General features: G+C 73.5%; 46 protein-coding genes (1 of these 46 running past the window's edge). 21 read left to right on the top strand and 25 right to left on the bottom strand.

Annotated elements, in window-relative coordinates; genetic code table 11:
* The 7 genes from ACFV4G_RS06800 to ACFV4G_RS06770 all read right to left on the bottom strand — a co-directional run.
* A protein-coding gene (locus ACFV4G_RS06800) for an MFS transporter (protein WP_380437245.1) crosses the window boundary here: on the bottom strand, positions 1–1,076 show its 5' portion. Its footprint begins 172 nt before the window's first position; the window shows 1,076 of its 1,248 coding nt (coding positions 1–1,076); the start codon lies at positions 1,074–1,076; the stop codon falls past the left edge of the window.
* Entirely contained in the window at positions 1,073–2,788 is a 1,716-nt protein-coding gene (locus ACFV4G_RS06795; RefSeq protein ID WP_380437243.1) for an IucA/IucC family protein, read from the bottom strand. Before ACFV4G_RS06795 ends, ACFV4G_RS06800 begins: the two co-directional genes overlap by 4 nt.
* Positions 2,785–3,993 (bottom strand): acetyl-CoA carboxylase biotin carboxylase subunit family protein, encoded by a 1,209-nt coding sequence (locus ACFV4G_RS06790; protein WP_380437241.1) that lies wholly within the window; start codon positions 3,991–3,993, stop codon positions 2,785–2,787. The genes ACFV4G_RS06795 and ACFV4G_RS06790 overlap by 4 nt, the downstream gene beginning before the upstream one ends.
* 289 nt (positions 3,994–4,282) lie before the next feature.
* On the bottom strand, positions 4,283–5,281 hold the full coding sequence (locus ACFV4G_RS06785) for an ABC transporter substrate-binding protein (protein ID WP_380437239.1): 999 nt from the start codon (positions 5,279–5,281) through the stop codon (positions 4,283–4,285).
* 77 nt (positions 5,282–5,358) lie between these two features.
* Entirely contained in the window at positions 5,359–6,204 is an 846-nt protein-coding gene (locus tag ACFV4G_RS06780) for an ABC transporter ATP-binding protein (RefSeq protein WP_380437237.1), read from the bottom strand.
* Between the two features lie 158 nt (positions 6,205–6,362).
* Positions 6,363–7,400 (bottom strand): FecCD family ABC transporter permease, encoded by a 1,038-nt coding sequence (locus ACFV4G_RS06775; RefSeq protein ID WP_380437235.1) that lies wholly within the window; start codon positions 7,398–7,400, stop codon positions 6,363–6,365.
* On the bottom strand, positions 7,397–8,362 hold the full coding sequence (locus ACFV4G_RS06770) for a FecCD family ABC transporter permease (protein WP_380437345.1): 966 nt from the start codon (positions 8,360–8,362) through the stop codon (positions 7,397–7,399). Before ACFV4G_RS06770 ends, ACFV4G_RS06775 begins: the two co-directional genes overlap by 4 nt.
* 282 nt (positions 8,363–8,644) lie before the next feature.
* Here ACFV4G_RS06770 and ACFV4G_RS06765 point away from each other — a divergent pair, with 282 nt between their 5' ends.
* Together ACFV4G_RS06765 and ACFV4G_RS06760 are read left to right on the top strand one after the other, a co-directional pair.
* Positions 8,645–9,541: an iron-sulfur protein gene (locus ACFV4G_RS06765; protein ID WP_380437233.1), complete on the top strand. Its 897-nt coding sequence runs from the start codon at positions 8,645–8,647 to the stop codon at positions 9,539–9,541.
* 105 nt (positions 9,542–9,646) lie between these two features.
* Positions 9,647–10,051, top strand: a complete 405-nt coding sequence (locus ACFV4G_RS06760) for a VOC family protein (RefSeq protein WP_380437231.1) — start codon at positions 9,647–9,649, stop codon at positions 10,049–10,051.
* Here ACFV4G_RS06760 and ACFV4G_RS06755 read toward each other — a convergent pair.
* A complete protein-coding gene (locus ACFV4G_RS06755; RefSeq protein ID WP_380437229.1) occupies positions 10,012–10,401 on the bottom strand; it encodes a DUF6191 domain-containing protein in 390 nt (129 codons plus the stop codon). The genes ACFV4G_RS06760 and ACFV4G_RS06755 overlap by 40 nt on opposite strands.
* 243 nt (positions 10,402–10,644) lie before the next feature.
* Here ACFV4G_RS06755 and ACFV4G_RS06750 point away from each other — a divergent pair, with 243 nt between their 5' ends.
* Positions 10,645–11,403 (top strand): dienelactone hydrolase family protein, encoded by a 759-nt coding sequence (locus ACFV4G_RS06750; protein WP_380437227.1) that lies wholly within the window; start codon positions 10,645–10,647, stop codon positions 11,401–11,403.
* Between the two features lie 110 nt (positions 11,404–11,513).
* Here ACFV4G_RS06750 and ACFV4G_RS06745 read toward each other — a convergent pair whose 3' ends face one another.
* Positions 11,514–11,936 carry a hypothetical protein gene (locus ACFV4G_RS06745; protein WP_380437224.1) on the bottom strand — a complete coding sequence of 141 codons (423 nt, stop codon included), beginning with the start codon at positions 11,934–11,936 and terminating at the stop codon, positions 11,514–11,516.
* A 517-nt stretch (positions 11,937–12,453) separates the two neighbouring features.
* On the opposite strand from ACFV4G_RS06745, the gene ACFV4G_RS06740 reads away from it, so the two are divergent.
* From ACFV4G_RS06740 to ACFV4G_RS06725, 4 genes are all read left to right on the top strand, one after another.
* Positions 12,454–13,269 (top strand): alpha/beta fold hydrolase, encoded by an 816-nt coding sequence (locus tag ACFV4G_RS06740; RefSeq protein ID WP_380437222.1) that lies wholly within the window; start codon positions 12,454–12,456, stop codon positions 13,267–13,269.
* A 308-nt stretch (positions 13,270–13,577) separates the two neighbouring features.
* Entirely contained in the window at positions 13,578–15,806 is a 2,229-nt protein-coding gene (locus ACFV4G_RS06735; protein ID WP_380437221.1) for a serine/threonine protein kinase, read from the top strand.
* Complete coding sequence (locus ACFV4G_RS06730; protein ID WP_380437218.1) at positions 15,799–16,263, top strand: hypothetical protein; 465 nt, start codon at positions 15,799–15,801, stop codon at positions 16,261–16,263. Before ACFV4G_RS06735 ends, ACFV4G_RS06730 begins: the two co-directional genes overlap by 8 nt.
* Before the next feature lie 627 nt (positions 16,264–16,890).
* Positions 16,891–18,531, top strand: a complete 1,641-nt coding sequence (locus ACFV4G_RS06725) for a M4 family metallopeptidase (protein WP_380437216.1) — start codon at positions 16,891–16,893, stop codon at positions 18,529–18,531.
* A gap of 207 nt (positions 18,532–18,738) precedes the next feature.
* Here ACFV4G_RS06725 and ACFV4G_RS06720 read toward each other — a convergent pair whose 3' ends face one another.
* The 3 genes from ACFV4G_RS06720 to ACFV4G_RS06710 form a co-directional block, all read right to left on the bottom strand.
* The gene (locus ACFV4G_RS06720) at positions 18,739–20,010 is read right to left on the bottom strand and encodes an MFS transporter (RefSeq protein ID WP_380437214.1); all 1,272 of its coding nucleotides are present in this window, start codon (positions 20,008–20,010) and stop codon (positions 18,739–18,741) included.
* A gap of 318 nt (positions 20,011–20,328) precedes the next feature.
* Positions 20,329–21,291, bottom strand: coding sequence for an ABC transporter substrate-binding protein (locus ACFV4G_RS06715; protein ID WP_380437212.1), 963 nt, complete (start codon positions 21,289–21,291; stop codon positions 20,329–20,331).
* 71 nt (positions 21,292–21,362) lie between these two features.
* Positions 21,363–22,247: a MerR family transcriptional regulator gene (locus tag ACFV4G_RS06710; protein WP_380437209.1), complete on the bottom strand. Its 885-nt coding sequence runs from the start codon at positions 22,245–22,247 to the stop codon at positions 21,363–21,365.
* Positions 22,248–22,448: 201 nt separating this feature from the next.
* On the opposite strand from ACFV4G_RS06710, the gene ACFV4G_RS06705 reads away from it, so the two are divergent.
* From ACFV4G_RS06705 to ACFV4G_RS06695, 3 genes are read left to right on the top strand one after another with little or no spacing between them, the layout of a single operon-like run.
* Positions 22,449–24,143, top strand: a complete 1,695-nt coding sequence (locus ACFV4G_RS06705) for a flavin-containing monooxygenase (RefSeq protein ID WP_380437207.1) — start codon at positions 22,449–22,451, stop codon at positions 24,141–24,143.
* Positions 24,140–25,144, top strand: a complete 1,005-nt coding sequence (locus ACFV4G_RS06700) for an alpha/beta fold hydrolase (RefSeq protein ID WP_380437205.1) — start codon at positions 24,140–24,142, stop codon at positions 25,142–25,144. Before ACFV4G_RS06705 ends, ACFV4G_RS06700 begins: the two co-directional genes overlap by 4 nt.
* On the top strand, positions 25,141–26,052 hold the full coding sequence (locus ACFV4G_RS06695) for an SDR family oxidoreductase (RefSeq protein WP_380437203.1): 912 nt from the start codon (positions 25,141–25,143) through the stop codon (positions 26,050–26,052). Before ACFV4G_RS06700 ends, ACFV4G_RS06695 begins: the two co-directional genes overlap by 4 nt.
* Before the next feature lie 127 nt (positions 26,053–26,179).
* On the opposite strand, the gene ACFV4G_RS06690 is transcribed toward ACFV4G_RS06695, so the two are convergent.
* Positions 26,180–27,529, bottom strand: coding sequence for a PLP-dependent aminotransferase family protein (locus ACFV4G_RS06690; protein ID WP_380437201.1), 1,350 nt, complete (start codon positions 27,527–27,529; stop codon positions 26,180–26,182).
* Positions 27,530–27,632: 103 nt separating this feature from the next.
* Between ACFV4G_RS06690 and ACFV4G_RS06685 the strand changes: the two genes are divergently transcribed.
* A complete protein-coding gene (locus ACFV4G_RS06685; protein ID WP_380437199.1) occupies positions 27,633–28,295 on the top strand; it encodes a LysE family translocator in 663 nt (220 codons plus the stop codon).
* A gap of 87 nt (positions 28,296–28,382) precedes the next feature.
* On the opposite strand, the gene ACFV4G_RS06680 is transcribed toward ACFV4G_RS06685, so the two are convergent.
* From ACFV4G_RS06680 to ACFV4G_RS06665, 4 genes are all read right to left on the bottom strand, one after another.
* A complete protein-coding gene (locus ACFV4G_RS06680; RefSeq protein WP_380437196.1) occupies positions 28,383–29,447 on the bottom strand; it encodes a serine hydrolase domain-containing protein in 1,065 nt (354 codons plus the stop codon).
* Positions 29,444–30,379, bottom strand: coding sequence for a DUF6895 family protein (locus tag ACFV4G_RS06675; RefSeq protein WP_380437194.1), 936 nt, complete (start codon positions 30,377–30,379; stop codon positions 29,444–29,446). Before ACFV4G_RS06675 ends, ACFV4G_RS06680 begins: the two co-directional genes overlap by 4 nt.
* Positions 30,376–31,302, bottom strand: coding sequence for a hypothetical protein (locus ACFV4G_RS06670; RefSeq protein ID WP_380437193.1), 927 nt, complete (start codon positions 31,300–31,302; stop codon positions 30,376–30,378). Before ACFV4G_RS06670 ends, ACFV4G_RS06675 begins: the two co-directional genes overlap by 4 nt.
* Before the next feature lie 163 nt (positions 31,303–31,465).
* Entirely contained in the window at positions 31,466–31,675 is a 210-nt protein-coding gene (locus ACFV4G_RS06665) for a hypothetical protein (protein WP_380437191.1), read from the bottom strand.
* A gap of 155 nt (positions 31,676–31,830) precedes the next feature.
* Here ACFV4G_RS06665 and ACFV4G_RS06660 point away from each other — a divergent pair, with 155 nt between their 5' ends.
* Together ACFV4G_RS06660 and ACFV4G_RS06655 are read left to right on the top strand one after the other, a co-directional pair.
* Positions 31,831–32,604, top strand: a complete 774-nt coding sequence (locus ACFV4G_RS06660) for an SDR family NAD(P)-dependent oxidoreductase (RefSeq protein WP_380437189.1) — start codon at positions 31,831–31,833, stop codon at positions 32,602–32,604.
* Positions 32,605–32,871: 267 nt separating this feature from the next.
* A complete protein-coding gene (locus tag ACFV4G_RS06655; RefSeq protein WP_380437187.1) occupies positions 32,872–34,710 on the top strand; it encodes an ABC transporter ATP-binding protein in 1,839 nt (612 codons plus the stop codon).
* Positions 34,711–34,809: 99 nt separating this feature from the next.
* On the opposite strand, the gene ACFV4G_RS06650 is transcribed toward ACFV4G_RS06655, so the two are convergent.
* Entirely contained in the window at positions 34,810–35,478 is a 669-nt protein-coding gene (locus ACFV4G_RS06650; protein WP_359957613.1) for a lysophospholipid acyltransferase family protein, read from the bottom strand.
* 188 nt (positions 35,479–35,666) lie between these two features.
* Here ACFV4G_RS06650 and ACFV4G_RS06645 point away from each other — a divergent pair, with 188 nt between their 5' ends.
* Positions 35,667–35,879 carry an EF-hand domain-containing protein gene (locus ACFV4G_RS06645; RefSeq protein WP_359957616.1) on the top strand — a complete coding sequence of 71 codons (213 nt, stop codon included), beginning with the start codon at positions 35,667–35,669 and terminating at the stop codon, positions 35,877–35,879.
* A 131-nt stretch (positions 35,880–36,010) separates the two neighbouring features.
* Here ACFV4G_RS06645 and ACFV4G_RS06640 read toward each other — a convergent pair whose 3' ends face one another.
* Positions 36,011–38,209, bottom strand: a complete 2,199-nt coding sequence (locus ACFV4G_RS06640) for a CDP-glycerol glycerophosphotransferase family protein (RefSeq protein WP_380437185.1) — start codon at positions 38,207–38,209, stop codon at positions 36,011–36,013.
* Positions 38,210–39,114: 905 nt separating this feature from the next.
* Here ACFV4G_RS06640 and ACFV4G_RS06635 point away from each other — a divergent pair.
* Together ACFV4G_RS06635 and ACFV4G_RS06630 are read left to right on the top strand one after the other, a co-directional pair.
* A complete protein-coding gene (locus tag ACFV4G_RS06635; protein ID WP_359957622.1) occupies positions 39,115–39,381 on the top strand; it encodes a hypothetical protein in 267 nt (88 codons plus the stop codon).
* Positions 39,382–39,606: 225 nt separating this feature from the next.
* Positions 39,607–40,056 (top strand): YjbQ family protein, encoded by a 450-nt coding sequence (locus ACFV4G_RS06630; RefSeq protein ID WP_380437183.1) that lies wholly within the window; start codon positions 39,607–39,609, stop codon positions 40,054–40,056.
* A 7-nt stretch (positions 40,057–40,063) separates the two neighbouring features.
* Here the strand turns inward: ACFV4G_RS06630 and ACFV4G_RS06625 are convergent, their stop codons facing one another.
* Complete coding sequence (locus ACFV4G_RS06625; protein ID WP_380437181.1) at positions 40,064–40,609, bottom strand: DUF1990 family protein; 546 nt, start codon at positions 40,607–40,609, stop codon at positions 40,064–40,066.
* A 212-nt stretch (positions 40,610–40,821) separates the two neighbouring features.
* Here ACFV4G_RS06625 and ACFV4G_RS06620 point away from each other — a divergent pair, with 212 nt between their 5' ends.
* Positions 40,822–41,040, top strand: coding sequence for a hypothetical protein (locus tag ACFV4G_RS06620; RefSeq protein ID WP_380437179.1), 219 nt, complete (start codon positions 40,822–40,824; stop codon positions 41,038–41,040).
* Between the two features lie 22 nt (positions 41,041–41,062).
* Here the strand turns inward: ACFV4G_RS06620 and ACFV4G_RS06615 are convergent, their stop codons facing one another.
* Both ACFV4G_RS06615 and ACFV4G_RS06610 read right to left on the bottom strand, forming a co-directional pair.
* A complete protein-coding gene (locus tag ACFV4G_RS06615; RefSeq protein ID WP_380437176.1) occupies positions 41,063–44,107 on the bottom strand; it encodes an AAA family ATPase in 3,045 nt (1,014 codons plus the stop codon).
* On the bottom strand, positions 44,104–45,273 hold the full coding sequence (locus tag ACFV4G_RS06610) for an exonuclease SbcCD subunit D (protein ID WP_380437174.1): 1,170 nt from the start codon (positions 45,271–45,273) through the stop codon (positions 44,104–44,106). Before ACFV4G_RS06610 ends, ACFV4G_RS06615 begins: the two co-directional genes overlap by 4 nt.
* Positions 45,274–45,801: 528 nt before the next feature.
* Here ACFV4G_RS06610 and ACFV4G_RS06605 point away from each other — a divergent pair.
* From ACFV4G_RS06605 to ACFV4G_RS06595, 3 genes are all read left to right on the top strand, one after another.
* On the top strand, positions 45,802–46,791 hold the full coding sequence (locus tag ACFV4G_RS06605) for a hypothetical protein (RefSeq protein ID WP_380437172.1): 990 nt from the start codon (positions 45,802–45,804) through the stop codon (positions 46,789–46,791).
* A 208-nt stretch (positions 46,792–46,999) separates the two neighbouring features.
* Positions 47,000–47,620 carry a hypothetical protein gene (locus ACFV4G_RS06600; protein WP_380437170.1) on the top strand — a complete coding sequence of 207 codons (621 nt, stop codon included), beginning with the start codon at positions 47,000–47,002 and terminating at the stop codon, positions 47,618–47,620.
* A gap of 426 nt (positions 47,621–48,046) precedes the next feature.
* Positions 48,047–48,823 (top strand): SGNH/GDSL hydrolase family protein, encoded by a 777-nt coding sequence (locus ACFV4G_RS06595; protein WP_380437343.1) that lies wholly within the window; start codon positions 48,047–48,049, stop codon positions 48,821–48,823.
* A gap of 169 nt (positions 48,824–48,992) precedes the next feature.
* On the opposite strand, the gene ACFV4G_RS06590 is transcribed toward ACFV4G_RS06595, so the two are convergent.
* The 3 genes from ACFV4G_RS06590 to ACFV4G_RS06580 form a co-directional block, all read right to left on the bottom strand.
* A complete protein-coding gene (locus ACFV4G_RS06590; protein ID WP_380437168.1) occupies positions 48,993–49,853 on the bottom strand; it encodes a nitroreductase/quinone reductase family protein in 861 nt (286 codons plus the stop codon).
* A 335-nt stretch (positions 49,854–50,188) separates the two neighbouring features.
* Entirely contained in the window at positions 50,189–51,367 is a 1,179-nt protein-coding gene (locus tag ACFV4G_RS06585; protein ID WP_380437166.1) for a polysaccharide deacetylase family protein, read from the bottom strand.
* Positions 51,368–51,672: 305 nt separating this feature from the next.
* On the bottom strand, positions 51,673–53,499 hold the full coding sequence (locus ACFV4G_RS06580) for an AMP-dependent synthetase/ligase (protein WP_380437164.1): 1,827 nt from the start codon (positions 53,497–53,499) through the stop codon (positions 51,673–51,675).
* A gap of 430 nt (positions 53,500–53,929) precedes the next feature.
* Here ACFV4G_RS06580 and ACFV4G_RS06575 point away from each other — a divergent pair.
* Positions 53,930–56,795: nitrate- and nitrite sensing domain-containing protein (locus ACFV4G_RS06575; protein ID WP_380437162.1), on the top strand; the 2,866-nt coding region annotated here is incomplete at its 3' end.

Genomic DNA, 56,795 nt, shown 5'->3' with positions numbered 1-56,795 from the left:
TCGAGGGTGCCGAACATCCGGCCGGGCTGGCGGCCCTTGGCGGCTCCGGCGGCCAGGACGGCGAGGCTGACCAGGCCGAGTGTGAGCCCGGCGCCGAGCAGGAGCCGCACGGCGACGAACACCGGAAGTGAGTAGGCGACGGCGTGTCCGGCGAGGCCGACGGTCACACAGGCGAAGCCGAGCGCGATCCCGGTGTGCGGACGGGCGTGGAAAAGGGTGTGGGTGTGGGCCGCGAACACCAGGTAGCACAGGTGCGGCAGGGCGAAGAGCACGCCGGTGGTGATGCCCGAGACGCCCGGCAGACGTTGCTGGGCCAGCGTGATCAGGTAGGGGAAGGAAATGACGGTGGCGAAGACGAAGGTGAACTCGAAGGCGTAGAGCGGCCGGAGGGAGACAGGCGCGCTGTGTCCGGCCGAGGTCTCGCTCGCCGGGGCGTCGGTGGTGACCACCTCGGCCCGGCGGGCGGCCTTGGGCTCGGGCAGCCGCAACAGCAACAGGGCCGCTGCGAGCGGGAGCACGGCCATCACCAGGTACTGGCGGTGCGGGTCGATCCACGGGGACAGCGCGCCGACCAGGATCGGGGCGGCCACGAGTGCCGCTCGCGCGCTGCCCTGCATCAGGGTGAGCGCCCGGGAGAGCCGGGGGCCGTCGAGCGCGGCGGCGAGGTAGCCGTTGGTGGCCGCGAAGGTGCCGCCGAGGAAGCCCTGGAGGACGAGCGCGACGGTGAACGCGGGCAGGCTGTCGGCCGCACCGGCGAGCAGGAACGAGACGGTGAGCCCGAGTTGGGCGCGCAGCAGTAGACGCTTGCGGCCGAACCGGTCGGCCAGTCGGCCCCACAGCGGGGCGCCGAGTGCGCTGAACACGGTCGGCACGATGTAGAGCACGCCCGCCCACCGGGCCTGCGCGTCGCCGAGCGTGGGCAGGATCGCGGTCAGGTAGGGCGGCAGGCCGAGCGCGGCGAAGGAGGCGACGAAGTAGCAGGCCGCGACGGCGTGCACCTGACGGCGGCCGAGCCCGTCGGAGCGGTCGGCCTCGACGGGCCTCCGCTGCGGCAGTGCCTCCACGTCCGCGGTCATCGCGGGAGGCCGTTCACCAGGAGGTAGTTGGGGCCGCTCGTGTAGTGCTTGTTGATGTCGGCGGCGCCCGAGCGCTGCTTGGTGAGCAGGGTGCCCGCGGTGACCATGGCCTTGACCGGCAGCCGTTCGGCGTCCAGCAGGCTCGTGCGCAGCGGCGCGCCCACCGGTCCGAGGCGGTCGACGGCTTCCGCGAGGCGCTTGCGCAACAGGGCGAGCGTGTCCCCGAGTTCGGCGCGGCCGTGGTCGGCGAGGCCGAAGGCGAGGGAGGCGGTGCAGAGGTGGCCGGTGATGGTGGTGAAGAGGTCGGTCAGCGCCCGGTCGTCCTCGCCGAAGATCCGTGCGTCGTCGAACTCCTCGGCACCGGGCGCGAGTTCGCCGAGCTTGGCCGTCAGGCGGCCGGTGTGGACACGCGGGCCGTCGTCGTCCTTGTAGAGGAGACGCAGGCCGCCCTCGTCGAGGATGAGGGAGGTGTTCTGCTGGTGCGACTCCAGCGCGATGCCGTAGCCGAACAGCGTGGTCTGCCAGTCGAACAGCAACTCCAGCAGGTCGTCGTAGAGGGCGACCGGGTCGCCGCCGTAGAAGCGGTCGGCGAGGTGGTCGATGACGAGCCGGCCGCCGGGCGCGGGTGCCAGCAGCGAGGCGAGCGGGACCGTGACGGCCTGGTCGAGCCCGGCCGGGTAGCGGCGCAGCAGTACGGCGAGCAGTTCGTGCCCGGCGTGGGCGTAGGTCTGCTCGTCGGCGTGCAGGATCCGGCCCGTGAAGCGCGGTTCGCGGGCCAGCACGGCCTCGATCAGGCGCTGCCCGGCGGCGCCGTCGACCAGGGTGCCGGGCTTGATGGTGCGGCGGTTGAGCCGGCCCAGGCTGGCGGTGGCGAGCGGGAGCTTGAGGTGGCAGGCGGGGTCGTCGGCGACGGCGACGGTGCGCATGGAGAGCGTGGGCACGACGGTCAGGTACGGGCGGTCGGCGAGGATCGCGCGGCCGGCCAGGCCGGTGGCCGCGAGCGCCTCGTCGAGCGGGGCGCCGACGGTGAGCGGGTGCACGGGCAGGGTGGTCCAGCCGTCGCCGGGGCAGGCGTCGCCGAGGCCGAGCCAGGCCGGGGTGGGCCACCAGCTGGGGAGCGGCGCGGCGCCGTGGGCGGTGACGGCGTCGGTGGGCACGGCCAGCCAGCGCAGCTCGAAGGCTGGGTGGAACTCCGGTGAGAAGGCGCGCAGTTCGGCCTCGCCGAGACCGGCCCGACCGCGTGCGGTCGGGTAGACCGGGTGGTCGAGGTAGGCGGCGAGGGTGTCGTGGCCGAGGCTCGCGGCGGCGCCGTTCCAGGCGGCCGGGTCGGCGCCGTAGAGGTCGGTGAGCCGCGCGTGCACCTCGGGTCGGACCTGCTCGTGCAGTTCCATGGTGATGAGGGTCTGGCGGCATTCCTCGGCGAGGGCCGTCCAGCCGGGCCGGTCCTCGGGGTCGGCCAGCTCGGTGAGGTTCGCCACGATGGCGTCCAGGTCGGTGAGTTGGCGATCGGCGAGGTCCACGAGGGGTAGGCGCGCCGCGTACTCGGACTGGAAGCCCTCGGGGGCGACGGGCACGGCGAGCGTGGCGTCGGCGAGGACGAGCCAGGAGCCGTCCGCCCGGTGTTCGACCGTGCCGCGGGTGCGGAGGCCGAGGACGTCCTCGCGGACGAGGGCGGAGAGCACGCGAAGGGTGAGCTGCTCGGCGGCGGTCACGGGGTGATCTCCCAGCGGTTGGCGGCGAGGAAGCGGGCGACGGCGGCGTCGACGGCGCCCTGATCCTCGCCGATGGCCCAGATGACGCCCAGGTAGTCGCGGTTGGTGCGGTAGTGCTCGTGCCGCTCCCCGAGCGGGCGCAACGGGCGGTAGGCGAGCCGGACGCCGTCGCGCTCCTCGTCGTACGGGGCGGGGGCGGCGGTGAGGACGCCGGCGCGGTCGGCGCAGACCACCTCGTTGCGGGCGCGGCGCGGGGTCGCGGCGCACAGATCCGCGAGGTCGGAGGGGAGTTCGCGACCGAGGTGGACGCTCAGGATGTGCTCGAAGAGCGGGATCCCGAGGATCTCGGCGAGCATGAGGTCGCACTGGTCGCCGATGGCACGGTAGTTGACCTCGATGATCCGGGCGCGGCCGTCCGGCTGGACGACGAACTCGGTATGGCAGGCGCCGAGTCCGACGCCGAGTGCGTCGAGCTGGGCGAGGACCTGGGCGACGACCGCCGCGGGGTGGGCGGGGACGAACTCCAGGACCTCCTCGATGAAGTCCGGGGGAGGCGAGAGCCGAGTGCGGAAGCCGCCGAGGGCGTGGCGGGTGCGGCCGTCGCCGAGCGTCTCCAGGGTGCAGAGGCGTCCGTCCAGGAACTCTTCGACGACCAGCGTGGCGCCGGCCCTGCGGTGCTGGATCTCCTTGCAGCGCAGGGCGAGTTCGGCGGCGTCGGCGACGAGCGTGACGTCCTCGCTGGCGACTCCCTCGCGCGGCTTGACGACGCACGGGAACGGCGGGTCCAGCTCGGCCGGGTCCTGGCCGGGGGCCAGCTCGGCGGACCAGACGGTGTCCTGGCCGGTGAGGGCGAGGTGGCGGCGCAGCTGGCCCTTGTCCTTGGCCCGCAGTGCGGCCTTCCAGTCCTTGGCCGGGAGGCCGAAGTACTGGGCGGCGAGGGCCGTTTGGGTCTGGAGATGATCGCTGTTGCTGAACACCGCGTCCGGCGCGTGGTGGCGGGAGACCAGGCTGACCACGGCGCGGAAGTCCCGGACGTCGCACTCCAGCACCTCGGGGGCGGCGAACGGCAGAGAGGAGTAGGCCCGCCGGTGGGGCTCGGCGCAGTCGGTGAGCACGGTCACGTCGAGCCCGAGCCGGGCGGCGGCGGGCAGGAAACCGGCGGTGACCGAGTCGGTGGGATTGAGGGCGAGCAGGTAGAGCCGCATGGCGTGGAGGTCCTCGCTGGGGTGGTCGCGGGCGAGTGGCGGCGGACGGGTGGAGGGGCGCCTGAGGGGCGACGACGGACGGCGAACAGATGACAGATAACAGATTTCGAAATCTGTTATCTGTTCGCTGTCATCTGTCACTCCGCCCCTGTTCGCCGTCCCCCGTCCCCCGCCCGCTGCCGGCAGTCCGGCAGTCCGGCAGTCCGGGAGTCCGGGAGTCCGGGAGTCCGGGAGTCCGGGATGTCCCGGCAGTCCGGCCGGCCCCGCTGCCGGGGCTGGCCGCCGTCGGCTACTTCGGGGCCTCGACGCCCGCGGCCTTGGCGATGTCGACGAGCATGGCGTCGGCGGCCTGGACGCCGATGCCGGACATCCAGGTCTCGTCCGGGACGGTGAACACCTTGTTGTTCTTCACCGCGTTGAGGCCCTGCCAGACCGGGGTCTGCTGGACCTCGCTCTCCTTGGTCTTCGACGGGTCGTCGGCCGTCGTGACGAACACCAGGTCCGCGTCGGCCTGGTTGATCTGCTCGGCGCTGACCTCGACGATGTTCTTGTCGACGTCCTGCGAGGCCGGGCGGGCCAGGCCGACGTCCTTGAGCACGACGCCGCTGTAGGAGGCCTTCGCGTACAGGCGGGTCGGTCCGGCCACGAAGCGGACCACGGACGCGGTCGGCATCGTGCCGCCGTTCTTCGCCTTGATCTCCTCGCCGAGCTTGGCGGCCCGCGCCTGGTAGTCGGCGAGCGCCTTCTTCGCCTCGTCCTCCTTGCCGAGGGCCTGGGCGTAGAGGGCGAGGTTCTCCTTCCACGGGAAGCCGGTGGTCTCGGCGAGGACGGTCGGCGCGATCGCGTTCAGCTGGTCGTAGACCTTGGCGTGGCGGACCTTGGAGGACAGGATCAGGTCGGGCTTGAGGGAGGCGATCAGCTCCAGGTTCGGCTCGTTCATCGGGCCGACGTCCTTGGTGTCCTTGATCTTGTCCTTGAGGTAGTTCGGGAAGCCGCCCTCGGTCTTCATGTGCGGGGAGACGGCGCCGACCGGCGTGATGCCGAGCAGGGTGACGTCGTCGAGCTCGCCGCTGTCCAGGACCACGACGCGCTTGGGCCGGCTCTTGATCTCGGCGGTGCCGGCCGCGTGCTTGACGCTGCGCGGGAAGCCCGCGGCGGTGCCGGCGGAGGCGGACGAGGAGGCGGAGTCGCCGCCCGCCTTGGCGCCGTCCCCGTTGCTGCCGCAGGCGGCGAGCAGCGCGGTGGAGAGCGTGGCGGCGAGGATGACGGCGGGCAGTCGGCGGTTCATCGGAATCCTTGGATCGGGTCGAGCGGAGAGCGGGGGACGAAGAGGGCGGAAGGGGAGGAGGAAGAGGAAAAGGGAGGTCAGACCGCAGCCGAGGCACGAGCACGAGCACGAGCACGAGCGCGCTCCCGGGCCCGCGGCACGATGAGCGGCGTGCCCGTCTCCGGGTCGGGCACCACCCGGCACGGCACCTGGAAGACGGCCTCCACCAGCTCGGCCGTCAGCACCTCCGACGGTGCCCCGGCGGCCGCGAGCAGCCCGTCCTTGAGAACGACGAGGTGGTCGGCGTACCGGGCGGCCTGCCCGAGGTCGTGCAGCACCATGACCACGGTCCGCCCGGCCTCCTCGTGCAGGTCGGCGACGAGGTCGAGGACGTCGAGCTGGTGGCGCAGGTCGAGGAAGGTGGTCGGTTCGTCGAGGAGCAGGAGGTCGGTGTCCTGGGCGAGCGCGAGCGCGATCCAGGCGCGCTGGCGCTGCCCGCCGCTGAGCCGGTCGACCTGCTGGTCGCGCAGTTCGGCGGTGCCGGTGCGGGCGAGGGCGTCCTCGACGGCGGCCTGGTCGGCCCTGGACCACGGGCTCAGCATCCGCTGGTGCGGGTAGCGGCCGAGCCGCACCAGCGACTCGACGGTGATCGCCTCGGGCGTGACCGGCTGCTGCGGCAGGAGGCCGAGCCGCTTGGCGAGGGCCCGGGACGGCATCCGGTGGATGTCGGAGCCGTCGAGGGTGACGGTCCCGGCGGCCGGGTCGAGGAGGCGGACGAGTCCGCGCAGCAGCGTGGACTTGCCGCACGCGTTCGGGCCGACGATCGCGGTGACCGCGCCGCCGGGAAGTTCGAGGTCGAGCCCGTCGACGATCACGCGGTCGCCGTAGCGCAGGCCGAGCCCGTGGGTGGCGAGGCGGTTCGTGCCGCCGGCGGTCGCATCCACGCCTGTCCTCTCCACGCCTGTCCTCTCCACGCTTGTCCTCTCCACGCCTGTCCTCTCCGCGCCTGTGCTCTCCACGGCCGTCTTCTCCACGTCTGTCTCCACCACGTCTGTCTCCACCACGGCCGTCTTCTCAGCGAGGGGCGTCTCGGGGGCGGTCATCAGCTGCTCCTCTGGGGAAGCCGGCCCTGGCGGATCATCAGCACCAGGAGCCAGGGCGCGCCGAGGGTGGCGGTGACGGCACCGACCGGCAGGCCGTGGACGGGGATCACGTGGAGCACGAGGAGGTCGGCGCCGAGCAGCAGGACGGCGCCGGTGAGGGCGGTGAGTCCGAGCGTGCCGAGGGTGGGCGGCCCGGCGAGCAGCCGGACCAGGTGCGGGACGGCGAGGGCGACGAAGGCGACCGGCCCGGTGAGGGCGGCGGCGAGCGAGGCGAGGGTGATGGTGAGCAGCAGCAGCCACATCCGGTCACGGCCGGGGTTGAGCCCGAGGCCGCCGGCGGAGTCGTCGCCGAGGTCGAGGACGGCCACGCGGCGCTGGCAGAGCACGACGGCGGCGGCGGTGAGTCCGATGGCGGTGCCGCCGATCGAGACCTCGGTCCAGGTGCGGCCGTAGAGGGAGCCGGTGGTCCACTGCATCGCGGAGGAGGCGAGTTCGGCCGGGAACCGTACGATCATCAGGTTCACGGCGGCGGCGAGGCCCTGCTGGACCGCCAGGCCGACCAGGACCAGACGGGTCACGGCCATCTTGGAGCGCCACGCGAAGCCGCCGAGGAGGAGCGCGGCGAGCAGTCCGCCGCCGAGTGCGGCGAGCGGGATCAGCTGCTGCGAGGCGCCGGTCGCGAGCATGAGCACCGCGCCGAAGGAGGCGCCGCCGGTGACGCCGATGGTGTCGGGGGAGGCCAGCGGGTTGCGGAAGAGGCGCTGGAGCATCGAGCCGGCCATGGCCAGCCCGGCGCCCGCGATCAGCGCGGACACGACGCGCGGCGCCCGGAACTCCTGCACGACGAGGACGTCCCCGGGCGTGCCCTGGCCGAGAAGGGCGCGCAGCGCGTCCCACGCGGAGATGCTGACCTGCCCGGTGCCGAGGGCGATGCCCGTCAGGAGCACGAGCAGGGCGGCGGCCAGCACCGACCAGGCGGCGGTGCGGACGCGGCGGCGGGTGAGCGCGCCCGTCGGGGCGGCGGCGATCGCGGTCACCGGGCCACCTTCCGTGCCAGCACCGCGAGCAGCGGCGCGCCGAGGAAGGCGGTGACGATGCCGACCTCGATCTCGGACGGGCGGACCACGAGCCGCCCGAGCACGTCGGCGGCGAGCAGCAGCAGCGGACCGGCGATCAGGCAGCCGGGCAGCAGCCAGCGGTGGTCGTTGCCGAGGAGCGGGCGGACGAGGTGCGGGGCGGCCAGTCCGATGAACGCCACCGGTCCGGCGACGGCGACCGCGCCGCCCGCCAGCAGGACGACGGCGAGCCCGCCGGCGACCCGGATCCGGGCCACCGGCACGCCGAGCGACTGGGCCGCCTCGTCGCCGAGGGCCAGCGCGTTGAGCGCGGGGGAGATCGCGAACGCGCCGAGCAGGCCGACCGCGAGGAAGGGCAGGACGGGGGTGAGGGTGTCCAGCTGCCGTCCGGCGATCGAGCCGGCCAGCCAGAACCGGGCCTCGTCGAGCGTGCGGTGACTGGCCAGCATCAGCGCCGAGGTCCACGAGGTGAGCACGACGGTGAGCACCGTGCCGCCGAGCGCGAGCCGGACCGGGTCGAGGTCGCCGCCGCGGCGGGACATCGCGTACGCGGCGACGGCGGCGACGGCCGCGCCGGCCAAGGCGAACCAGACGTACTGGGCGGGCCGGGCGAGGTCGAGGGTGTAGATCGCGGCGACGACGGCGAGGCTCGCGCCCGCGTTGATGCCGAGGGTGACCGGCGAGGCCAGCGGGTTGCGGGTGACGCCCTGGGCGACGGCTCCGGCCACGCCGAGCGCCGCCCCGACCGCCAGCCCGATGAGGGTGCGCGGGACCCGAAGGCCCGTCACCACGTCGGCGTCACCGCCGTGGGCCGTGCCGGTCAGGGCGTCGGCCACGGTGGACAGCGGGATGGAGCGCGAGCCGAGCGCGAGGCTCAGCGCGGCGCACAGCACGAGCGCGCACAGGCCCGCGGCCAGCAGCAGGGGCTGCCGGAGCGCAGGGCGCCGGGGCGTCGCGGGGGCCGCGGAAGCCGGCGGATCGGTTCTCAACACGGGTCGACATCTTAGGTTAGCTTTGCCTAAGTTCGTCAACCGTTGACAAATCGGACATGTCGCGCGCCGGGTGCCGTGCGGGTGCGGTGGAGTGAGGCGGGGCGCTGCTCGGGCGGGTGTGTCACGGGCGGTTTGAAAGTCTATAAGGTGAGCCTCACCTTATCCCATCTCGGGAAGCAGAGCTCGGGAGTTTCGATGATCCCCGGACCACCCATGCCCGCGGCCGCGCCCGCGGAGGCGATGCCGCTCGCGTCGCCCGTGTCGGCGATGCCGCCCGCGTCGCCCGTGTCGCCTGTGCTGCCGACGCCGCCCGTCCCGCCGGCGGCGCCCGCGTCCGCGCTGTTCGCGGACTACCGGCGCCTGCGCGACCTCTGCCCCGCGCTCGTCCTGCGCGTACTCGGTCCGGCCGTCCCCGACCCGTCCGCCGCCGACGGCTGGTACTCCGGCGCCCAACTGGCCTGCGACGAGTCGGCCCTGGCCGCTGCGCTGGCCGGGGAGGAGGCCCGCACCGCCGACCGCCACGGCCGCGCCGCCCGGCCGCACGTCACCGCGTCACGTCTGCTGCACCACTACGTGTGGTCCGCCTGCCTGCTCATCGCGGGCCCCTGGCACCTCGCCCGGCGTGTCCCGGCCGTCGACCCCGCTGACCTCTGGTTGCACGCCCCCACCGGGGACCTCGCGTTGCGCCCGCGCGGCCACGTCGGCCGTCCCGGCGGTCCGCTCGGCGAGGACGAGCTGCGGGCCGAACTGCGCGCCGCCGTCGTCGCCCACGCCGAACCGCTGGTCGCCGCCTTCGCCGGGCCCACCCGCCGACGGGACCGCGCGCTGTGGGGGATGGTCACGGACGACCTGGCCTCCGCGATCTGGTACCTCGGCAGGATGCTCGACGAGGAGAACGAGGCGGTCGCCGCCGCCGGGGCCGTCCTGCCCGGCGGCACGCTCCCGCTCCCCGGCGCGGCCGACTTCCGCCGTCTGCGCACCCCCGACGGCCAGTGCCACCCGACCCGGACGCGACTAGGCTGCTGCCTTTACTACGCCGTCGCGCCGGACGCGCTCGCCTGCCTGACCTGTCCGCGCACCTCCGACGAGGAGCGGGTGTCGCGGCTCTGACGGTCCGTGGCTCGGCGCCCGCGGCCGGGGGAGACTTGGTGCTCCGGTTGGTGCCCCGATCGGTGCTCCGACGGGCTGTCAGTGTCGGCTGCTAGGTTCACCCGCATGATCATCGATGCGACGACGCGGGTGCGGATCGCCCGCCCCTCCCGGGACCTCGTGGCGGCCGAGCGCTTCTACGTCGGCGGCCTCGGCCTCGACGTGCTCTGGCGCACCACCGAGCGCGTCCCCGGCGAACACGACCTGCTGATGGTCGGCCCGCCGGGCGGAGGCTGGCACTTCGAGCTCACCCACGACCCGGAACACCCGCTGGAACCGGCCCCGACCGTCGACGACCTGTTCGTCGTCTACCTCGGCGCGCCCGTGGACGACGGACTCGTCGCCCGGCTGGAGGCCGCCGGCGGCACCCGGGTCACGTCCAACAACCCCTACTGGGACGCGCACGGCGTGACGATATCCGACCCGGACGGCTACCGGCTCGTGCTCTGCTCCCGCACCTGGGGCGCCTGACCGGCCGGCCGGTCCCCGTCCGGAGGCGTCGGCGTGGCCGGGAGTACCGCCACGCCCGCCTCCAGGTCCACGCCGAAGTTCGGCGGCGCTCCGGCGTGCTCGTCGTCGCGCAGCACCAATTGCTCCCGGCGCTGCTCGATCTGCACCTGCTTGCCGGAGCTGAAGAGCGCGTGCAGTTCCTCCATCACGCCGCCGCCCAGGCCGAACCCGCCGCCACTCCCACTCCCGGCAGCGCCCCCGGCACCGGACTTCGAGCCGCGCCGGGGCGACGCCTCGTCCCGGATCTGCAGCGCCGCGAGCAGCAGCAGTCCCACGATCGCGGCCACCACCGCCGCCGTTCCCACGATCATCCCCATGACGGTCTCAACGTGCCCCGGTCGTACGGTCGTTCCCGTCCGCGCTACCCGCCATCCGCGACCTGTGGTGCGCCGCCCGTGACCCGCGGCCCGGACGGCCGAAGCGGAGCCGGTGGCCGGGCAGGCGCATAACTCGCGGGCCAAACCCCGGCCCACGGGCTACCCTGCCGCCCGACGTCGAGAGACGGTACAACCGGTGCGACAACCGGACCGGCAGGCAGAACAGAGAGCGAGCACATGACCGTGCGCGGCACCACCGTGGAGATCCCGACGGCGGACGGCGTCGCCGACGCCTACTTCGTCCACCCCGACGACGCACTGGCCCACCCGGCCGTCATCGTCCACATGGACGCCTTCGGACTCCGGCCCCACCTGATGGCCCTGGCCGACCGGCTCGCCGAGGACGGGTACGCCGTCCTCGTCCCCAACGCCTACTACCGGCACGGGCGCGCGCCGGTCATCGACTACGCCGAGGTCATCGACCCGGACAACGACCCGGCCCTCTTCGACAAGATCGTCCCGCTGCTCAACACCCTCACCCCCGAGGTGAACCGGCGCGACGCCGACGCCTACCTGGCCTGGCTGGACGAGTCCCCGCTCGTCAAGGACGGCCCCGTCGGGCTGACCGGCTACTGCCGGGGCGCGGTGCACGCGCTGCGCATGGCCGCCACCCACCCGGACCGGGTCGCCGCCGCGGCCGGTTTCCACGGCGGGAACCTCGCGCGCGAGACGCCGGACAGCCCGCACCTCGGCGCCCACCTGATCACCGCCGAGCTGTACTTCGGCCACGCCGACGACGACCCGTCGCTGCCGCCCGAGCAGATCGCCCGCCTCGCCGAGGCGCTCGCCGAGGCCGGCGTCCGCTTCCGCGCCGAGGTGTACCGGGGCGCCCTGCACGGCTACACGCAGGCCGACACCACGCGCTACGACGAGGCCGCCGACGCCCGGCACTGGACGGCGCTGCTCAAGCTGCTGAAGCGCACGCTTCCTGCCTGACGCCGCCTGACGCCGCCTCCTGGCACCGTCTGATCCCGCCTGGCACCGTCCGACGCCATCTGGCAGCGCCTGGTCCCGATAGGACCTTCGTCCGGCTCCCGCCCGGGCCGTCAGCTGCGCTCGTCCGGCGCAGCGGCAGCGGCAGCGGCGGCGGTTCCGGGCCCCGGCGCGTCGGCGCACTCCTCCAGTGCGTCGGCGCGCCGCCGCAGTTCGGCCGCGATGTCGTCCCAGTCCGGCCCGTGCAGGACCAGGCTCATGGCCGCCTCGCGCATCAGCTCCGGCTCGTCCGGGCGCTGGAGGAGCACCAGGCGGTAGGCGAGGTTGCGGATCCGCACCGGCAGGTAACCGTCGCAGAGGTACGGGCAGAGCTCGCGCAGCATGGCCAGGATCGTGTCGGCGTCCGCGAACGTCAGCGACTCGACGAAGTAGCCCTCGTCGTGGTCCGGTTCGGTGCAGGGGCCGGGTGCGACCGGTTCGGGCCGGTACTCGTCGCCGTAGAGGCACCGCGCGTGGTCGGTCAGGCTGCTGTGCATGCCGGGAGCCTACGGCTGTTTGTCACGGATGTCCGTTCCGGGTCGTTCACATCTTATCTTTGCGCATTACTCACGCGACGGACACGAAGTGTTCGGGTTACGGTGTGCCCGGGCGGTCAAGGTCGGGTCCGGCGGCACATGTCGTCCGGGCCACCGGGGCCGCCGTTCGTACGGGCGGCCGGGGAGGCGCCCGGCGCCGCCGAGCGGTGAGGACCGACCCGCGCATCCGGCACTGCAGGCCGGTCGCCGGCCGGTCCGATCGGGCGGGCGGCGCGTCACGGCGATCCGTGACGGCGGTCCGTTGACCGCTGTCCGTGACGGCCGGCCGTGGCGGCGAGCTGTGACGGAGAGCCGTGACGGAGAACTGTGGCGGCGATTCATCACCAATCACGACGAACCATGTTTCAGAGTTCCAGGGGGGAACCGGACTGTGCACGAAATGACTGTGGGGGCGGCTGCGCGCGCCCGGACGGACTCGCGCCCGCGGCGCGGTGGCGGCGCGACGGTGCCGCCGGCGATGGCGGCCCTGTCGGAGCGGGTCCCCGGCGGGGTCCGCCGGGGCGAACTGGACCTCGGCGGCCGGGTGCTGCGCTGGGTCGAGGCGGGCCAGGGAGGGCCGACCGTCGTCCTGGTCGCCGACAGCGGCGCGCCGGCGCTCACGTGGGCGCCCGTACTGCCCGAACTCGCCCGGTTCGGACGGGTCGTGGCGTACGACCGGGCCGGGCTCGGTGCGAGCGACTTCGACGCGGGCCTCACCCTGGAGACCCAACTCGCCGACCTGGTCGCCCTGGTGGAGCACCTTGGCGACGGCCCGTGCGTGCTGGCCGGACAGGGCTGGGGCGGCCTGCTCGCCCAACTCGTCGGCTGGCAGCGGCCGGAGCTCGTCGGAGGCCTGGTCCTGGTGGATCCGGTGCACGAGGAGTTCCACGCGCCGGCCGTCCGCGCCGCCGAGGCCGCGATGGTACGGATCGGACTGCTCCGGTCGGCCGTCGCTCCCGGTGCCGGGGCCGTCCGCCCGGGCCGCCACCAGTGGCGCACCGCCGTCGCCGAGAACCGGCTGATGACGCTCGCCGTGTCCGAGATCCGGCGCCGCCGCTCCGCCGCGCGCACGACCGACGTGCCGCTGGCCGTCCTCAGCGCGACCGAGGGCCTGCCGGCGGTCCTGCGCACCCGCTGGACGATCCTGCAGTCGCGCATCGCCGAGCGTGCGACCCGCGGCACCCACATCGTCGTGCGCGGCGCCGGCCACGTCATCCACGCCGACGACCCCGGGGCCGTGACGGCAGCCGTGCTGGAAGTCGCGGAGCACGCCCGGCAGTCGGCGCGCGCCTGAGGCGACGGGTTCCTCAGGTGGCACGCCCGGGGAGGCGCCGGCCGCGTCCGGGACGGCGGGCACACGCGGTTCACCGAGGGGCCCGGTGCGCCGGGCGTGACCGCTGCGCCGCGTGCGCCCCGGTACGCCCGGTGGCTCCCGGTGGCTCCCGGTGCAACCCGTGTGCCCCGGTATGCCGAGCGTGTGCGAAACGCCCTTGTCATCGGAGGAAACCTGCTCGTACGGCGGGTGATGGCGCCGCGGCACCCTCTGGCACACTGTGTGCCCGAAGGCCCGCTGGGGAGGGTCATGACATCTGGGGGCAGGGGATGACGGGACGGGGGACCGTGCTCGGCGGGCGCTACACGCTCACCGAGCGGATCGGCGGCGGGGGCATGGGCACCGTCTGGCGGGCCGAGGACGGCGTGCTGGCGCGCCAGGTCGCCGTCAAGATCCTGCACTCGGCGCTGTTCGAGGACGGCACGTTCGTCCGGCGCTTCCGGCGCGAGGCGCAGATGGTGGCCGCGATCGACCATCCCGGGATCGTCGACGTGTACGACTACGGCGAGAGCGGTTCGGGCGGCCGCAGCGCCTCCGGCGGCACCGGCCGTGCGGACGGCCCGGAGGGCGAAGGAGCCGCCACCGGCGGGGCCGCCGCCGACGACGGGGACGACGGCGAGCGCTGCGCCTACATCGTCATGGAGCTGATCGAGGGCCGCCCGCTCGACCAGGTCCTCGCCGCCGACGGCCCGATGTCCCCCGAGCGCGCCTTCGCCCTGCTCGCGTCCGCGCTGGACGCCCTGCAGGCGGCCCACCGCCAGGGCATCGTCCACCGCGACATCAAGCCGTCGAACCTGATGGTGCGCGCCGACGGCCACGTCACGATCACGGACTTCGGCATCGCCCGCGCGGTCGCCAGTACCAAGATCACCGCCTCGCACGCGATCATCGGCACCGCGCTCTACATGGCGCCCGAGCAGGCCGAGGGCAAGGGCGGGGTCGCGCCGGCCTCCGACCTGTACTCGATCGGCGTGGTCGGCTACGAACTCCTCACCGGGCGGCCGCCGTTCGAGGGCGAGAGCGTGCTGGAGGTGGCGCTCAAGCACGTGCGCGAGCCCGCGCCGGAGCTGCCCGCCGCGTTCCCGCCCGCGGTGCGCCTGCTCGTGACGAGGGCGCTCGCGAAGAAGCCCGAGGACCGCTACGCCGATGCGGCCGCGATGGCCGCCGCGGCCCGGTCGGCGATTGGCGCCCCGGGCGCGGACGTCGTCCCGGAGGAGGTGGTGGCGCGCGCCCGGGCCGCCGCTGCCGCAGCCGCTGCGGCCGCCGCCGTCGATGAGGAGGCCGAGGGGGGCCCGGCGGGCCCGGCGGGTGCCGAAGGCAAGAACGGCCGGCCGGGGAAGGAAAGCGGCGGTACCGGCGGGGGAGCGCCGAACGAGGTGGCGAAGGTGGGCCCGCAGCAAGCCACCGAGCCGGGGCGGCGCCGGTCGCGGCGCGCGATGCTGGTGCCCGTCATCATCCCGGTCGTCATCTCGATGGGCACGGCGACCGTCCTGCTCGTCGACCGCGGCCCCGGCGGCGCGGACGCCCACACGCCGCCCGGCGCGCAGCCGACCGTCGCGACGGCCCCGGCGACGCCGGGCGCCCCCGGCACGACGGGGACGGACACCACGCCGACCCCGTCCGCGGCGGCCACGACGGCCACCCCGCCTCCGGCCGACACCCCGGGTGCGTCCGCCGCCCCCAACCAGCCGCCGAACCCGGCGAATCAGCCACAGGCGCCCGTTCCGGCGCCCGGCAGCGGCGGCAACGGCGCAGGCGCCGGTACGGGCGGCAACGCGGCTGCGTCCGGTGGTGGCCGGGGTACCGGCAGCGCGTCCGGTGGCGGTGCGTCCGGTGGCAGCGCGTCGGGTGGCGGCGCGTCGGGTGGCCAGTCGAATCCGTCGGGCGGTGGCGGTGGCGGTGCGGGCGGCACGGGCAACCAGCCCGCCAACAACGGCAATCCCCAGCCCCAGCCCCAGCCAGGTGGCGCGGCGGGCGGCGCGGCGGCGGGCGGTGGCGGTGGCTCGCCGTCCGGCGGTGGTGCGCCCGCCGGTGGCGGATCGGCCTCGACGCCGACCAATCCCAGGCCGGCCGGGTGCGGCGGGAACGACTGGGTGACCATCGTCAACGTGCGGTACGGCCTCCCGCTCGGGCTGCAGAACGACAACCTGTCGGCCGGCAACCCGGCGGTCCTGGGCGGAGCTTCGGCGTACGGCTGGATCGCCACGCTCGGAGCGGGCAACTACACCAACTACAACGCCTGCAACAAGAGCGGCCCCCTGCTCGTCCAGAACATGGACGGGATGGGCCCCGGTTCGACCGCCACCGTCGCGCTGAATTCCGGGTGGAACCCCCTGAGCGCCTGGGTCGTCCGGCCCGCGAGCGCCGCGGGCACGTACACGCTCGCCGAGAACGGCGGGGCGCGGTGCCTGACCGGAAACGGTTCGGGCAGCCCCGTCACCATGACGGCGTGCACCGACGGTCTGGCAGCGCAGCAGTGGCGGCTCACGAGTGGCTGACGCGGCGGAGGTCGGGGGCAGCTCCGGCGGCTGCTCCGGGGGCTGCGACGAGGAGGAACCGCGGCCGCCCGTCGCCGGGATGACGATCAGCGTCCGGACCCGCCGCGACGTCGTGGTCGTCGATCCGGAGCGCTTCCTGGCCGCGGCCCGGGCGGCGTTCCGCGAGCTGTACCCGGGCGCGACGGAGGAGGACGCCCACCGTCACGTCCTGGACGTGACGGACGCGGTGGACGTGCTGCAGGAGCGCGACGGCGTCCTCGCTCCCGGGCTGCGGGACGCGGGGGCCGGCAGGTGCGGGCCGCTGCCCGGACGCCGCGTCCTCGACCGGCCCGACGGTCTCTCGCCCGCCGGCGAGATCCAGCAGATCGTCCTGGGCGACCCCGAGCCCTTGCAGGACATCGTGCTCCCCCAATTCGCCGAGGGCCGCGACCTGTTCGCGCTGCCGCCGACCGAATGACCGGACGGGGGCGCCCCGCTCGCTGCACCAGGCGGGGCAGCTGCGCCCTCGGGAGTCGTTCCGGCAGCATTGGTACGGACCATCGCGGGAAATCTCGATGATTCCCCAACTCGCCGACTGCGCACCGGAGTCGGGCGAACACGCAAGTCAGCGGGGCTAGCAGACGCCTCGACCGCGAACAAGCGCGACCGGTGGCGGGACCTCGCCAAGCGGATGTCAAGACTCCGTATCGAAAGTTTTACAGGCGTGTAAAACTCGCCCGGCGACCCGTCATCTCCCACCGGTGGACTGGTCGGTGTGACATCGGCCCAGGCCGGCGGACATCGTTCGAGTGGTAACCCACTGCAAGGGCGGGTGGAATTCCCCGGTTTGTCCGTGTCGCTGGATGTCCGTCAGGTTGGCGGGACCTGGCCACTTGATGAAGTAGACCTGTCAAAACGCTTGTCGGGTTGTCATGCTTTTTGACAGCCCCCGCCGGCAGCCCCCACCCCCACCCCTCGGTGGTCTGCCGTTCGATCGCAACGGGGCCCAGTACGCCAGTGCCCGTCCCGCCCCACAGGTGCCGACCCCGGCCCCCGGGACGCGGTGCGACCGCGCACAGACGCGGTTTCCCGGAAGGACTCGTACGTGAAGCGAAAGCTCGCAGCCGTCGCCGTGCTCTCGGCCACGGCCCTGCTGACCGGCGTGATCCAGGTGAGCACCACGGCCGCGCAGGCCGCCCCGACCGCCGCGCTGCAGGCGCAGGCCGCCCACCAGCACGCCACCGTGCTCGCGGTGGCGAACGGCGAGGCCGGCCCGCTGGCCAAGCAGCTCGCCCTCGGCGACCAGGAGAAGCTGGTCGCCAAGGACGCGGTGATCGACGCCGACGGCACCCGCCACCTCCGCTTCGAGCGGACCTACGCCGGCCTGCCCGTCATCGGCGGCGACCTGGTGGTCCACCAGGCCAAGGACGGCGCGGTCAAGTCCGTGAACAAGGCGGTCGCGGCGCAGCTGAGCCTGCCGAGCCTCACCCCGCGGATCCCGGCCGACAAGGCCGCCGACAACGCGGCGGGCGCGGTGCGCGCCACCGTGGGCGTCACGCTGGACGCCGACGAGTCCCCGATGGCCGACGTGCACCAGGCCGGTGCCGCCGAGCTGGTCGTCTGGGCGAGCGACGGCAACCCCCGCCTGGCCTACCGGGTCCAGGTCGAGGGCACCCGCGCCGACGGCACCCCGAGCCGCCAGGTCCTCGTCACCGACGCGGCCACCGGCGCGGTGCTGTCCACCCACGAGAAGATCGAGACCGCGGCCGGCACCGGCAACGGCGTCTTCGTGGGCAACGTCCAGCTCAACACGGCCCAGAGCGGCTCCTCGTACTCGCTCAAGGACGACACCCGCGGCGGCCAGTCCACCAGCGACATGAGCAACGGCACCAGCGGCAACGGCTCGCTCTTCGCCAACAGCACCAACAGCTTCGGCGACGGCACCGCCGGGAACCGCGAATCCGCCGCCGTGGACGCCCAGTTCGGCGCCGCGACCACGTGGGACTTCTACAAGTCCACCTTCAACCGCAACGGCATCCGCAACGACGGCGTCGGCGCGGCGAGCCGCGTGCACTACGGTTCCAACTACGTCAACGCGTTCTGGAGCGACGACTGCTTCTGCATGACCTACGGCGACGGCCAGGGCGACACCCACCCGCTCACCGAGATCGACGTGGCCGGCCACGAGATGACGCACGGCGTCACCGCCGCGACCGCCGCGCTCAACTACTCCGGTGAGTCCGGCGGCCTCAACGAGGCCACCTCCGACATCATGGGCACGATGGTCGAGTGGTACGCCAACCTGCCCTCGAACCCGCCGAACTACTGGATCGGCGAGCTCATCAACCTGAACGGCGACGGCAAGCCGCTGCGCTACATGGACCAGCCGAGCAAGGACGGCTCGTCGGCCGACTACTGGTCCGCCGACGTCGGCAACTCCGACGTGCACTTCTCGTCGGGTGTGGCGAACCACTTCTTCTACCTGCTGTCCGAGGGCAGCGGCGCGAAGTCGATCAACGGGTTCGACTACAACAGCCCGACGTACGACGGCTCGACGCTCGCGGGCATCGGGCGCGACAAGGCGGCCCAGATCTGGTACCGCGCGCTGACCACCTACTTCACCTCCACCACCGACTACGCGGGTGCCCGTGCGGCCACCCTCAGCGCGGCGACCGACCTGTACGGGGCGAACAGCGCCGAGTACAACGCGGTCGCGGCCACGTGGACTGCGGTGAACGTCAACTGACGGTACGTCAGGTAAGTGGCGTGGGCCGCGGTGCGGTGACAGTGGCGCGGCGACCGCGGTGCAGTGACGCGGGGCCAGTGAAGCTGGTGCTGTGATGCAGGTGCGTTGATGCGGTTGCGTTGATGCGGTTGCGGTGATGCAGGAGGGGACGCGGTGTTCCCCGGCGGGGGCGGCGGTGGGATGACCACCGGCGCCCCCGCTGCCGTTTCACGCGGCGGGCGACGCGGCCTTCGCGGCAACGGGCGCGGGCGGCGTCGAGTGCCGGCGCCGGAATCGGTGCTCGGTCGCGGTGCAGGCGGTGAGGACGAGGGCGGTCGCCGCGGCGGCCGCCGTGACCGCGAAGGGAGCGCCCGGCGAGAAGTGGTCGGCCGCCCAGCCGCTGACGAAGGTGCCCGCCGACTGGGCCAGGATGAGCGCGCTGACCAGCGCTGCCATCGCCTCGCCGAGACGGGCGGCCGGCACCGTGCGCTCGACCAGGCCGAACATCGTGATCATCTGCGGCGCGACGGCGACCCCGAGGAAGCCGACGGCCGCGGTGAGCGCCACGAGGCTCCCGTCCGCGAAGAACAGGACGCAGGAGGCGGTGAACAGCAGTGCGGTGCCCGCCCGCAGGCGCGGCGGCAGGCCCCAGCGGGCGGGGAGCGACGCGGTGGCGACGCCCGCGATCGAACTGGTGCAGCCCAGGAATCCGTACAACAGCCCTGCGGAACCCGGCCGGCCCAGCGCCTCGGTGGTGGCGGTGATGCCGACCTGGACCGAGCCGAAGCAGGCGCCCAGCAGCGCCATCCCGGCCATGAGGAGGAGGTAGGGAGTGTTGAACAGGCGCTCGGCGGACTGGGATTGGGCGTGGACCGGGATCGGCACACCGGTTGCGGCGGTTGCGGCGGTCTCGGCGGTCGGGTGCAGGGCGAACAGCGTGGCGCAGACGCCGGACAGCACGGCAGCGGTGAGCATCCCGGCGGACGGGGAGACGGCGGTGGCGAGCATGCCGACGAGTGCCGGGCCGGCCGTGAAGCTCACCTCGTCGACGATCCCGTCCAGCGCCAGCATGGCCGAGGTCAGCTCCGGTTCACCGGCCGACAGCCGGACCCAGCGGCTGCGCGACAGCGGGCCGACCAGCGGGACGGACAGGCCGGTCAGTGCGGCGGGCGCGATCTGCCAGCCGAGCGCGAGCCCGTGCTCGGAGGCGGCGACCAGGGCGACCAGGGCGGCGGCGTTGACCAGGGCGGCGGCCAGTCCGACCGTGCGCTGCCCGCGCCGGTCCGCCAGCCGTCCGACGATCGGACCGCCGATCGCCTGACCGCCCGCCAGGGCCCCGGCCACCAGCGAGCCGGACCACACGCTGCCGGTGTTCCGGCTGACCAGCAACAGGGTGCCGATCGGGCTCATCGCGTTCGGCAGCCGGCCGAGCAGTGACCACAGCAGCACCCGGCTGCCCGTCAGTTGCGTTGCCATGCGGAAGTTCACGGCCACGGACACGGTGCAGGCCTCCTCTGCGGAACCGGTACGGGCGCCCGCCTCCCGTCTCCGGCCCGACCAGGTGACAGCGACCTGCGGGTGAGCCTAGACGGTAGAGGTGACGGCGGTGTGACGGTAATCGTTTGATCACCCGGTGGAGTCGAGGGGTGGGGGAGGGGTGATTGGAGGAGTGGCCAAGGGGGGTGAGGGAGGTGAGGGGGCGGTGGTGGGGCGGGCGACGGCGAACAGGTAACAGATGACAGATTTCAACATCTGTTATCTGTCGTCTGTCATCTGTTTGCCGTCGGCGGTTGGCTGTCGCCCGTCACCTGTCGCCCATCAGTCGCCTACGAGGTCCTTCCGCATCTGGCCGAGGATCAGCCCGGCTCCCGTGTACCCGATGCCGAGCATCCACAGCCCGTCGTCCACCTGGAACACCCGGCCGTTGCGGACGGCGTCGAGGTTCCTCCACAGCGCGCCGCCGAGGATCTTCGGCTGGTCGGACTTCGCGGCGTCCCCGTACACCGAATAGAAGATGACGTCGGCCGCGGCCTGGTCGACCTGTTCGGGGCTGATCTCCAGCGAGAACCCGGGCTTGTCCTGGTTGGCGGGCCGGCCGACTCCGAGGTCCTTGAACAGCGAACCGACGAAGGTGTCGTTCAGGTAGAGCCTGGTCGGCGCGCCCGCGAGGAAGCGCGCCATCTCGACCCTGGTGGCCGCGGCCTTGGCCGGTCCGCCGAGCGCGGTGATCAGGTCCCGCACTTTCGCCTGGTACGCGGCCTCGGTCGTCGCTGCCTCCGCTTGCCGCCCCAGCGCCTCGGCGTGCAGCCGGACGTTCTCCTTCCAGGTCGGTCCGGTGGTCTTGGACAGCACCGTGGGCGCGATCTTGGCCAGCTGGTCGTACCGCTTGTCGTCGCGCACCTGGTTGCTCAGGATGAGGTCCGGTCGCAGCGCGGCGATCGCCTCCAGGTTGGGCTGGCCGATGGCGCCGACGGCCTTCGTGTCCGCGAGCCGGTCGCCCGGGAGGTAGCCGGGGAAACCCGCGCCGTCGCTGACGGTGGTCGCGCCGACCGGGATGATCCCGAGAGTGACGGCCGAGTCGAGCGCGTCCGTGTCCAGCACGACCACGCGGGAGGCCCGGGCCGGCACGGTGCTCTCACCGCGCGCGTGCCGTACCGTCCGCGTGCCGGCCGAACTCGCCGCCCGTGACGGACTGTTGGCCCCGCAGGCGGCGAGCGCGAGGCCCGGGGTGAGTCCGGCGGCGAGACCGAGGGCGGCGCGGCGGCTCAGGTGTCCGGGCATGGGCGGCTTCCTCCGGCGACGGTCCAACGGGCGGTCAGGGCGCGGGAATTCCTGCCCGTCACGCGTGCGCGCTACGCGTCGGAGCCGCTGCCGTCCTCGCTGCCGTCCTTGCCGCAGCTCTCACTCCCGCTCTCACTCCCGCTCTCGCTCCCGTCCTCGCTCCCGTCCTCGCTCCCGTCCGAGCCCTCCGCGCCGTTCTCCCTTCGGTGGCGCAGCAGTTCGTCGTACTCGGCGTGCACGCGGCGGTCCATCGCGAGCGCGAACTGGGCGTCCGCGACCGTCCGGGCCAGCGGGCGGACCCGCAGGATGCGCTCGGTGAGGCGGGCGGCCTCGCCGGGGGGCAGCGGGGAGTCGGCGGACAGCGCGCCGAGGATGTGGTCGGTGACGACGTTGATGAAGATCTCGGCGATCGCGTCGACGTGCGCCTGGGTACGCCGGCTGGCGTCCAGGACGGCCGACAGCGGTACGCCCTCCGCGACCAGCGCCGTCGTGGCGTCCATCAGGCGGCGGCTGATGTGGGTGATGCCGTCGTCGGTGACAGTGATGTAGCCCTGGGCGAGGGATTCGGCCGTGTTCTCCTCGGTGAGCTGGTCGCCGAAGCCGTCCTTGAGCTCGTCCCAGGTTAGGCGCACCGGCGTCTCGTCCGACCAGGGCGCGATGATGGCCGCTTCCAGGCCGATCAGTTCCGCGACGTCCCGCCCGCTCTCGCCGGCGCCGATGAGTTCGGTGATGCCGCCGAGGGTGTGTCCGCGTTCGAGCAACTCGCCGATCATGCGCAGGCGGGCCAGGTGCTCCTCTCCGTACCAGGCGATGCGGCCCTCTTTGCGCGGCGGTTGGAGCAGTTTGCGCTCGCGGTAGAAGCGCAGCGTGCGGGTGGTGATGCCGGCCGCTTCGGCCAGTTCCTCCACCCGGTACTCGCGTTTTCTGTCGTCCGCAGCAGCTCTGGCCTTGTCCACGGCGATCAGCATAGGACGGTCCGCCGCGGTCGCCGCCGGAATCGGGGCGGTCGGCCGTCTTCCCAGCGCTGTCGGCAAGGGCTACCCTGCCAACCATGCCAGTGATTGCTGGCATGGTTATCGGGATTCCGGGCAGAACGTCCGGGAGAGTTCCTCTTGGCGGAGAGCACGCGACCGCCCCCACCCTCAGGAGGACGCCGCATGGCATCCAGCACCAAGCGCCCCCGGCCCGGCGCGTCCGCCGCCCCCGAGGCGTCCGAAGCCGCCGAAGACGCCGGCGCTGTCGAAGCGGCCGAGGCCGTCTCGCTCGTCGAGGCCGTCGCGTTCGCCGGCGACGTCGAGGTCGTCGAGGTCGTCGACGAAGAGGCGGCCGAGGCCGTCCCGCACGTCCGGGTGGCGGTCGTCGGTGCCGGCTTCGGCGGCCTCGGTGCCGCCGTCCGGCTGCGCCGGGCCGGGATCACGGACTTCGTCGTCCTGGAGCGCGCCGACTCGGTCGGCGGCACGTGGCGCGACAACAGCTACCCCGGGTGCGCCTGCGACGTCCCCTCGCACCTCTACTCCTTCTCCTTCGCGCCCAACCCCGAGTGGCCGCGCAGCTTCTCCGGCCAGCCCGACATTCGCGCCTACCTGGAGAAGGTCGCCACGGTCTTCCGACTCCGCCCCCACCTGCGCTTCAACGCCGAGGTGCTGGAGGCCCGTTGGGAGGGCGAGCACACGCGCTGGCGGATCACCACCACGGCCGGCACGTGGACCGCCGACGCCATCGTCTCGGCCTCCGGCCCGCTCGCGGACCCGCAGATCCCCGACCTGCCCGGCCTGAGCGCATTCACCGGCAAGGTGTTCCACTCCTCCCGCTGGGACCACGACTTCGACCTGACCGGAAAGCGCGTCGCGATGGTCGGCACCGGAGCCTCCGCCGCCCAGATCATCCCGTCGATCCAGCCGAAGGTCGGCAAGCTGACGGTCTTTCAGCGAACGCCCGCCTGGGTCCTGCCCCGTCGTGACCGCGAGATCACCCAGCTGGAGAAGTGGCTGCACGGCCGGTTCCCGGTGACCGGCAAGGTCCGCAGGGGGACGCTCTTCGCGCTCCGCGAGCTCCAGGTCGATGCCTTCGTCCGCCGGCCCGGCCTGCTGCGCGCCGTCCAGCGGCTCGCCGAACACCACATCGCCCAGGGCGTCCCCGACGCCGGGCTGCGCGCCAAGCTCACGCCGGACTACCGGATCGGCTGCAAGCGCATCCTGCTCAGCAACACGTACTACCCGGCGCTCGCCGCCGCCAACACCGAGGTCGTCGCCTCCGGCCTGCGCGAAGTGCGCGGCTCCACACTGGTCGCGGCCGACGGCAGCGAGCACGAAGTGGACGCCATCGTCTTCGGCACCGGCTTCCACGTCACCGACATGCCCATCGGGGCAAGGGTGTTCGGCGCGAACGGCACCAGCCTGGCCGAGGAGTGGAAGGACGGCATGGAGGCGCTGCGCGGCTCGACCGTGCGCGGCTTCCCGAACCTGTTCTTCGTGATCGGCCCCAACACCGGCCTCGGCAACAGCTCGATGATCCTCATGATCGAGTCCCAGCTGAACTACGTCGTCGACGCGCTCACCACGCTCGGCTCGATCGGTGCCGCCGCCATGCAGCCGACCGCCCGCGCCCAGCGCCAGTGGAACCTCGAACTCCAGCACCGGATGGACCGCACCGTCTGGTCCACCGGCGGCTGCCACAGCTGGTACCAGGACCAGAACGGCAAGAACACCGTGCTGTGGCCCGGTTCCACCACCGCGTTCCGCCGCGCCACCCGCAAGGTCGACCTCGGCGAGTACGAGCTCATCATGCGCGCGACGCCGGCCACCGCGTCCGACTCGGCGCAGGCCATGACCGCCCAGGGAGTGTCAGCATGAGTCCGCAGCTTTCCCCCGATTGCGTACCGCCCACGCCTGTCGAGGAGTTGGCCGTCCGCTCCGCCGACGGGCTGCGCCTGCACGTCGAGATCCACGGCCAGCCCGGGGCGCCGACCATCGTGCTCGCCCACGGCTGGACCTGCTCGACCGCCTTCTGGGCGCCGGTGATCCGCCAACTCTCCGACCGCTACCGGCTCGTGGCCTACGACCAGCGCGGTCACGGGCACAGCGAGATCCCGCCGAGCGCGGCCCGCTACTCCACCCGGGCACTCGCCGATGACCTCGCCGCCGTCCTCGCCCGGACGGTCCCGGCCGGGGAGCGGGCCGTCCTCGCCGGCCACAGCATGGGCGGGATGACCATCATGGCGGCCGGCGGACGGCCCGAGGTCGCCGAACGCACCGCCGCCGCCGTCCTCGTCTCCACCGGTCCCGGGCGGCTGCTCGACGAACTCGCCGTCCTGCCCGAGTCGTTCCGCCCGGCCGGGCTTCGCCGCTTCCTGCACGGCCGACTGCTCCACTCCCGGATGCCGCTCGGTCCGGTCTCGGCGGTCAGTCGTGCGGCGCTCAAGTTCGCGACGATGGGGCCGGATTCGGCGGCGGGCCGGGTCGAGGCGACGGCCCGGATCGTGCACGCCTGCCCGACCACCGTCCGCGCGCGCTGGGCGGGTGTCCTCGGACGGCTGGACGTCTTCGCCGGACTCGGCCGCCTCGCCGCGCCGACGTCGGTCATCGCCGGCACGGCGGACCGGCTGACACCACCGGTCCACGCTCACCGCATGGTCGCCGAACTGCGCGACCCGCAGGGGTTGTTGCTGCTTCCCGGGGTCGGTCACATGTCGCCGTTGGAACGGCCGGTCGAGGTCGCGGCGGAGATCCACCGAATGGCCGTGGCCCATCTGACTGCGGACAGCGGTCCTGCCGCCGATTCCGCCCCCGGTTCCGTCTCCGGTTCCGATTCCGATTCCGATGATTTCGACTCCGAGAGGAGCGTCGTCGCATGAACGCCATACCGCCGTTGTCCGCCCAGGTCGTCGTCGTCACGGGGGCCGCCCGTGGTGTCGGTGCGTCGTTGGCGCGCAAGCTCGCGCGCTGTGGGGCGAAGGTCGCGCTGCTCGGGTTGGAGCCGGCCGAACTCAAGGACGTCGCCGCCCAGTGCGGCCCGACCGCGACCACGTGGGAGGTCGACGTCACCGACCTCGACGCTCTCGATGACGCCGCCCGGCGGATCAAGGAGCATTACGGCCGGATCGACACCGTCGTCGCCAACGCCGGGATCGCCATCGGGGGGCCGTTGGTGGACAGCGACCACCGGGCGTTCAGCCGGGTGATCGAGGTCAACCTGCTGGGCAGTGTGGCCACCGCGCGGGCGTTCCTCCCCGCCCTCATCGAGAGCCGCGGTTACCTGCTCCAGATCGCCTCGCTCGCCGCCCTGACGCCGTCGCCGCTGATGAGCGCGTACTGCGCGAGCAAGTCGGGGGTGGAGGCGTTCGCCCACTCGATCCGTGGCGAGGTCGCCTACCAAGGGGTCAAGGTCGGTGTGGGGTACCTGAGTTGGACCGACACGGACATGGTGCGCGGTGCCGACGAGGACGTCGTTCTCAAGCAGATGCGCAGCCGCCTGCCGTGGCCGGCCAACAAGACCTACCCGCTGGAGCCGGCCGTGGACCGGATCGTGGCCGGCATCGCCCGGCGCTCCGCGCACGTCTACGCCCAGGCCTGGCTGCGCGGCATGCAGCCGGTCCGGTGGCTGCTGCCGAGCCTCATCGCGGTGGTGGGCTCCCGGGACGTGGCCAAGCTGGCCCCGCAACTGGCCGCGACCGCCGCCTCGCGCCTGCGCGCGGTCGGCGCGGGCGGAGCGGCTGACACGGTGGCGCGCAGTTCTGACAGTGGTGCGCGGGCGGACGGTTGACGGTCGGCTCGTGGTGAGGGGGCTCGGGCGCGGGGTAGTGGCGAGCGACGGGTAACAGATGACAGCTGACAGATAACAGATTTCGAAATCTGTTATCTGTCAGCTGTTCGTCGTCGCCCGTCGGCCCTCACTCCAGCAGTTCCTCCGGCGTGCTCCGGGCGATCCTGGCGAGGGTCTCCAGGGCATGTGCCAGGACCGGGACCGGCGGCGACGCGAGGCCGACCCGGACAGCGGACGGAGACACCCTGGGGTCCACGGCGAAGGCTGCGGCCGGGGTGATCGCGATGCTCTCGCGCGCCGCGGCGGCCACGAACGTTTCCGCCCGCCACGCCGCCGGCAGTTCCCACCACACGTAGTAGGAGCACGGGTCTGCGCGCAGGTGCTGTCCTGCCAGCACTTCCCGTGCGAGTAGCTGCCGCGCCGTCGCATCCGAGCGCTTCGCCGCTTCGACCGCCGCGACGGCGCCGTCCCCGACCCAGCGGACGACCGCCTCCAGCGCGAACCCGCTGGGCGTCCATCCGCCGGACCGCAGTGCGGCGGCCATCCGGTCGCGGAATGCACCGGGGACGACGGCGAACCCGGTGGTCAGGCCCGGGGCCAGGCGCTTGGAGACGCTGTCCACCAGGATCGTTCGCTCGGGCAGCAGGGCTGCGAGGGGCACGAGGTCGGGTCGCAGGAAGGACCAGATGGCGTCCTCGATGACGGGCAGGTCGAGATGACGCAGCTCGTCGGCGAGGGTTGCCCGGCGCTCGGGTGGGAGGCTTCCGCCGAGCGGGTTCTGCAGGCGGGGCTGGAGGTAGACGGCGCTGAGCGGCGCGGCCCGGTGCGCGGCGGTGACGGCGCCGGTCCGGAGGCCGTGCTCGTCGACGGCCAGTGGTACGAGAGTGATCCCCAGCCGCTGCGCGACGGCCTTGACCACGGGGTACGTCAACGCCTCGACCCCGAGCCGCCCTCCGGGCGGTACGAGCGCGGAGAGCGCGCCGGCGACCGCCTGCCGGCCGTTGCCCGCGAACAGCACGTCCTCGGGCGATGCCTGCCACGAGGGCGAGCCGTGCGGCCCGGACGCCAGCTGGGCGAACGCGTGGCGGGCGGCGGCCGTCCCGATTGCCCCCACCGGGCGCAGCGCGGCGTCGAGTGCGTCCGCCCGAAGCATCGGTGCGAGGGCGGCGCCGAGCAGCGCCTGCTCGGGCACGACGGGGTAGTTGAGCTCCAGGTCGATGGGTGCCCCGGCCGGTTCGGCGAGCGGGATGTGGGGGCCGGGTGCCCGCTGGTCGGCGCGGACGAAGGTGCCGCGGCCGACCTCGCCGGTGGTGAGTCCCCGGAGGGCCAGTTCCCGGTAGACGCGCCCGGCGGTCGAGGCGGCGATGCCGCGGCGGCGGGCGAAGGCGCGTTGGGTGGGGAGCTGTTGCCCGGGGCGAAGCCGTCCGTCGGTGATGGCGTTGGCGATCTCGTCGGCGATGAGCCGGTAGTCGTCCATCGACGGGCCCTCCGTGTCGGTCGTGCTCGGCGGGATTGCGCTGATTGCACCGAGCGCAAAGTTATCATTGCATCGAGCTCGGAGTGCGGCCTAGCCTCCTCGCATGGACCTGCTGATCCCCGCCGCCGCCCCGCACGCCCTGCTCGGAATCGCCGCCGTGGCGCTGGGCATGGTGCTCACCCCCGGGCCCAACATGATCTACCTGGTCTCGCGCTCGATCGCCCAGGGCCGCCGGGCCGGGCTGGTGTCGCTGGTCGGGGTCGCGGCCGGATTCCTGGTCTACCTCGGGGCCGTGACGGTTGGCGTCGCCGCGGTGTTCACGGTGGTGCCGGCGCTCTATGCGGCGATCAAGCTCGCCGGGGCCGGGTACCTGCTGTGGCTCGCGTGGAAGGCTGTCAAGCCGGGTGGCGCGCCGGTCTTCGCGCCGCAGCAACTGCCGCACGACTCGCCGCGCAAGCTGTTCGGGATGGGCTTCCTGACCTGCCTGCTCAATCCCAAGATCGCCATCATGTACCTGTCCCTGCTGCCCCAGTTCGTCGACCCGGCGCGTGGTCACGTCGCGGCCCAGAGTCTGGTGCTCGGCCTCACCCAGGTCGTCGTGGCGGTCACCGTCAACGGACTGATAGCGGCGAGTGCGGGCAGCATCGCGTCCTTCCTCAACCGTCGCCCGGCTTGGCTCCGCATCCAGCGCTACGCGATGGGCACGGTCCTCGGCGGACTCGCCCTGCACATCGCGGCGGACCGGGCGAAGGCGGTTGCGGTCTGAGCGGGTGGGGAGCGGCGGATGGCAGCCGACGGATGACAGATAACAGCTGACAGATCACAGATTTCGAAATCTGTCATCTGTCAGCTGTTATCTGTTCCCCGCCACCTCCGTCAGCACCCCGTACCCGACCCGCAGGAACCGCCCGTCCATCGTCGGCCCGGTGTTGGCGAGAGCGGCGACGGCGCTCTCCGTCTGTGGTGAGAAGCCCACGAACGCGGTGAACCCGCGCGTGGCGCCGGAGTGGAAGAACAGGTCCCGGTCGCCCGCCCGTCGGTGGTTCCACACCAGGCACACCTCGCCGCCGGACCCTGGCAGTCGCAGCCGGGGGAGCTGCACCTCCCGCAGCGCCGCGCCCAGCTCGCCACCCGGCTCGCCGTCCCCCGTGTCGCCCGACTCGCCCGGCCACGTGCCGACATGCGCCTGCAGGAAGCGCAGCAGGTCCGCGCCGCTCGCCCGGGCCGCGCCCGCGCCCGGAAGGCCGGGCATCCGCCACGGCGGCAGTGCCCGGCCGCGCCGGTGCCCGATGGCGCGGTCCGGGGTGTCCGGCGCGCAGGCCAGCGTCCGCAGTCCCAGGGGCCGGCCGATCCGTTCGGCGAGGAGTTCGGCGTACGGCGCACCACCCGTCTCGGCGAGGAGGCGGCCGAGCAGTGCGACCCCGTAGTTGGAGTACCCGTACCGGCTGCCGGGCTTGGTGCGGACGGTGGTTCGGGTCACCGCATTCCTCAACTCCCGCTCCCCGTAAGCCCCGTACGGATTGCTGTACCAGGCCCGGACGGCGCCCGCCAGCAGGCCGGGCGGCAGGCGGTGGAGGCCCGCGGTGTGCGTGGCCAGGTGGAGGAGTCGGATCGGCCCGCCCGAGCGGACGGTCAACGGCCGCCAGGAGCGCGGGAGGTGGAGTTCCAGCGGATCGTTCAGCGTGAGTTCGCCGCTCGCGGCCAGCGCCGCGAGCAGCAGCGCGGTGAACGTCTTCGTGACGGAACCGAGTTCGAAGACGGTGTCGGGCGTGCAGTCCGGCGCGCTCGGGGCGCGTCCGAGCCGCCCGTGGCACCGCACCTCCGCCGAACTCCCGCGCGCCATGGCCAGAGTGACGGCCGTCGCGGACGGTCCGGCCGCCTCGACCAGGTCGGACAGACTCCTGTCCGCCCCACTCACGTCGCCACCGGCGTGCCGCCGAGCGCGCGGGACAGGGTGATGGTGGCGGCCACCACCCCCACTACCGCCGTGTGTTGGTGGTCCCGGAAGGCCTGTTCCGGGTCCGCGTCGACCGGTTCGGAGTCGCGTGGCAGCAGCCCGTCCGCGTGCTGTGCGGTGACCAGCGCGTCCCAGCCCTGCCGCCCGGTGACCGGTTCGCCGACGCACGCGTCGACGGCGAGCAGTTCGGCGGCGAGGTCCCACTGTCCGATCTCCAGCCAGACGTCGAGCCAGACGGGCAGCCAGTCGCGCACGTAGGCGCGCACCGGTTCCGGCAGGCCGTCCGGGCGGGCGCCCCAGTCGGTGAGGTGGAAGACGGTGTGGGTGATCCGGTAGGCGGTCATCCAGTCGACGGCCCACGGCTCCGGTGTCGCACCGAGCCAGGTGGCGGCGGCGAGTGCCGCCCAGTCCGGTCGGTCGGCGAGCCCGACGATCCGGCGGGCGTTGGCGACGGCCAGCTTCCGGTTGGGTTCGGCCTCGACGGCGTGGACCGCGCGCAACCGGCCGAGCGAGTCCAGGAGTTCCTCCATCGCGGCGTGCCGGTAGCCGGCGCGGGCGAAGTGGGCGTACGTCTCCAGCGGGTCGGTCATCGCGAGGTGGCGCAACTGTCGTTCGTACAGGAGGTCGCCCGAGCGCACCTGGTCCCAGGCGAAGTCGAGGAGGCCGTGTGCGGTGCGGGTGTCGCCGGGGCCGGTCACGCCGTCGCGCAGGATGAGGGAGGCGGCGAGGGCGAGTTCGCCGAGCGGCTTGTAGGCGTCGTTGGGGTCGGCGAGGTCGACGACGGTGTTGTCGGGGAGCCGGCCGAACCCGTTCCGGCGGCCGGCGTCCAGCCAGTCCAGCGCGTGCGAGCCGAGGCGCTGTGCGGTGGCCAGCACGCGCGTGTCGGCCGTCATCGTGCCGCCCTCGCCCGGACCGGTTCCGGCGGACCGTTCAACAGGCGCTCGGCAATGGCGAGTTCGAGCAACGTGCGGGCGCTTCCGTCGCCGGTCAGGCGGATCCGTTCCAGCACGGGCCCGACCTCCAGCCGTAGCGGACGGCCGTCGGCCCGTGCCCAGGCGAGCCAGCGGGCGAGCCGGGCGGCGGTGCGAAGGTCCCGGCGGAGCATCGAGCGGGCGGTGCCGCGCGCGAGGTCGAGGGTGTGGGTGCGGGCGAGTTCGTGCACGGGGCCGTCGAGACCGGGCAGGGCGAGCACGGACAGCTGCGCCATGCGGACGGACCACGCCTGCCAGTCGCGCGGGCCCGGGGGCGAGCCCGGTCGGGGGCCCGGCCGCGGCACGGCGGCGGGAGGCGGGGCGGCCTCGCCGCCGTACGGTGTGCGCGCGAGCAGTGCGGAGGCCGCCCAGTCCTGCCAGGCGATCACGAGGTTCGCATCGTCGGCGGGCGGAGGTGGGCCGGTCGGGGAACCGTCCCACGAGTCGGCGGCGGGCGGCGGGAAGACCCGTCGGGCTTCGGCCAGTAGCCGGGCTGCGGCGTCGTCCAGCGGCACGAGGGTCGACTCCTTCAGCGGATTCGACGGATTCGACGGATCTAACGGATTCAACGGAGCCAACGGAGCCAACGGATTCAGTGGATCCAACGGTGAACGAGCGTTGAAGAGTTGAGGAGCGAACAGGTCCGGGCCGAGTATGCGCGCCGCTGCGAGCACAGCCCCGGGTACGGAGCCCTCCGGGTCGGTCAGCAAGGAGGCCAGCAGCCCGTCCGGCTCCGTGAGCGAGGCCGTTCCCCCGGCGCCCCGGAGGGCGTCGAGGGTCCGGCGGGCCATCCGCTCGACGGCCGCGGCGTACTCGTCGCGCAGTGGTGTCTCGGCGAACGGCATGGTGCGCTGGTCCTCCTTCCGGAGTCCGGGAGGGTTCACGAGGGAACCTCGACGGCTCACGAGAGGTCTCGGGGATGGCGGTGGGTCGCAGGTGTCGTGGCCGCGGCCGTCGCCGTGGCCGTAGACCGGGCGGCCAGCAGGCCACCGACTACCGGCTGCCGGGCTACCGGCTCGGCCGCTCCTCGGGCCGCTTCGGGCTCGGCTCCTTGGGCGACAGCAGGAGCAGCAGCGCGACCGCGGCGTCGGGGCGGTACGTGGGCGCGTCGGTCACGACGGCCTCGTCCTCCACCATCAGGCTCGCGAGTGTGACGGCCTCGACCGGCGTCGCGCTGGGTGACACCGGGCCCGCTTCGGTCCGGAACTGAGTAAGCATCAGGCATGCCTCCTCGCGCGGATGTCATCACCCGGTTGGGCGATGCCCCTGTCCGACCTTACGAGCCGGGCCGGGGCCGTGCATCCGCAGTCCGCTGAGCAGGGATGTTGCCCTGGGTGTGGGCCCGGTCGCGGCGAGTCGGTACGGTCGGGGGCATGACCACAGCCTTGATCACCGGCGCGACCGCCGGCATCGGAGCCGCGTTCGCCCGCCGGCTCGCCCGCGGCGGCTACCGGCTCGTCCTGGTGGCCCGCGACACCGAGCGCCTGGAGCGCACCGCCGCCGACCTGCAGGGGAAGTACGGCGTCGAGACGGAGGTGCTGACCGCCGACCTCGCGACCGACGAGGGCATCGGCGCCGTCGAGGCGCGGCTGGCCGACGCCGCCCGCCCGGTGGACCTGCTCGTCAACAACGCGGGCTTCGGCAACCGCGGCGCCTTCCTGACCGTCCCGCTCCAGGACGAGCTGGACATGCTGAAGGTGCACGTCGAGGCGGTCCTCCGGCTGACGACGGCGGCGCTGCCCGGGATGCGCGACCGCGGCCGGGGAGCGATCATCAACGTCGCCTCCGTGGCGGCGTTCCTGCCGCGCGGCACGTACGGGGCGAGCAAGGCGTGGGTGGTGAGCTTCACCCAGGGGGTGCTGCGCGACCTCGGCGGCAGCGGGGTGCGGATGATGGCGCTGTGCCCGGGCTTCACGCGGACCGAGTTCCACGAGCGGGCCGGCATGGGCACGGGCAACATCCCGTCCTGGTCCTGGCTCTCGGCCGAGCGGGTCGTGGAGGAGGCGCTGCGCGACCTCGGGCGCGGCCGGTCGGTGTCGGTGCCGGGCAAGCGGTACAAGGCCGCGGTGGCGCTGGCCCGGGTACTGCCGTCCGGGAAGCTGGGCGGGCTCTCCAACAAGGCGGCGCGCACCTACCGGACGGACTGACCGCGCGGAACGGACCGACCGCGCCAGGCGGGTGGAACGGGCGCGGCGGGCGGGTGGGACGGGTGGACGGGGCGGACGGACCGACCGGTCGGCCGCGCCAGGCGGGTGGACGGGCGGCCCCCGTTCACCCGCGGCACACGGCGTGATCGGGCGGGCGGCCACGCGCGCCGCGGGAATAGGGCGACCCTCACTATTAGCTAGTCTAACTATGAGCTACTCTCGCTATGCTGGCGGCCGCCCGGCTGCCCGACCCCCGGAGGTCCGCCCTTGAGGCCCGACAGAATCGACTGGACCCCGTCCCCGCGCGACGAGGGCGAACCACGCCCGCTCGCGCAGTGGCGGCGCATCCTCGCCCTCTTCCGCCCCTACGCGGGCCGCCTCGCCACCGTCGGACTGCTGGTCGGCGCCTCCGCCGTCGTCTCGGTCGTCTCGCCGTTCCTGCTGCGCGCCGTCCTGGACACCGCGATCCCGCACGGCCGTACCGGCCTGCTGAGCGTGCTCGTGCTCGGCATGATCGCCGCCGCCGTCGTGAACAGCGTGTTCAACGTCCTCCAGACGCTGATCTCCACCACCGTCGGCCAGCGCGTCATGCACGACCTGCGCACCGCCGTCTACGGCCACCTCCAGCGCCAGTCCCTCGCGTTCTTCACCCGCACCCGCACCGGCGAGGTGCAGTCCCGGATCGCGAACGACATCGGCGGCATGCAGTCCACGGTGACGTCCACCGCCACCAGCCTGGTCTCCAACTTCACCGCCGTCGTCGCCTCCGTCGTCGCGATGGTCGCGCTCGACTGGCGGCTGACGGTCGTCTCGCTGCTCCTGCTCCCGCTGTTCGTCTGGATCAGCCGCCGGGTCGGCAACGAGCGCAAGAAGATCACCACCGAGCGGCAGAAGCAGCTGGCCGCGATGAGCTCGGCGGTCCAGGAGTCGCTCTCGGTGAGCGGCATCCTGCTCGGGCGCACGATGGGCCGCTCCGGCTCCCTCGCCCGGGAGTTCACCGAGCAGTCCGACCGCCTCGCCGACCTGGAGGTGCGGGCCAGCATGGCCGGGCGCTGGCGGATGAACACCATCCAGATCGTGATGGCCGCGATGCCCGCCGTCATCTACTGGGCGGCCGGACTGACCGCCGCCGGCGGCGCGCCGATCGTCTCGGTCGGCACTCTGGTCGCCTTCACCACGCTCCAGCAGGGCCTGTTCCGCCCGACCGTCGGCCTGCTCTCCACCGGCGTCGACGTCCAGACCTCGCTCGCGCTGTTCCAGCGCATCTTCGAGTACCTCGACCTCCCGGTCGAGATCGCCGAACGGCCGCGGCCCGTGACCCTGGACCGGATCCGCGGCGAGGTCCGCTTCGAGGGCGTCGACTTCCGCTACGACGGCGGGCAGGAGCGCCCCACGCTCGCCGGGGTCGACCTCACCGTCCCGGCCGGGAGCTCGCTCGCCGTGGTCGGCGAGACCGGCTCCGGCAAGACCACCCTCAGCTACCTCGTCCCCCGGCTGTACGACGTGACCGGAGGCCGCGTCACCATCGACGGCGAGGACGTGCGCGACCTCTCCTTCGACACCCTCGCCCGCGCCGTCGGCGTCGTCTCCCAGGAGACGTACCTCTTCCACGCCTCCGTCGCCGAGAACCTGCGCTTCGCCAAACCGGACGCCACCGACGACGAACTCGTCGAGGCCGCCCGCGCCGCCCAGGTCCACGACACCATCGCCGGCCTGCCCGAGGGCTACGACACCCTGGTCGGCGAACGCGGCTACCGCTTCTCCGGCGGCGAGAAGCAGCGCCTCGCCCTCGCCCGCACGATCCTGCGCAACCCGCCCGTCCTGATCCTCGACGAAGCCACCAGCGCGCTCGACAACCGCACCGAGCGCGCCGTCCAGGAGGCCGTCGACACCCTCTCAGCGGGCCGCACCACGATCACCATCGCCCACCGGCTCTCCACCGTGCGCGGAGCCGACCAGATCGCCGTCCTCGACCACGGCGCGGTCGTCGAACTCGGCACCCACGACGAACTGGTGGCGCTGGACGGCCGGTACGCGGCCCTGCTGCGCCGCGAGGCACCCCAGGTGCCCGACGCCCCGGAGCCGGCGGTCCTGGGGCACGTCTGACGAGCCGGCCCGAGGCCGGGGGTGCGTGTGACGGGCCGGTCCGGAGCCTGGGGTACGTCTGACGAGCCAAAGTGAGGCGAGGGGACCCGACGGCCGCGGCTACGCCGCCTTCGGCGCCTCGTTGTAGCCCTCCGCGACCTCCTGGCCGGACAGCCGTTGGATCGCCGCCATCACCTCGTCGGTGACCTGGCGGCGGGCCCTGGCCGAGCGCGCCTGCCCGTGCAGCTCGTCGAAGTGCAGCGGCTCACCGAAGCGGACGGTCACCTTCTTGAGGCGTGGTACTCGCTTGCCCACCGGCAGGATCTGCTCCGGCCCCTCCAGCGCCACCGGCACGACCGGTACGCCCGCCGTCAGCGCGAGCCACGCGACGCCCGTCTTGCCGCGGTAGAGGCGGCCGTCGAGCGAGCGGGTGCCCTCGGGGTAGATGCCGAAGGCCTTGCCGTCCTCCAGGATCTCCAGCGCGGACTCCAGGGAGGCCTGGGCGGAGCGGTAGGTGCCGCGCTCGACCGGCACGGCGCCGATCGCCTCGAAGAAGCCCTTGGAGAGGCGGCCCTTGAACCCCGGGGCGGTGAAGTACTCGGCCTTGGCGAGGAAGTGGACCCGGCGCGGGGCGGTCAGCGGGATCACCACGCTGTCGATGAACGACAGGTGGTTGCTGGCGAGGATGACCCCGCCCTTGCGCGGCACGTTCTCGACACCTTCGATGACCGGCCGCCAGATGCCGCGCGAGACGGGTTTCAGCACCAGCCTGGTGACGAGATCGAGCATGGTCCCTCCCTGGACGAACGAGCGCCCGGGAGGAGCCCGGGCCGGTATCGGTTCCGCAGACTACGCCACCGGCCCCGCAGCCCGTCCACTCCCTCAGTGCGTGGCCCGCGCCACGGACGGTGCACCGGGGCCGGGTAGGGTACGCCCGTCCGAACACCGCACAACCCGCAGTTCCCAGGAGGGCAACCATGCAGAGCACCGAGGAGATCAAGGCGCTCTTCGACCGTTTCGACAAGAACGGCGATGGCAAGATCACTCCGGCCGAGTACGCGCTGGTCGCGAACGAGATGGGCGACCACGACGTGACGCTGTCGATGGCCGAGGCGCTCATCCACGCCATGGACACCCACCACCAGGGCTACCTGACCTTCGACGAGTTCCTGGCCGCCCGCCGGGGCTGAGCCCGCCGTGACGGGGCCGGTCGCCGTACCGGCGGCACCGGCCCCGATCGCCTGACGAATGACAGCTGACAGATAACAGATTTCGAAATCTGTTATCTGTCAGCTGTCATTCGTTTGCCGGTCGTTCTCCGTCAGCCCGCGACCGGGAACACCCGGCGTACCACCCGCTCCGCCGCCCCGCCGTCGTCCCACGGGCAGAACTTCGCCCGGAACCGCGCCCGCGCCGCCGGATCCGCGTCGCCCGCGAGCAGCGCCGCCGCCAGCCCGTCCGCGTCCACCGTGACCGCGCCCGGCGGCTCCGCGAACAGGTCGAAGTACACCCCGCGCACCCGCCGGTAGTCGTCCCAGTCCGGCGCGAACACGACGATCGGCCGGTCCAGCACGGCGTAGTCGAACATCATCGACGAGTAGTCCGTCACCAGCACGTCCGCCGCGAGGTAGAGGTCCTCCACGGACGGGTGCGCCGAGACGTCCACGATCTCCGCCGCATCCTCGCCCGCGACCAGGTCCCCCGGGCCGGTGGTGTGGAAGTAGTGCGTGCGCACCAGCAGCGTGTACGAGGGGCCGAGCCGCCGGGCCAGGTCCTTCACGTCCAGCAGCGGCACGTAGCCGCCCTGGCCCTCGCGGTGCGTCGGCGCGTACAGCACCGCCGTGCGGCCCGGACGCAGGCCGATCCGCTCGCGCATCGCGCGCACCTCGTCCGGGGTGGCGTTGGCCAGGCGGTCGTTGCGCGGGTAGCCGGTGTCGAGCATCTCGTAGCGGCCGGGGAAGGCGCGGGCGAAGTGCTCGCTGGTGTGCGGGTTGGAGGAGACGAGGAAGTCCCAGCGGTCGACGGCCTCCTGGAGCCGGTCGAAGTCCATGCCGTCGGCGGCCTCGGGATGGTCCCGCAGGTCCATGCCCATCGCCTTCAGCGGGGTGCCGTGCTGGGTCTGGACGTGCACCGTGCCCGGCCGCTTGGCCATCGTGTGCGGGAAGTTGACGTTGTTGACGAAGTACCGGGCGGTCGCCATCACCTTGAGGTAGGCCGGGGTGTTGACGATCACGTACGGCACCCCGGCCGGCATGGCCGCGGCCTGCGTGCGGTTCTCCACGACCCACACACCCCGGATTTCCGGGACGAGTTCCTTCGCCTTCTCGTAGATCGCGGCCGGGCTGCACGCGTAACCCCGGTGCCAGTACGCCGCGTAGACCGCGAGGGTGTCGTCCAGCGGCAGCCGGCGGAACGCGTTGTACGCGGTGAACCGGGCACCGCTGCGCACCCCCTTGCGCACCGCCGGCGCCACCGCCCGCGCGCCGCGCTTGAGTTCGCGCGGCAGCCGCCCGGTGCGGCGCAGCTCCGCGTAGGCGATCCGCGCGCCGCGTGCCGCCAGCCGGTACTGCACGCCGCGCACGCCGCCGGGGAACTGGTAGTCGTCCGGCCGGTGGTGGGCGAAGTGCCGGGAGATGCTGTGGAAGAAGTCCTTGCGCCGCTCGACCGGCACGAGCCCGGGGGTGTCGTAGACGTTGAGCGCCTGGCGGACGGTCCGGTCGAAGACCAGCGTGCGCAGCGACTCCGGGACGGGCCGGCCGGGGCGGTCCGGGCGGTCCAGGAACGCGAAGATCGCGTCGTACTGGGCGAACACGTCGGCGTGCTTGGGGGAGGCGGTCGCGGTGATCGCGCCGTCCCGGTTGCGGCGGTAGACGTAGCAGGGGCGGTCGACGTAGCGCAGCCGCTCGGCGGCGAGCAGCGCGGGGTAGGTGACCGAGATGTCCTCGTAGTAGCCGCGCCCGAACGCGACGCCGAGGCCCTCCAGGTACGCGCGGCGGAAGACCTTGTTCCACACCGACATCACCGTCTGGAACAGCGCCGGGTGCTCGGCGAGCGTGCAGCCCTCGACGAGCGGGGAGCCGAGCAGCACGTGGCGCCAGGGGTTGGGCTCGGTCGCGCCGTCCGGGTAGACGTGGGTGAAGTCGGTGACCAGCACGTCGGCGGGGACGGCCTGGCGGCCCTCGTGGCGCAGCTCGTCCAGGACCACGCTGACGGTCCGCTCCGGCAGCCAGTCGTCGCTGTCGACGAACCAGACGTACTCGCCGCGCACGAGCGGCAGGGCGGCCGCACGGGCGCCGCCGAGGCCCTGGTTCTCGGTGAGGTGCAGGACCCGCAGGCGCGGATCGCGGGCGGCGTACTCGTCCAGGATCGCGCCGCAGCCGTCGGGGGAGAGGTCGTCGACCGCGATCACCTCGAAGCGCGACTCCGCGGCGGGGGTGTCGCCGAGGATCGAGTCGAGGCAGCGCGGCAGGAACCGCTCCACGCCGTGGACCGGGAGCACGATGCTGAGGAGGAGTGACACGCTGGCCGAGTCTACCGACCGCCCGGACGTGACCTCTGAGCTGGGCTTCAGTCGGGGCGAGGGGGCTCCGGAGCGGGGTCGCCGAGAAGGGCTGCGCAGTGGTCGGGGGTGATCCGGGGTTCGCGGCGGACGGTGGTCCTTGTGTCCGGTCCTCGTGTCCGGTCCTGCGCCCGGCCCTGAACCCGGAGCCGCCGGTGCCGGGCCCTGGTGGGGGCGGCACCGGCAGCCTGGTGGCGGCCCGGCCGACCCTCTACGGCCGGCCGCCGGTCCGGGCACCCGTCCGAGCCTGGCCGCCGCAGCGTCGAGGCGGCCGGGCAGTGGCTCGGGGGAGCCGGAGTCCTTCATCATTCGAACACGCAGTTGGGCAACGTGCGAGCCCTGCGCGTAGAAAGAGATATTGCTTGGAGGTTACGCCGGAGTCAATCCCTCGAATGTGTTCACTTCATGAATGATCCAATTCGGTGATCGCTCCGGTGGGGTGATACCCATGGTGCTGGTGGACCGTCTTCCGGGGCGACCCCTGTCCGGCTCCTGTCCAGCCCCTGCCCAGCCCCTGTCCTGTTCCCCGCCCCGTGCTTCGCCGACCCGTGTGCCGACCCCTCCGTCCTCCCGCGCGCGACCCCTATATACCGGCCGCGCCACCGGGCACTCCCGATGATCCCGTGCGCCGGGCGCGTGCCTCGTGGCCGGGCGCCGGGTCCGTACCTCCGGAAACCGCTGACGGAGGGCCGGTCGTGCACCCATCATTGATGCCTAGTCGTGACCGGTCCGGGTGGCCCCTGGTGCATCGTCAGTTGACGCCGCACGATACGGTGGCACAACACCAAGGACGGTTGCGCGAAGGCCGTCCGTCACGGATAGTCTTCGCCTCACGGCCCTGGCGCCTCGTAGGGGTGGGAAAACTGATGGAACACATGCAAGTGCGGACTCGGCCCCGTGTGCCGGCGATCCAGTGCGGTGTCGGCGCGACCGGCCGCCGGATCGAACGACACCTGGCCGTGCTCGGCGCGCCCGCCGTCCCGGCGGTGGATACCGCCGAGGCGCTCGGGCTGATAAGGGAGCTGACGCCGCGCGGCGCCGGCGCCCCGGCGTCGCCGCGCCGCCACGTACGGGTGTCGCTGCTGGCGCCCCTGCGCCGGCTGCGGCGGAGCCTGTTCGGCGGTCGCGGCTAGGACCCGAGGCCTCACGGCCTCCGGCCCGACCCGCACCCCGGCACCCGGCCCGGCGGACCACGAGGACCGTCGGGTCTTCGTCGTACCCGGACGGGTCCGGGTCGGCGGGGCGAGTGCCGCCGGGCGGAGAGCTCCTTGGCCGAGTGGTGCTCGTCCCACTCGAGTGGTGCTCGTTCCAGTGGCGCTTGCGCGAACCGGCGGTCGGCTTCCGGCAGGATGGCGCTCATGGCGGACAACATCCACTCCCACCCCACCAGCCCCTTCCAGACCACCACCTTCGAGATCACCACCGGCAGCCGCGAGGTCGCGCTCGACATCACCGACCGCTGCGCCGCGTTCCTCACCGAGCGGGCCGCCGGCCGTGACGGCCTGCTCAACGTCTTCGTCCCGCACGCCACCGCCGGCATCGCCGTCCTCGAGACCGGTTCCGGCAGCGACGACGACCTCCTCGCCACCCTGCGCGACCTGCTCCCCGCCGACGACCGCTGGCGCCACCGCCACGGCAGCGCGGGCCACGGGCGCGACCACGTCGTGCCCGGACTGGTCGCCCCGCACGCGACCCTGCCGGTGATCGGCGGTCAACTCGCGCTCGGCGTCTGGCAGTCCGTCGTCCTGGTCGACACGAACGGGGACAACCCGCGCCGGACCGTCCGGCTGTCCTTCCTGGGCGGCTGAGCGGACGTCAGACGCGGGACGCGACGGCGGCGAGGTAGCGCTCGATGGCCAGGTACTGGCACAGCGCCGCGACCGGACGGCCCAGGCGGGCGTACCAGGCGGCCAGCCGGGAGAAGGCGGCGACCTCGAACCACACCTCGCCGTCGGCGTCCATCGAGACCAGGAACGACTCCTCGCCGCACTCGGGGTGGCCGGGGAGCGTGCCGTAGGCGAAGCCGATCCGGTCCGGCTCGTCCACCGTCCACACGACGCGGCAGGGGATCACGAGGCGCGGCCACCGGCTGCCGGGCAGGGCGATCCGCAGCAGGACCGTGGCCCCTTCGGCGGCGGGCGCGTGCGGGTGGACGGCGAAACCGGTGCCCAGCTGGCTGCCCCAGCCGAGGACGTACCGGCCGGCCCGCTCCAGCACGTCGGGGCCGTGGCCCAGGTGCACTCGGCGCCGCAGGTGCGCGTACCCGTGGGGGAGCGGCCCGCCCCGGGTGGCTCCGACCTCGGGATACGTCGGTGCGGCGGCGCGGGCGGCGGTGAGGCGCTGGTGGAGATCTCGGCCCATGGGGGCCACCGTAGCCGGGGGGCCCGGGGCGGATGGCGGCGGGGTTGGGGCCGGGTGGGGCGCGGGTTGGCGCTCGGTGGGCAGGGGGCGGCGAACAGGTAACAGATGACAGATGTTGAAATCTGTCATCTGTTATCTGTCCGCTGTCGTCTGTCGTCCGTCAGCCGCCCCCCGCCTTGCCGCACACCGGGCGCGAGGAGTAGGAAGGCGGCATGAGCGATACGGAGACGAACGAGGACACGGCCGTCTGCGTGCCGGCTCCTGCCGAAGGTGCCGAGGCCGCCCTGGTGCACGACCCGGCGCTGACCGGTCCGCGCGCCGACTGCGTCCTGTGCGGCGAGCCGACCGAGCTGCCCGCCGACCACCCGGGCACCACGCTCTGCCCGGTCTGCGCCTGGCAGCAGGCTCAGCGGATCGCCTGCTCGGGCTGAGGCCGCCCCTTCCGGGCGCGTCTCAGGCGTCCTCCCGCCCGGCCAGAGCGAGGGTCGACCCGTGCCGCCCCTTGTGGACCAGCAACTGGGCCGGGATGCGGGTGCGCAGGTCGGCGACGTGGCTGACGATGCCGACGGCCCGGTCGCGTTCGCGCAGTCCGTCGAGCACGTCCATGACCTCCTCCAGCGTCTGCTCGTCCAGAGTGCCGAAGCCCTCGTCGATGAAGAGCGTGTCCAGCGGCATGCCGCCCGCCTCGTCGGTGACGACGTCGGCGAGGCCGAGGGCGAGGGCGAGCGAGGCGAAGAAGCTCTCGCCGCCGGAGAGGGTCGCGGTGTCGCGCTCGGTGCCGGTCCAGGCGTCGACGACGCGCAGGGCGAGCCCCGAGCGCTTGTTGCCGGTGCCGCGGTCGTCGCTGTGGACGAGGGTGTAGCGGCCTCCGGACATCCGAACGAGCCGGTCGCTCGCTGCCGCCGCGACCTGCTCCAGCCGCGCCGCCAGGACGTACGACTCCAGGCGCATCCGCAGCCGGTTCTCGGTGGAGGTGCCTGCGGCGAGCGCGGCGAGCCGGTTGATCCGCTCGAACCGGACCAGTGCAGGCGCTAGCTCCTCCGCCAGGGCGGCGAGTTGCGCACCGATGGCGGCCAGCGCGGCACGGCGCTCGCCGGCCGCGGCCTGGGCGGCGTGGGCGTGGCGCAGTCGTGTCGTGGCGGTGTCGAGCGCGGCCTGGGCGGCGGGCAGGTCGGCGTCCGGGCGCTCCGCGGCCGCGGCGAGCTCGGGCAGCGCGAGTTCGCGTTCGACGGAGGCGAGTTCGGCGCGGTGCCGGTCCAGCCGGGCCTCCAGCTGCTCGCGCTGTCCGCGGGGGAGCATGACGGCGAGTGCGTCGCCGGCGCTGGGGAATCCGGCCGCGGCGGAGGCCTTGGCGAGTTCGTCCTCGGCGTCGGCCAGCCGGGCCGCCGCCTCCGCGCGGGCGCGGACCGCCGTGACCGCCGCCGCGACGTCGTCGGCGAGCCGGGCGAGGGCTGCGGCCCGTTCGGCGACGGAGGCGGCCTCGCCCCGGGCGGCGGCCACCCGGGCGGCGAGCTCCCGCTGTTCGGTGCCGAGGGCCTGGAGGCGGTCGGTGAGGACGGCGCCGCGCTCGCGGGCCTCGCGCAGTTCGTCGTGGCGGCGGGCGCGGTCGTCGGAGAGCCGGCCGATCTCCCGCTCGACCCGGCCGAGCGCCTCGGCGGCCCGCAGCGCCTCGTGATGCTCGCGGTCCAGCGTGGCGAGGGCGTCGGCGACGGTTCGGGCGTCGTCCGGTCCGGCCGTTCCGGCGGCCGTCGCCTCGCGGACCCGCAGCGCGGTGAGGGCCTGGTCGGCGTCGGTCGCGGCCTGCTCGGCGGCGCTTTGGGCGGCGCGGGCCCGGTCCTCGTCGGCCGCGCTGACGCGCTCGCCGGGAGCGGCCAGGGCGGGTGCCGGGTGCTCGGCCGAGCCGCAGACCCGGCAGGCCTCGCCGGTCCGCAGCTGCTCGGCCAACTCGGCCGCCATGCCCACGAGTCGGCGCTCGCGGAGGTCCTGGCTGTACTCGCGGGCGTCCAGGGCGGCTTCGCGCAGCGCGTGCGCGCGCGGTTCGGCGGCGGAGATCTCGGTCCGCAGGTCGTCGCGTTCCCGGGCCGCCTTCAGCCGGGCGGCCACCTCGACGCGCCTTCCGTCCAGTTGCTCGACGCGGGCGCCGGCCTCGCGGGCCGCCGTCTGCTCCGCCTGGAGGCGGACCAGCCGGCCGTCGAACTCGGCCAGCCAGTCCTCGGCCTCCTCGGCGAGGTCCTCGGCGCGGAGCCGCTCCTCGTCGGCGGCCCGCTGCTCGCGGGCGAGTTCGACACAATGCCGCTCGTCGGCCCTGGCGGCCTCCAGGCGGACCACCTCGGCCCGCAACCGCCTTTCGGTATCGGCCAGTTCGGCGGCGTCGGCCTCGCCGAGCCCCATGGTCGCGGGTTCGCGGACGTCTCCGGTCAGCGCGGCCCGGTGCCGGTGCTCGGCCTCCTGCGCGCGGCCGTGCGCCTCGGCGGCGTGCTCGCGCAGGCGCAGCGCCGACTCCACGCCGACGGCCGCCTGCGCCGCCGCCAGCCGCTGCCGGTCGCGCGCCGCCTCCGGTTCGAACCCGGCGAGCCGCTCCGCCCGTTGGCGGGCCTGCCGGTGGCGCTGCTGGCGTCCGGACAGTTCCTCGGCGGCCTCCCGCTCGCGCTGGGCCTCCACGTGGGCCGCCTCGGCGCCCGCGAGGGCGGCGTCCGCGACGGCCTGCTGCTCGGCCGCCCCGGCGCGCAGGATCGCCGCCCACCCGAGCACGCCCGCCGTGAGGTCGGCGCGGTCGTCGTCGGCGGGCACCCAGCCGTCGGCCGTTTCGGCGCCGGGCCCCGCCGCCTGCTCGGCCTTGCTCGCGAGGTCGCGCAGCCGGCGCCGGCCGGCCTGGACGGCCGCCTCCTGGGAGCGCCGCTGCTCCGCCAGCCACGCCTCGACGTGCTGGAACCGCTCGGTGTCGAACAGCCGGCGCAGCAGCTTGCCGCGTTCCTCCGAATCCGCCCTGAGAAAGCGCGCGAAGTCCCCCTGCGGCAGCAGGACGACCTGGCAGAACTGGTCGCGGTTCATGCCGACGAGCCGGTGGATCTCCTCGCCGGCCTCCTGGTGCGACTTGCTGAGCGCCCGCCAGCCCGGGGTGCCGTCGCCGGTGTCCGCCGCCCATTCGCGCAGCAGGGTCTGCGCCCGCTCGACGGTCGTGCCGGTGCCGACCTTCTTCGGCCGCCGCTGCTCCGGGAGCCGGGTGATCTGCAGGCGCCGCCCGCCGATCGTCAGCTCCAGCCGGACCTCGGTGAGGCGGTGCGGGTCGGCGTGGTCGCTGCGCAGGCGGTTGGCCCGGCGACTGCCGGGCACGTCGCCGTAGAGGGCGAAGCAGACCGCGTCCAGCACGCTGCTCTTGCCCGCACCGGTCGAGCCGCGCAGGAGGAACAGCCCGCCGGCGGCGAGCGCGTCGAAGTCCACCGTCTCGGCGCCCGCGAAGGGGCCGAAGGCGGTCACGGTGAGCCGGTGCAGCCTCATCGGGGCAGGTCCGCCTTCCGCTCGGCGCTCTCCCGCACGCTCTCGAACCCGGCCTGCAGCCAGTCGAGTTCGTCCTCGTCCGGATCGGAGCCCGGGCGCACGTGCCGCAGGAAGCCCTCCGCGATCTCCAGGTCGGCCCGCCCGCCGACCCGGGCCGCGTACGACTGCGAGGGCTCCGCCGGCGTCTCCTCGGGGTCGAACAGCAGCTGAAGGGTGTGCGGGAAGCGGCGGCGCAGGCGCTCCATCGGCTCGCTCGGGCGGGCCGCGTCGGTCAGGGTGGCCTGCACCCACGACTGCTCGTCCTTCGCGTACTTCTCGTCGGTGAGCAGGGCGTCGAGCGTGTCGCGCAAGGGGGCCAGGGGGCGCGGCCGCGGGCAGTCCACGTGCTCGGCGGTGACGGAACCGTCGGCGCCGAGGTCGACCAGCCACATCGTCTTGCGCTGCCTGGCCTCGGAGAAGGAGTAGGCGAGCGGGGAACCGCTGTAGCGCAGGTGCGGCGCGAGCGTCTGGCAGCCGTGCAGATGGCCGAGCGCGGCGTAGTGCACGCCGTCGAAGACCGAGGCGGGCACGGCCGCGACGCCGCCGACCGCGATGTCGCGCTCGCTGTCGCTCGGCGTGCCGCCGGTGACGAAGGCGTGCGCCAGGACCACCGCGCGCGTGCCCGCCGGCCGGGTGGCGAGGTCCTCCCGGACCCGGTCCATCGCGGCGCCGAGCACGGCCGCGTGCCCGCCGCGCTCCAGCCCGAAGCCCTCGCGCACGAGCGTCGGCTCCAGGTACGGCAGCCCGTAGACGGCCACCGGGCCGTGCTCGTCCGCCAGCAGTACGGGGTCGGCGCACTCGCCCGGATCGGTGCGCAGGTGGATCCCGGCGCGGCCGATCAGCCCCGCGCCGACGCCGAGACGGCGCGCCGAGTCGTGGTTGCCGCTGATGAACACCGTCGGCACGCCGAGCGCGGCCAGCCGGTGCAGCACGTCGTCGAACAGCGCGACCGCCTCCAGACCGGGCAGTGCCCGGTCGTACACGTCCCCGGCGACCAGCACGGCGTCGACGCGTTGCTCCTCGACGACCGCCACCAGGTGGTCGAGGAACGCGCGCTGGGCGTCGTGGAGGCTCTCCCGGTGGAACGAGCGCCCCAGGTGCCAGTCGGAGGTATGCAGCAGTCGCATGGTCCCCGACCCTAACCTCCGGCACCGACAATCCCGGCCGGAACCGTGGACCCGGGCACCCCGGGGCGGTGCGACCGGGCGGGCACGACCGATTGTCAGTGACGGTGTGTATGTTCCTCGTTGCGGACGGTCGCGTCCGTGGCCGGTCGGCGTGGCCGGCCGGAAGCACTTCGGGTGGGTCGGGGAGAGGAGCACGGCATGTCGGTGCGGGTTCTGGTGTCGGGGATGGTCCGCGGGCGGTGCTCGCGGTCGCTCGTGGAGACGCTCGCGGGAGCGTGTGGTACATGGAGGGCGCGCGGGCAGTCACGAGCGCGCCCGTCGGCGGCGCGGTGGAACCGCCCCGGTGGGGACGGGCCCCGGGCGGGCGGACCTCGCTGGAGCGGGCCACGGGCGAACGCGCCGGGGCGTGGCGGCGCCGGGCCCGGCGGGGTAGGTGGCGGGCGTCCGCCGGGCGGTGGGGCCGGCGGTGGTGGAGCCGGGGCCCGAGGGAAGCGGCGGCGTGGCCTGGCGCGTGGGGCGCCGCCGCCGGTGCCGGTGGCCCTGGCGGTCCCGGCGCGGGCCGCGGACTTCACCGGGCTGGCCGGGCACGGCCTGTTCGGCGGCCTCACGCACCGGGAGTACCTGCGGCTGACGGAAGACCTGCTGCGGGGGCTGCGCCGGCAGGGGGTGGAGGTGCACCTGCGGGTCATGGAGGCCGAGGACTACGCGGACTACTGCGACGCCTTCGGCCTCGACCCGGCCACGCCCGCCGCCCGGGTCGCGTACGCGGGCGACCCCGAGCTGGCCGGCGAACCCTTCGTCTACGCGGGGGAGCCGCTGGCCGAGCTGGTCCCGCTGCTGCTGGAGGACCACCGGGCCAGGGTGCGGATGTCCTTCGCCTGCGCCGTCCTCCTGGAGGCGGTCGGCGACGACGACGCGGGGCAGCGGCACCTCGTGGCGGTCATGGAGTACGCCACGACGGTGTTCGTGGCGCTGGCCGAGGGCGCGGGGGAGGGGTTCCACCTCCTGACGCTGCGCTTCCACGGCCCGGAGGACGGCGAGCAGCTCACCGCGGCGGCCGAGCTGTGCGTCGAGGCGGGCATGCTCTTCCCGGGCGGCCGGGACACGGAGGCGTTCTGCGTGACGCTGGCGGCGGGCGTGGCCGTCGCGGGCGGCGGCGCGCTGCTGCTGCACGGCGACGCCGGGCCCGAGGGGCCGCCGGTGCGGGGCTGGGCGCTGGTGCGTGGACGGCTGCGGCCGATGAGCGCGCACGAGGTGTTCGACGAGTTGGCCGACACGATCGGGCGGGGCGTGCCGTTCCCGCCCGGGGTGCTCCCGCGGCCCGGTTTCCCCCTTCCGTCCTTCCCGGGGCGCGCGGCGCCGTGGGAAGGGCCCGACGACGGCGGTGCGGGCGGAGCGGAGCCCGCCGGCGGTGGCTCGCCGGGGAACGGTTCGCCCGGCGATCGTTCGGCCGGGGACGGCCGGGCCGGGGAGCGTCCGGACGACGCCTCCGAGGGCGGAGGTGAGCCGCTGTCCTGACCAGGGCTTTTCGTCCTCCGCGTCCACCAAGTGGAGCTGGGGACTGTTCATCGACCGCCTGTTCGGGGAAGATTTCGGGGAAGATCAACAGCTGGAGCGCGCGGCACCCCACGCCGCCGCCTCCGCCGCTCCGCCCCGTACCGCGCTCCGCAGGTCCGCCCCGCGCCCCGTCGGTCCCGGCCGAGCCCGACACCGAAAGGGGGGACGCATGAGCCGGATCGAGTACAGCGCGGAGGTCGCCGAGCTGCTCGGCAAGGTGCGCCGGCGTCCCTCCGCGGGGTGGCCCTGGCGGCCGGGCGAGCAGGTGCCCGAGGGGTTGCCGGTCAAGCAGTCGTGGGGGTGGCTCTTCGCCCCCGACGGCCGGGTGCTGACCCTGGTCAACCCTCGGGACGGCATCTGCTCGCTGCCCGGCGGCTCGCTCGAACCGGAGGACGCGGGCGACCCGGCCTCCGCCCTGGCCCGGGAAGCCGCCGAGGAGGCCCAGGCCGTCATCGGGCAGCCGTACTACCTCGGCTACCTCTACGACCGGGTGGGCTCCGCCAACGGCGGGAACGAGTGCGCCCGGGTGCGGATGGCCGCGGCGCTGCGGGCGGTCGGCCCGAGCACGGCCGACCCGGCGTCCGGCCGGCACTACCGGCGCCTGCTCGTCGCCCCCGGGCTCGCGGTCGAGCTGCTGGGTTGGGGCGAGCCCGGACTGCGCCAGGCGAGGGCGGCCGTCGCGTGCGCCGTCCGGTGGCTCGGCGTGCCCGCGGCCGCGAACGAGACGATCGAGGAACTGCCACTGGAGGGCTGCGAGGTCTTCCCGGGCACCGTCTATTCGAAGCACTGACGTTCGCCGTCCGCCACCTGCCACGCGCAGTGGAAGGGCGCGGCTGAGCGAGCCGTCGGTGGCATCGCGCAACGCACCTCTCGGAATCCCTCTCTGAGCACCTCTCAACGCTCCGATCGACGCGTCGCTCAAGCCTGCACTCAAGCCCGCGCTCAAGCCTGTACTCAAGCCCGCGCTCAAGCCCGCGCTCAAGCGTGCGCTTAAGGCCGGCCAAAGCGCGTCCCTCGGCGCCCGCCTGGTGCGTACACGCGCGCACCGGCGCTGAACAGCGCCAATACGCGCTCTGTGAAGAGGCGTTCACTCCAGCGTTGTCAGACTGACCGTCAATATCCTTGGCATGAGCGCTTCCCGAGCTTGCTACCGCCTGGTATCAAATCTGTGACCCACATCACGCCAGGAGGTTTCATGCTGCGCCCCACCCGTGCCATGGCCGCCACCGCGATAGCGGCCCTCCTCACGCTCACCACGTTCTTTGCAGCCACGTCCGCGAGCGCGGACGCCGTCAACTACGTCGCCCTCGGGGACTCGTACTCCGCGGGTGTCGGTTCCGGGAGCTATCTCGGCGACAGCGGCAGCTGCAAGCGGAGCACCAATGCCTATCCGTACCTGTGGCAGAGTGCCAACTCGCCGTCCTCCTTCGGTTTCGTCGCCTGCTCGGGGGCGAGAACCGGAGACGTCCTCAACAGCCAGGTCTCTGCCCTGAGTTCCTCGACCACGCTGGTCAGCATCACCATCGGCGGCAACGACGCCGGCTTCGCCAGCACCATGCAGACCTGTGTGCTCAGCTCCGAGAGTTCCTGCCTCAGCTCGGTCTCGGCCGGTGAGGCCTACGCCCAGAACACCCTGCCCGCCCAGCTCGACCGGGTCTACTCGACGATCCACGCCAAGGCGCCCAACGCGCACGTCGTGGTCCTCGGGTACCCGCACCTGTACGAGATCGGCGGCAGCTGCATCTTCGGCATCGGCGACACCAAGCGGTCCGCCATCAACGAGGCCGCCGACGTGCTCGACGGCGTCATCGCCAAGCGCGCCGCGAACGCCGGCTTCACCTTCGCCGACGTGCGGGACGTCTTCAGCGGGCACGAGATCTGCGGCTCGCTGGACACCTGGCTCCACAGCACCACGTGGCCCATCGACGAGAGCTACCACCCGAACTCCTCGGGCCAGGCCTACGGGTACCTGCCGGTCTTCTCGCAGTCGTGACGGCTGACGGCTGACGGCTGGCAAGTGACAGATAACAGATGACAGATAACAGATTTCGAAATCTGTTATCTGTCATCTGTTCGTCCGCTCCTGTCCCCGCCACTCCCGGGTAACGGCCGCCACTCCCGGGTAACGGCCGGCGCTCACCCGGCAGCCGGCGCCCGGCCCCTCAGCGCATCGGTGGGAACGGAATCCCGGCGAGCGCCGGTAGCAGCTCGGCCTCCTCGTACGCGAGGTGGGCCTCCAGCTCGGCGGCCATCCGGTCCACCTCGGCCCGCAGCCGCTCCGGCTCCTCGACCTCGATCCCGGCCAGCAGGGCGACCAGCTCCTCCTTGATCCGTCCGATGGCCCGGTGCTGCTCGCCCAAGAGGTCCAGCGTCTCGGCAAGTTCGGGATGGCTGCGCGCCAGTGCCGGGAAGATCGCTCCGTCCTCGCCGCGATGGTGGTGCGTCAGCCCCTCGCAGAACGCCAGGCAGTGCTGCCGAAGTTGGAGCCCGAGGCTCGCCCTCCGCCCCGCGGCGTGCGCCTGCGCTTCCTCGCGGACGTACCGCAGTTGCGCGCGCAGCCAGGTGTGCGCCTCCAGGAGCTTGTCGGCGAGGTTGCGCACCTCCCGTGTGGGCGTTTCGGGCCGTTCCAGGACGACGACCGGCAACTCCCGCCCCGCATGGGCCTGGTAGTCGCCGTATCCCGGCGCGACCCGCACGGCGGCAGCGAACAGCTGCTCCCGCCGCGCCCCTTCCGCCGGCACCGCGATCACGTCGAACGCCTCCGTGCCGAGCTCGACCCGGACGACGGGATGGGCGAGCAGGTTGCGGTACCACTGCGGATCGTCCGGGGCCCCGCCCGCCGACGCGACGACGACGAGTTCCCCCTCCTCCCGGACGTACCCCAGCGGAACGGTGTGTGGCCGCCCCGATCGGGCCCCGGTGGTGGTGAGGAGCAGTAGGTCGCCGCCCTCGAACGGCCCGCCGACCTTCCCGCCGTTGGCGCGGAACTCGTCAATGACACTCTGGTTGAACGAAATAGGCATACGTGTGTGGTGAAGTCTCCGAACGAGTAAAGGAGTCAAGGCCACACGCGAGTGCCGCGAAGCACACGCGTACGCGGACACCACGGGTGGCCGCGTACGTCAGGTCAGGGGAGCGGAGAAAGTCCTCATCGCGCATCGTCCCTCGGAGTAAGGTGTCGGCTCGGCTGTCGGCCGGCCCACTTCTCTGTGGCCGACGCCGCGCTGCACGCCTCCATTAGAGCCATGCCGCGATCGCCCTGTCAACGAGCAAGATCGGCAGGCGAGTCGAGTGACGGCGCCGCCCCTCCTCGGGTGGAGACCGGGTACGAGAGGGGCGGCGGCGCGCTTCCCATGGGTCAGTGCAGGTAGTCGATCAGCCCGGCGGGCTTGAGGCCGGCGGCCTGGGCGGCGGCGAGTGCGCGCGGGAGGTCGGTGGCGAGGGTGTCGGTCCAGTGCATCAGGACGACGTCGCCGGGCTGCAGGGTGCCGGGGTGCCAGATGTTGGAGGCGCCCCAGCTGAAGTCGGCGTCGGCGGTGAGGACGGTGCGCATGCCGCAGTTGGCCGCCGCCTGCAGGGTGTCGGCGTTCCAGGCGAAGTAGGGCGGGCGGAAGACGGTCGGGGCCGTGCCGAAGGCGCGGGTCATGGCGTCGCGGGCGTCGCAGATCTCGACCTGCTGCTGGGCGAGGGTGAGCGTGGTGGGGTCGGTGTGCGAGACGCTGTGGTCCTGGATGGAGGAGCCGGGCACGGCGGTGACGCGCCGGAAGAAGCCGGGGTCGGTGCCGGCGGGCATCGGCAGCGGGAAGGCCGTGATCGGCAGGTGGTTGTCGGCGATGAACTTCTCCGCCTCGGGGGTGCGCGTCCAACCGTCGTCGACGGTGAAGAAGACCACCTTATCGGTGGTGGGCACGGACCCGAGGGGCGTGGCCGGGGCGGGTGCGGGGCCGTCGACGTGCACGTCGTCGACCGAGAACGGGCCCTCCTGGTACCAGCCGTGGACGTAGAGCCGGATGCTGCGCGCGTTCGGACCGGTCGTGAACCGGGTGGTGAGCTGCTGCCAGCCGCCGTCGGTGGTCTCGGTCCAGGCGGGGGCGACGTCGTGGCCGGTGCCGGTGGCGCCCAGGTAGACGAAGCTGCCGCGTACCCAGGCGGAGGCCGTGTACGTGGTGTTGGGCTGGACGGAGACGGTCTGGGCGCACTCGCCGGTGGAGTCCGCGTTCGCCGGCGTGACGGTCAGCGCGGAGGTGCCCGTGTGCGGGGCGGTGGTGGTGACGGCCGCCTCGGCCGGACCGCCCGTGCAGTTCCAGCCGGCGATGGCGCCCCAGTCGGACAGGTTGGGCGCGGGCAGCTCGAAGCCGGGGTTGGTGGCCAGGTTGACGATGGGGGCGGCGGCCGCGGAAGGGGAGCCGGTGGCGGAGGGCGCGGCCGTCGCCATGGGAGCGGCGGCGGTCACGAGCGCCACGGACGCCGCCAGTGCGGACAGGCGCGTGGACAGGCGCGTGGACAAGTGCGCGGACAGACGTGTGGACAGGGACACGTGAAGACTCCTGCGTGTGGGGGAAGCACGCCCGTGGGGAGGGCGTGACGGAAGCGGTGGCCGTCGAGACGCCGAAGCGTCGAACCGTGGAAACGTCGAACCGTGGAAACGCTGAACCGTCGAAAGCTGGAACCGTCGTACCGGGGCGCTCCCCGAGGGGCGGGAGCGGGAGGTGGTGCGCCGCACTCGGACCGAGGAGAAACAATGGACTGGACCAATCGGTCCGTCAAGGGAATCCCGTCGAAACGGCTCCGCCAACCGCCCCCGAATCAACTACAGGGCTGCAAACCGGACAAGACGGCACGTCAGGGGACGTACAGCTCCTCGATGTCCGCCGCGTAGTGCTCCGCGATCGCCGCCCGTCGCAGCTTCAGCGACGGGGTGAGCAGCCCCTGTTCCAGGCCGAACTCCCGTGGCAGCAGCCGGAACGCGCGGATCGACTCGGCCCGCGACACCGCCGTGTTCGCCGCCGCCACCGCGCGCTGGATCTCGGCGTGCAGCTGCTCGTCCGCGAGCACCGCCCACGGGTCCAGCAGCTCCCGTCCGTTCGTGCGCAGCCAGTGTGCCAGGGCGGCCGGGTCGAGCGTGATCAGCGCGGCGATGTACGGGCGGTCGTCGCCGACCACCAGGCACTGGGAGACGAGCGGGTGCGCCGACACCCGTTCCTCCAGCGCGGCGGGGGCGAGGTTCTTGCCGCTGCTGGTGACGATGAGGTCCTTCTTGCGGCCGGTGATGGTGAGGTACCCGTCCTCGTCGAGGTGGCCGAGGTCCCCGGTGGCGAACCAGCCGTCCTGCAGCGACTCCGCTGTGCAGCGCGGGTGGTTGAGGTACCCGCCGAACACGGACCCGCCACGCACCCACACCTCGCCGTCGTCCGCGATCGCCACCGAGGCGCCGGGGATCGGCCGGCCGACCGTGCCGAGCTTCTGCCGCCCGGTCGGGTTGGCGGTGATCGCGGCGGAGGTCTCGGTCAGCCCGTAGCCCTCGTACAGTTGGAAGCCGGCGCCGGCGAAGAACAGCGCGAGTTCGCGGCGCAGCGACGAGCCGCCGCACACGATGCTGCGCGCCCTGCCGCCGAGGACGGCGCGCAGCCGCGGGTAGAGCGTCTGCTCGTAGGCGAGGTGGCGCAGGCGCAGCCGGGGGTTCGGCCCTGGGCCGCGGCCGAAGAGCTTCTGCTCCCTGGCCGCCGCCCAGTCGACGGCCACCTGCCGTGCCTGCTCGAAGAGTTCGCCGCGTCCGGCGTCCTCGGCGGTGCGCCGGGCCTGCTGGAAGATCTTTTCGAAGACGTACGGGACGGCGTGCAGGAAGGTGGGCCGGAAGGAGGCCAGGGCGGGCAGCAGGGCGTCGGTGGAGACCTCGGGGACGTGGCCGATCCGGAATCCGCCGCGCATCGCCGCGACCTGCACGGCCCGCCCGTAGACGTGCGCGAGCGGCAGGAAGAGCAGGGTGGAGGGCTGGCGGCCGGAGGGGTCCTGGAAGACGTCGCTCCAGCCACCGAGCAGGGCGTCGGCCTCGGCGGCCAGGTTGGCGTGGGTGATCAGGCAGCCCTTGGGGCGTCCGGTGGTGCCGGAGGTGTAGACGACGGTGGCGATGTTCGAGGCGGCGACGCCGAGGCGCTGGCGGTGCACGAGGGCGTCGGGCACGCCGAGCCCGTCCTCGGTGATCGCGCCGACGCAGTCGCGGTCGAGCTGCCAGATGCCGCTGAGGTCGGGCAGGGCGTCGCAGACCGCGCCGACGGTCATCGCGGCGTCCTCGTCCTCGACCAGGCAGGCGACCGACTGGGTCTCGGCGAGGATCCAGCGCACCTGCTCGGGCGCGGCGGTGGGGTAGACGGGGACGGTGATCGCGCCGATCGACCAGAGCGCGTAGTCGAAGAGCGTCCACTCGTAGCGGGTGCGGGACATCAGGGCGACCCGGTCGCCGTAACGCACGCCCCGGGTGAGCAGGCCCTTGGCGAGGGCGAGGACCTCGTCGCGGAACTCGCGGGCGGTGACGTCCCGCCATGCGCCGTCGGCGGTGCGCAGGGCCAGCTGGGGGAGGGCGGGGGTGCGTTCCGCGGTGTCGTAGAGCGAGTCGGCGAGTCCTCCGGCGGCCTCGGGTGCGGCCAGGGCCGGGGTGGTGAACTCGCGCACGTTCCTCCCCGGTTCGCGTCCTCCGGCGCTCGCCCGCGTCCCGCTCGCGGCTGCCGTGGAGCCGAAACTATCGGATCGTCCCGCGGCTGCCCAGGGTTGTGTCGGTGACGCGACGAGATCGGCACAAGGGCGTACGGAAAGTGCCGTACCTCCGTACGGAGAGCGTCGTACGCGGGTGCGACCGAGGGCCGTGCCCGGACGGTGGGGGCCGCCGCCGTCCTGACGTGTGCGGGGCAAGTGAAGACGAGAAGGATTTCGGCCCTCGAACGAGTGGTCAGGGCGTAGTAGGCTCTCGCAGACCTGTGGCCGGGCCCCCGGCCAGGCCCGATCCGTACCCGACCCCCGAACCGGGCTCCCCACCGCCCGTGTGCTCGCCCCGCTCCGCCCACCCTCCCCCTTCCGCGCCTGGCACTTCCCGACCGAGGACTCCATGCGTCTGCGTAGCAGCTCGATCCGCGCGAAGATCATCGCGCTGCTCCTGGTGCCCATCGTCGCGCTCACCGCCCTGTGGGTGTACGCGACCATCGCCACCACCGGAGACGTCTGGAACCAGCTGGAGCTCAGCCGTACGTACAAGGAGTTCGGCGCCCCCGCCGACCAGTACGCCACCGACCTGCAGAACGAGCGCCGCGCCGCCGTCCAGCGCCTCGCCGACCCGGGCTCGCGCGCCGCCCGCGACGCCTACGACCGCGCCAAGGCCGACACCGACCGCGACCTCGGCGTCCTGCGTGACAAGAAGGAACGCATCGGCGGCAGGCTCTCCACCGCCCAGCGCGGGCGCCTCCTGCAGATCCTCGCCGCCGCCGACCAGATGGTCCCGCTGCGCGCCCAGGTGAGCCGCTCGGCGCTCAACTGGGAGTTCGCGCTCGACCAGTACAGCGACCTGGTCAAGCCGGTGTTCGGCTTCCGCTCCGCGTTCGTCGCCCAGCAGAGCGGCCAACTCCCGCGCCAGGGCACGATCCTGATCGAGCTCGTACGCGCCCGCGAGTACCTGGCCCAGGAGGACGCGGCGATGGAGGGCCTGCGCACCGGCACCGCCCGGCCCACCGCCGAGCAGTACCAGACCGCGCTGGACGCCCTGCACAACCAGCAGGCGCTGTACACCGTCTACATCGCCGAGCTCGAACCCGCCGACCAGGCCGACTACATCGCCCTGCGCGGCGGCGACACGTGGGCCGCGCTGGTGCGCGCCGAGGCCGACTTCGTCGGCGCCGGCGGCCCCGCCAACGTCGCGCAGGCCATCAACGGCGACTCCTGGCGGGAGACCGCCGACCGTGCCCTCGGCGACCTCGCCGCCGTCAACTCCCGCATCGCCGACGGCATGGCCGAGCGCGAACAGTCGTATGCGACCGGCCTGTTGTGGCGCGGCGGGATCGCCGGCGCGGCCGGCCTGGTCGCCATCGTGCTGACGGTGCTCATCTCCTTCCGGATCGGCCGCGGCCTCGCCCGCGAGCTGATCGGCCTGCGCAACGCCGCCAACGAGCTCGCCACCACCCGCCTGCCCGCCGTCATGCGGCGGCTGCGCCGCGGCGAGGCCGTGGACGTGGCCGCCGAGGCGCCGGAACTGCGGTTCGGGCAGGCCGAGATCGGCCAGGTCGGCCAGGCGTTCAACGCCGTGCAGCGGGCCGCCGTCGAGGCCGCCGTCGAGCAGGCCGACCTGCGCCGCGGCGTCTCGGCCGTCTTCGTCAACCTCGCCCGGCGCAGCCAGGTGCTGCTGCACCGCCAGCTGACCCTGCTGGACACCATGGAGCGCCGCACCGAGGACCCTGCGGAGCTGGAGGACCTGTTCAAGGTCGACCACCTCACCACTCGCATGCGCCGTCACGCCGAGGGCCTGATCATCCTGGCCGGCGGCTCGCCGGGGCGCGCCTGGCGCAAGCCGGTGCGGATGGTGGACGTCGTGCGCGCGGCGGTCGGCGAGGTCGAGGACTACGCCCGCGTGACGGTCCGCCCGTTCCCCGGCACCGGACTGCTCGGCAGCGCCGTCGCCGACGTGACCCACCTGATCGCCGAACTCGTCGAGAACGCCGCGGTGTTCTCCCCGCCGAACACCCAGGTCACCGTCCAGGGCGAGGTCGTGGCGCACGGCTTCGCGCTGGAGATCGACGACCGCGGGCTCGGGCTGAGCGGGCCGGCGCTCGCCGAGATCAACGAACGCCTCGCCGTGGAGCAGGAGTTCGACCTCGCCGACACCGACCGACTGGGCCTGTTCGTGGTCAGCCGGTTGGCCCGGCGGCACGGCATCCGGGTGCACCTTCGGCCCTCGCCGTACGGCGGGACGACGGCCGTCGTGCTCGTGCCGCGCGAGCTGCTCGCGGAGGCACCGGACGGGCCGGCCGAGCCCTCGCAGGCGGGGCGGCGTCCGGTGGCGACGGCCCGGCGCGGCCAGCGGGACCTCGTGGCGGTGCCGGGAGGCGCGGCCACGGCGACGTCCTCCGAGGTGTCCCCGGCGGTGTCCTCCGAGGTGCCCTCGGTGGTGCCCGGTCCGGCTCCGGGTGACGGAGCGCCGGGTGCTGCTGCGAGCGCTGCGAGAGGCTCCACGGGCGGGAAGCACCGCGTCACCGGCGGGCCGCGGCCGTCCGCGGCCGAACCGGCCCGGACGCCGGGCGGGCTGCCGCGGCGGGCGTCGCGGACGAAGGGCGGGCCGGTGCTCGTCCCGCCGCCGGGTTCGGAGGGCCGCGGTTCGACGGGCGGCTCGGCAGGTGGTCCGGCAGGTGGTCCGGACGGCGGCTCGGAGGGCACCGGGCGCCACCGCCGGGCGGAGATCCTGCCCGCCGTGGGTGCGGCGGCTGCCGGGCCTGCGGACGTCGCGGTCGGTGATGTGGTTCCGGAGGCTCGGGCGGTTCCGGTGGACCTGGATGCCCTGGCGGCTCCGGCGGCCCCGACGGTCTTGGGGGAGCAGCCGGCCGCCGGTGCGCGGACCCCGGGCGGACTGCCCCGGCGGGTGCGGCAGGCGAACCTCGCGCCGCAGCTCAAGCAGCAGATGAAGGAACGTCTCCGCGGCGGGCGCGCCGAGGACGCGCGACCGTCCGAGGACCCGGTCGTCCGGGCGGCACAGGAGGCCGAGCGGGCCGCCCGGGAGGCCGAGCGCGCGCGGGAGCGGTCGCCGGAGGAGGCGCGGGCCACGTTCGCGTCGTTCCAGCGCGGGTTCACCCGGGGTCGCGGCGCCACCAGTCCGTCGTCGGCCGCGTCGTCGTTGGCCGCGTCGTCGTTGGGCGCGGCGGCGTGGGCCGCCTCGCCGGCGGCCCCGGGGGGGTGGGGGGGCGCCCGCCCCGCCCCCCCCACCCCCGCCCGCG

The organism is Kitasatospora sp. NPDC059747, assembly GCF_042732955.1.
GTDB lineage: Bacteria > Actinomycetota > Actinomycetes > Streptomycetales > Streptomycetaceae > Kitasatospora.
Note: the sequence above shows the minus strand (reverse complement) of the source record. Positions and strands in the feature narration are given on the sequence as shown.

Bases quoted from the DNA above. Each gene is read 5' to 3' on its own strand.
- ACFV4G_RS06630 (WP_380437183.1), top strand. From the start codon at position 39,607: ATGGCGGACAACATCCACTCCCACCCCACCAGCCCCTTCCAGACCACC.
- ACFV4G_RS06625 (WP_380437181.1), bottom strand. From the start codon at position 40,609: ATGGGCCGAGATCTCCACCAGCGCCTCACCGCCGCCCGCGCCGCCGCA.
- ACFV4G_RS06695 (WP_380437203.1), top strand. From the start codon at position 25,141: ATGAACGCCATACCGCCGTTGTCCGCCCAGGTCGTCGTCGTCACGGGG.
- ACFV4G_RS06755 (WP_380437229.1), bottom strand. From the start codon at position 10,401: ATGATCGTGGGAACGGCGGCGGTGGTGGCCGCGATCGTGGGACTGCTG.
- ACFV4G_RS06675 (WP_380437194.1), bottom strand. From the start codon at position 30,379: ATGACGGCCGACACGCGCGTGCTGGCCACCGCACAGCGCCTCGGCTCG.
- ACFV4G_RS06590 (WP_380437168.1), bottom strand. From the start codon at position 49,853: ATGCCTATTTCGTTCAACCAGAGTGTCATTGACGAGTTCCGCGCCAAC.
- ACFV4G_RS06635 (WP_359957622.1), top strand. From the start codon at position 39,115: ATGGAACACATGCAAGTGCGGACTCGGCCCCGTGTGCCGGCGATCCAG.
- ACFV4G_RS06665 (WP_380437191.1), bottom strand. From the start codon at position 31,675: ATGCTTACTCAGTTCCGGACCGAAGCGGGCCCGGTGTCACCCAGCGCG.
- ACFV4G_RS06765 (WP_380437233.1), top strand. From the start codon at position 8,645: ATGCCCGCGGCCGCGCCCGCGGAGGCGATGCCGCTCGCGTCGCCCGTG.
- ACFV4G_RS06785 (WP_380437239.1), bottom strand. From the start codon at position 5,281: ATGAACCGCCGACTGCCCGCCGTCATCCTCGCCGCCACGCTCTCCACC.
- ACFV4G_RS06750 (WP_380437227.1), top strand. From the start codon at position 10,645: ATGACCGTGCGCGGCACCACCGTGGAGATCCCGACGGCGGACGGCGTC.
- ACFV4G_RS06745 (WP_380437224.1), bottom strand. From the start codon at position 11,936: ATGCACAGCAGCCTGACCGACCACGCGCGGTGCCTCTACGGCGACGAG.
- ACFV4G_RS06660 (WP_380437189.1), top strand. From the start codon at position 31,831: ATGACCACAGCCTTGATCACCGGCGCGACCGCCGGCATCGGAGCCGCG.
- ACFV4G_RS06740 (WP_380437222.1), top strand. From the start codon at position 12,454: ATGGCGGCCCTGTCGGAGCGGGTCCCCGGCGGGGTCCGCCGGGGCGAA.
- ACFV4G_RS06715 (WP_380437212.1), bottom strand. From the start codon at position 21,291: ATGCCCGGACACCTGAGCCGCCGCGCCGCCCTCGGTCTCGCCGCCGGA.
- ACFV4G_RS06690 (WP_380437201.1), bottom strand. From the start codon at position 27,529: ATGGACGACTACCGGCTCATCGCCGACGAGATCGCCAACGCCATCACC.
- ACFV4G_RS06650 (WP_359957613.1), bottom strand. From the start codon at position 35,478: ATGCTCGATCTCGTCACCAGGCTGGTGCTGAAACCCGTCTCGCGCGGC.
- ACFV4G_RS06615 (WP_380437176.1), bottom strand. From the start codon at position 44,107: ATGAGGCTGCACCGGCTCACCGTGACCGCCTTCGGCCCCTTCGCGGGC.
- ACFV4G_RS06685 (WP_380437199.1), top strand. From the start codon at position 27,633: ATGGACCTGCTGATCCCCGCCGCCGCCCCGCACGCCCTGCTCGGAATC.
- ACFV4G_RS06760 (WP_380437231.1), top strand. From the start codon at position 9,647: ATGATCATCGATGCGACGACGCGGGTGCGGATCGCCCGCCCCTCCCGG.
- ACFV4G_RS06790 (WP_380437241.1), bottom strand. From the start codon at position 3,993: ATGCGGCTCTACCTGCTCGCCCTCAATCCCACCGACTCGGTCACCGCC.
- ACFV4G_RS06705 (WP_380437207.1), top strand. From the start codon at position 22,449: ATGGCATCCAGCACCAAGCGCCCCCGGCCCGGCGCGTCCGCCGCCCCC.
- ACFV4G_RS06595 (WP_380437343.1), top strand. From the start codon at position 48,047: ATGGCCGCCACCGCGATAGCGGCCCTCCTCACGCTCACCACGTTCTTT.
- ACFV4G_RS06700 (WP_380437205.1), top strand. From the start codon at position 24,140: ATGAGTCCGCAGCTTTCCCCCGATTGCGTACCGCCCACGCCTGTCGAG.
- ACFV4G_RS06670 (WP_380437193.1), bottom strand. From the start codon at position 31,302: ATGCCGTTCGCCGAGACACCACTGCGCGACGAGTACGCCGCGGCCGTC.
- ACFV4G_RS06600 (WP_380437170.1), top strand. From the start codon at position 47,000: ATGAGCCGGATCGAGTACAGCGCGGAGGTCGCCGAGCTGCTCGGCAAG.
- ACFV4G_RS06610 (WP_380437174.1), bottom strand. From the start codon at position 45,273: ATGCGACTGCTGCATACCTCCGACTGGCACCTGGGGCGCTCGTTCCAC.
- ACFV4G_RS06645 (WP_359957616.1), top strand. From the start codon at position 35,667: ATGCAGAGCACCGAGGAGATCAAGGCGCTCTTCGACCGTTTCGACAAG.
- ACFV4G_RS06620 (WP_380437179.1), top strand. From the start codon at position 40,822: ATGAGCGATACGGAGACGAACGAGGACACGGCCGTCTGCGTGCCGGCT.
- ACFV4G_RS06735 (WP_380437221.1), top strand. From the start codon at position 13,578: ATGACGGGACGGGGGACCGTGCTCGGCGGGCGCTACACGCTCACCGAG.